The sequence below is a fragment of the Streptomyces sp. NPDC107538 genome (genome assembly GCF_055657445.1).
Genome location: NZ_JBVKAY010000022.1, coordinates 1 through 57,671, shown reverse-complemented (window position 1 = coordinate 57,671; position 57,671 = coordinate 1). Strand labels below are relative to the sequence as shown.

The following is a 57,671-nucleotide window of genomic DNA, read 5'->3' as shown; positions in this document are numbered from 1 at the left end:
GTCAATACGGATCAATCCTGATCCCGGGGCGTCGGCCCGGCGGCACCAGGCGTTGTGGAACGCCCTGGAGGACCGGGTGGAAGAGACCTCCGGTAGCGCAACGACGCTGCTATTTGCCGTTACGTACTGCCGGAGGCGCAGTGGATGTTTCCACGACCCTGTGGGTCACGACTGTTCTGGGCCTTGCCGCCCTCATCGCGGTCGACTTCTTCATCGGCCGCAAGCCCCATGACGTGTCCATCAAGGAAGCCGGAATCTGGACGGTCGTCTGGATCGCCCTGGCCGCCCTCTTCGGACTCGGGCTGCTCGTCTTCGCCGGTGGCCAGCCGGCCGGAGAGTTCTTCGCGGGCTTCATCACCGAGAAGTCGCTGAGCGTCGACAACCTCTTCGTGTTCGTCCTGATCATGGCGAAGTTCTCGGTGCCCTCGCAGTACCAGCAGCGGGTGCTGCTGGTCGGTGTGCTGATCGCCCTGGTGCTCCGCGCGATATTCATCGCCGCGGGCGCGGCGATCCTCGCCAGCTTCGCCTGGGTCTTCTACATCTTCGGCGCGTTCCTGATCTACACCGCCTGGAAGCTGATCCAGGAGGCCAGGGCCGAGGAGTCGGACGAGGAGTGGGAGGAGAACAAGCTCCTCAAGGCCGCCGAGAAGCGCTTCGGTGTCGCCGACCGCTACCACGGCACCAAGCTGTGGATCGAGCAGAACGGCAAGCGCGTCATGACGCCGATGCTGGTCGTCATGCTCGCCATCGGCACCACCGATGTCCTCTTCGCACTGGACTCCATCCCGGCGATCTTCGGCCTGACCCAGGACCCGTACATCGTGTTCACGGCCAACGCGTTCGCGCTCATGGGTCTGCGACAGCTGTACTTCCTGATCGGCGGGCTGCTGAAGAAGCTGGTCCACCTGTCCTACGGCCTGTCGGTCATCCTCGGCTTCATCGGGGTGAAGCTGGTGCTGCACGCACTGCACGAGTCCGGGGTACACGTACCCGAGATCTCCATCCCGGTGTCCCTCGGAGTGATCTGCGCGGTCCTGGTGGTCACCACGATCACCAGCCTGATCGCCACCAAGAAGCAGGCGCAGGCCGAGACCGAGGCCGAGCAGAAGAAGGCCGACGGCGCGGAGAAGGACAGCGTCGAGGCCTGACGAGGCCGACACCGCACGACCGATCACGGATGGGGCCCCGCACCACGGAGACGCAGCACCACGGCGTCCACCGGAGTGCGGGGCCCTTTCACGTCTGAAAGGATCACCGCATGCTCGCTCGGCTCCGGTCGCTCCCGACGCGATGGACTGATGCCGTCCCGGTGGCCGCGGTCGTCCTGCTCGCTCTCACCTGGGGACGTGATCTGCCCGCCGCGGTCGTCGCCCTGGTGACGCTGGTGCTCGCGGGAGCCGTACTGGCCGCCGTCCACCACGCCGAGGTCGTCGCCCACCGGGTCGGCGAACCGTTCGGCTCCCTCGTCCTCGCCGTCGCCGTCACGATCATCGAGGTCGCCCTGATCGTCACCCTGATGCTCGACGGCGGCGACAAGAGCGCCACCCTCGCCCGGGACACCGTCTTCGCCGCCGTGATGATCACCTGCAACGGCATCGTCGGCATCTGTCTGCTCGTCGCCTCGCTGCGCCACGGACTCGCCGTCTTCAATCCCGAGGGCACCGGCGCCGCCCTCGCCACCGTCGCGACACTGGCCACGCTCAGCCTGGTGCTCCCCACCTTCACCACCAGCAAGCCGGGCCCCGAGTTCTCCACGGCCCAACTCACCTTCGCCGCACTGTCCTCACTGGCTCTGTACGGCCTGTTCGTGGCGACCCAGACCGTGCGCCACCGGGACTACTTCCTGCCGATCACCCGGCTGGGCGAGGTGATCGCGGAGGACGACCACGCCGAGGCACCGTCGGCCCGCACCGCCAAGATCAGCCTCGGCATGCTCGGTCTCGCACTCGTCGGCGTGGTCGGCCTGGCCAAGGGCGTCTCGCCCACCATCGAGTCCGGAGTCGACGCCGCGGGCCTGCCGCATGCGGTCGTCGGTGTGATCATCGCCCTGCTGGTGCTGCTGCCCGAGACCATCGCCGCCCTCCGCGCGGCCCGCCGCGACCGGGTCCAGACCAGTCTCAACCTCGCCCTCGGCTCCGCCATGGCCAGCATCGGTCTGACCATCCCGGCCGTCGCCCTGGCCTCCGTCTGGCTCTCCGGGCCCCTCGTCCTCGGTCTCGGCGCCACCCATATGGTGCTGCTCGCCCTGACCGTCGTGGTGGCCTCGCTGACCGTGGTCCCGGGGCGCGCGACACCGCTGCAGGGCGGTGTCCACCTGGTGCTGTTCGCGGCGTATCTGGAGCTGGCGGTGAATCCGTAGCACGGTCGCCGAGCCGCGGGGCCGGGGCCCGGGACACCGGTGCTCACCCCGCGGCGGCCTCCGCCTCCGCCGTCGTCGCGAGGGGGACCGGGCGGGTCTCCGGCAGCAGCGCGAAGCAGCCCAGGCTCAGCAGGGCGATCCCGGTCAGATACGCGCCCACACCCCAGGGCACCCGGCCGCCCTGGGCCACGGCGGTGGCCACGATCGGCGTGAGGGCGCCGCCGAGCACCCCGCCCAGGTTGTAGCCGACCGCGGCCCCCGTGCAGCGCACTCGGGGTTCGTACAGCTCCGGCAGATACGCGGCGATGACGGCGAACATCGTGACGAAGGCGAGCATCGCCACCAGGAAACCGAAGAAGATCAGCAGGGGTTCACCGGTCGCCAGCAGCGCGACCATCGGGAACATCCACAGCACGGTGACGGTGCAGCCGATCAGGCACATCGGGCGCCGCCCGTACCGGTCGCCGAGCACCGCGGCCACCGGTGTCAGCGCGCCCTTCACCACCACGGCGCCCATGATGCAGGTCAGCATCACGGTGCGGCTGATCCCGAGCCGCTCGGTGCCGTACGCGAGGGACCAGGTCGTCACCGAGTAGAACACCGCGTACCCGATCGCGAGCGCGCCGGCCGTCAGCAGGACCAGCCGCCAGTGGCCGCGCACCACCTCGGCGAGCGGCACGCGCGCCGGCTCGGCGATCCCCAGGAACTGCGGGCTCTCGGTGAGCGACGACCGCAGCCACAGCCCCGCGAGGGCCAGGGCGCCCGCCGCCCAGAACGGCACCCGCCACCCCCAGGCGGCGAACTGCGCCTCCGTCAGGCTCGCCGACAGCGCCAGCATCACCCCGTTGGCCAGCAGGAACCCCACCGCCGGTCCCACCTGGGGAAAGCTCGACCACAGCCCGCGCCGATCGGGCGGCGCGTGCTCCGCCGTCAGCAGCACCGCCCCGCCCCACTCCCCGCCGAGCCCGAGCCCCTGAAGGAAGCGCAGGACGAGGAGGAGCAAGGGGGCGGCCACGCCGATCGAGTCGAACGTGGGGACGCAGCCGACGGCGACGGTCGCGCCGCCCGTCAGGAGCAGCGAGGCGACGAGCACCGGCCGCCGCCCGCGCCGGTCGCCGATGTGTCCGAACAGCACCGAACCGAGCGGCCGTGCCACGAACCCGACCCCGAAGGTCGCGAAGGCCGCGAGGGTTCCGGCCAGGGGCGAGAACGTCGGGAAGAACAGCGGCCCCAGGACGAGGGCCGCCGCCGTCCCGTAGACGAAGAAGTCGTAGAACTCGATGGCCGTCCCGGCGAGCGAGGCGGACGCGAGGCGCAGCATGGAGGGCGGTTTCACGGTGCGTGCAGGTTGCATGCCGGGTCAACTACCCACGGTGACGGGCGGTTACGGGGGGCGTGCGGAGGCTCGTTCGAGGCCCATGGGTCGCCGGAGGCGTCAACGGGCCTCAGTAGGTCACCGAGATGCGCCGGGCGGGCCCGTCCACCCGGATCACGCCCCCGTAGGGGATGACGAGTTGCGGATCGGTGTGCCCGAGATCCACGTCGAAGACGATCGTGGTGTCGGGGGCGTACGTCCGCATCGCGCGCAGGACGGCCTCCCGCTGCCCGGCCGTGTAACCGGCCGCCTCCTCCGGGGTGTTGGGCCGCTCGAAGGACCAGGCCTTGGGACGCCCCATCAGGAGCGCGGAGAAGCGCCGGAGCAGACCGCGCTCGCCCATGTTGCGCAGGGTGCGGAAGACCTCCTCGCCACTCGGGAGTTCCTCCGAGGTCTCCAGGAAGAGCACACCGCCGTCGAACACGGACAGGTCGCGCGGCACCTCGCGGTCGGCCATCAGCAGCCAGCCGAGGATCTCCAGACAGCCGCCCCAACTCCGGCCCTCCACCACGCGGTCGGGGTTCACCCAGGTCCATCCCGCGCCGGGCACGGTCTCAGGCTCCGCGTCGAAGGTCGCCGGGTCGGCCCAGTCACGGTTGACGTCGTTGAAGCGCTCGGCGGCCCGCAGTTCGTACGGCCCCGAGGTGAACAGCGCGGCGCGCAGGGAGTCCGCGGTCAGCGGGTCCATCGCGACGGACCTGCCCAGCGAGGTCATCACGGTCCCGCCGTGATAGCCGACGACACCGGTGCTGTACAGGAACGCCAGCAGGTTGGTGTTGTCGCTCATGCCGAAGAACGGCTTGGGGTGGGCCCGCAGCAACTCCCGGTCCAGATACGGCAGCACGGTGATCTGGTCGTCGCCGCCGATCGAGGTGAACACCGCCTTGACGTCCGGGTCGGCGAAGGCCGCGTGCAGGTCCTCGGCCCGCTGCTGCGGTGTAGCGCCCATCTTCCGCGTCGCCGGGTACTCGACCGGTTCGAGGCCGTACTCCTCGCGCAGCCGCTCCAGGCCCAGTTCGAAGGGGCGTGGGAACAGCTCGGGCAGGCCGGCGCCGGGCGAGACGACGGCCACGCGGTCGCCGGGAGAGGGCTTCGGAGGGTACGAGGGCGGGGTCATGCGGGGAGGGTACGGCCTCCTGCCCGGCGGTTTCACCGTGATAAACCGGGGTCGAGCGGCGGTCCCCACGGGCCGCCCACCCCGAACGGACCGGAGGAACCGTGCCCCGCAGCCTGGCCCAAGCCCCGATCATGATTCTCAACGGCCCCAACCTGAACCTCCTGGGGCAACGGCAGCCCGAGATCTACGGCTCCGACACGCTCGCCGACGTCGAGGCGATGTGCGCCAAGGCGGCGGCCGCGCACGGGGGCACGGTGGACTTCCGGCAGTCCAACCACGAGGGCGAACTGGTCGACTGGATCCACGAGGCACGGCTGAACCACAGCGGGATCGTCATCAACCCCGGCGCCTACTCGCACACCTCCGTGGCGATCCTCGACGCCCTCAACACCTGTGACGGGCTGCCGGTGCTGGAGGTGCACATCTCCAACATCCACCAGCGGGAGACGTTCCGGCACCACTCGTACGTCTCGCTGCGCGCCGACGGGGTCATCGCCGGGTGCGGGGTGCAGGGCTATGTGTTCGGCGTGGAGCGGGTCGCCGCGCTGGCGGGGGCGGGGAAGACCGAGGCGTAAGCCCCGGGCTCCAGGAGCACGCCCCTTACCGGTGGCCCTTACAGGCGCCCCTTACAGGCGGCCCGCCTCCACGATCCGTCGCAGGAACCGCCGGGTGCGTTCCTGCCGCGGGTCGCCGAACAACTGCTCCGCGGTGCCGCGTTCCAGCACCACGCCCCCGTCCAGGAAGCAGACCTGGTCGGCGACGTCACGGGCGAAGCCCATCTCGTGCGTGGCCAGCACCATCGTCATGCCATCGGCCTTCAGGTCACGGACGACGTTCAGCACCTCGCCGACCAGCTCCGGGTCGAGGGCCGCGGTGATCTCGTCGAGGAGCAGCAGCCGGGGGCGTACGGCCAGGGCGCGCACGATCGCCACGCGCTGCTGCTGGCCGCCGCTGAGCCGGTCGGGATACGCGCTCGCCTTCCCGCTCAGCCCGAGCCGGTCCAGGAGTTCACGGGCCCGTTCCTCCGCCTCCGCGCGGGGGACGCCGTGCACCCGGCGCGGGGCCAGGGTGATGTTGTCCAGCACCGTCATGTGCGGGAACAGGTTGTACGACTGGAAGACCACGCCGATACGGCGGCGTACCGCGTCCTGGTCGACGCGGGGGTCGGTGATCTCCTCGCCGTCCAGCCAGATCGCCCCGTCGTCGATGTCCTCCAGGAGGTTGGCGCAGCGCAGCAGGGTCGACTTGCCGGACCCGGAGGCGCCGATCAGGGCGGTCACGGTGTGCGGGGCCACCTCCAGGTCGACGTCCCGCAGCACGACCGAGCCGCCGAAGGTCTTGCGGACGGACTCCATCCGCAGCACGGGGGCACCCTCGGCGGCGGGCACCGGCTCGACGGTCTCTCGGGTCTCGCTCATGTCGTCCCTCCCTGCGCCCGCTGCCGGTCCATCCGGGCCGTGACCCAGTCGGTGAAGCGGGTCATCGGGATGGTCAGGGCGACGAAGACCAGTCCCGCGACGATGTACGGCGTGTAGTTGAGGCTGCGGCCCACGATGATGTCGGCGGCGCGTACGGCGTCGATCGCGCCGCCGATCGAGACCAGACCGGTGTCCTTCTGCAGGGACACCAGGTCGTTGAGGAGCGGCGGCACCTGACGGCGTACCGCCTGGGGGAGCACCACGTGCCGCAGCGCCTGCCGGTTGGTGAGACCCAGCGAACGGGCCGCCGCGCGCTGCGAGGGGTGCACGGACTCGATGCCGGCCCGGAACACCTCGGCGACGTACGCCGAGTACGTGAGCGTCAGCGCGGTGCCGCCGAGCAGCACCGGATCGACGGTCACGCCCTGGAGCCGGAGCGCCGGGACGCCCAGGACCACGATCATCAGATTGATGATCAGCGGCAGCCCGCGGAAGAAGTCGGTGTACGCGGCGGCCAGCGCCCGCAGCGGGAAGAACACCGGGCCGCGCAGGGTCCGCGCGACGGCGATGAGCATGCCGAGGCCGAGCACGGCGACACCGCAGATCAGCAGCAGCCGTACGTTGAGCCACAGTCCTTCGAGGACCTTGGGGAGCGCCTCGCGCGCGTACTCCGCGCTGAAGAACGTCTCCTTGGTGCGTGGCCAGCCGGGCGCGTTGACGACGACCAGATAGAGGACGACGGCCGTGACCAGGGTCGACAGGGCGGCGACGGCGGTGGCGCGACGGGCCCGGTCGCGCTTGTAGCGCTCCCGGTCGAGCCGGCGCCGTGAGGGGACGTAGCCGTCTTCCGCGGCGGGCAGGCCGCTGTCGCCGCCCGCGTCCTCGCGGCCGGGCTCGTCCTTCACGACCGTCACTTGAGCACCGGCGCGTCGACGGCGTCGGAGAGCCACTCCTGCTCGATCTTCGCCAGGGTGCCGTCCTCGCGCAGGGCGTCCACGGCGCTCGTCACGCAGGACGTGAGGGCGCTGCCCTTGTCGAGGACGAGCCCGAACTGCTCGGGCGTCCCGCCCTGGTTCTCGAACTGGCCGACGATCCTCGCGTCCGTCACCTCGGCCGCCGTGATGTAGAACGCGGTCGGCAGGTCGACCACGATGGCGTCGATCTGGCCGTTCTTCAGGGCGGACTTGGCCTGGTCGTTCTTCGCGTACGCGGCGGCGTCCTGGGTCGGCTTCACCACGTCGTCGATGTAGTCCAGGCTGGTGGTGCCGACCTGGGCGCCCAGATGCAGCTTCTTCAGGTCGGCGATGCTCGTGGCCTTCGCGGCCGGGGAGTCCTTCAGCGCGACGACGGCCTGGCGCACGTCGTAGTAGCCCGACGAGAAGTCCACGGCCTTCTTGCGCTCGTCGCTGATCGACACCTGGTTGACGTCGAAGTCGAAGGTCTTCGCGCCGGGCGCGAACGCCTTGTTGAAGGGCACGCTCTGCCAGACGACGTCCGCCTTGTCGTAGCCGAGCTGCTTCGCCACGGCGTACGCGACCGCCGACTCGAAGCCCTCGCCGTTCTTCGGGTCGTCGTCCTTGAACCAGGGCTCGTACGCGGGTTGGTCGGTGGCGATCGTCAGCTTGCCGGACGTCTTCGTGCCCAACTCGCCCTTGGCGCAGGACGCTCCGGACGCCGGGGCGGAGGCCGAGCCGGAGGTGTCCTCCTCCGGCTGCGGGGCGCAGCCCACCGCGGCGGCGGCGAGCAGGGCGGCTATGGCGGCGGAGGCGGCACGGCGCAGGGAGCGCGGGGCGCGCAGGACAGGACGCATGGCGTGAGATTGACAGCGCGACGTCCCGTTTGTCGAGGTCACATGGGCGATTGTCCGCATTCTGGGAACGCGTGTTGCAGTCCTGTGAACGCTCGTCGCCGCAACCTTGGGAGGCTCGGGCGGGGCCGCCGGCCGAGGGCGGGGATTGGCAGGCCGGCGGCCCATCCGCGCGGGAGCCGTCATCCCGTGCGGACCTGCTTCCAGTGGACTACGCCACGGCGTGCGCGGGGAGCGCGCGCGAGACACCGGCGCGTGCGTTCGATTCACACGGGGCGCGTGAGAGAGCGCCCGCGCCCCCTGCCGACCGCCTCACCAACTGCCGTACGGCACGGGGGAGTTCACCAGACCCGTGCTCACCAACCTCGTGCTCACCAGCCCCGAGCGCGCCACTCCGGCAGGTGCGGGCGCTCCGCGCCGAGCGTGGTGTCGTTGCCGTGGCCCGGGTAGACCCAGGTCTCGTCGGGCAGGGCGTCGAAGATCTTCGTCTCCACGTCGTGGATCAGACTGGCGAACGCCTCGGGGTCCTTGCGGGTGTTGCCCACCCCGCCCGGGAAGAGGCAGTCCCCGGTGAACACATGCGGATGCCCGTGCGGGTCGTCGTAGACCAGGGCGATCGAACCTGGCGTGTGGCCCACCAGGTGGCGCGCGGTCAGCTCCACGCGCCCCACGCGGATCGTGTCACCGTCCTTCACGGGGACGTCGGTCGCCACCGGGATGCCCTCGGCGTCGTCCCGGCCCGCGTACGTACGGGCGCCGGTGGCCGCCACGACCTCGGCGAGCGCCTGCCAGTGGTCGCCGTGCTGATGCGTGGTGACGACGGACGCGATCCCGTCGTCACCGATCAGCGTGAGCAGTGTGCCGGCGTCGTTCGCGGCGTCGATCAGCAGTTGCTCGTCGGTGGCCCGGCAGCGCAGCAGGTACGCGTTGTTGTTCATCGGGCCCACCGCGACCTTGGAGATCATCAGGTCCCGCAGCTCGTGCACATCCGCAGGACCGCCGACCTTCACCGCTCCGCTGTACGTCATGGGGGCAGCCTATAGCGGGGGCAGCGAGGGGAGGGCCCCTCCTTCCAGGTGCAGGGCGGCGCCGTCGCGGCGGCCGGCGAGCCAGCCCAGGAGGTCGGCGCGGGCGCCGCTGATCATGAGGTGGTGGCCGCTTTCGAGGCGTTCCGGCGTGGTGGACCTGACATCCCCGGTGGGGATCATGCGGCCGTCGTCCTGTCTGATCATCAGCGCGGGGACCCCGGGGTGGTTGCGGAACCGGTCCGAGAGGAAGTTGATCTCGCGCTGGACGAACTCGTCCGGCAGATCCTCCAGGTCGTACCCGATCCCCAGATCCACGTGATGGAGCTCCACCTCGATCCACCGCCGGAAGGGCACCCGGGAGGCGAGATCCGTGACCCCGTTGCGCAGCTCCACCGTGCGGGACCAGTCCTGGGAGTGCGAGGCGACGTCCTGGAAGCGGTTCGCGCTGTCGCGCACGTCGGCGAGCTGGGTCTTCAGGGGGCGCGGCGCGTCCCGCTCGATGTCGGCGTCCCGGGCCTCCCCGGAGACGTACATGGGGCGGCCCTCGAAAACGTTCACCAGGGCGTCCGCGTTGCGGGCGAGGTGGGCGAGGACATGACCGCGGGTCCAGCCGGGCAGCCGTGACGGCTCGGTCACACCGGCGTTGTCCAGTGCGGCGGCTGCGGTGAGTAGCCGGTCCGTCGCTTCGGATACAGAGGCCAGGTCACGCGCGTGATCCATCATGACGCCGACCCTAGCTCCGCCACACCTTCGGGTGAAGGTGGCTGACCACGACCGTAAATCGAATGCGCGTGCTATATGGTCGGTGGCGGCGTCGGGCATGCTGGTAGGCCCGGGATTGTTGTGGAACGGGGAAACGGGACCGGCGCTGTCAGTGGCTCCCCCTAGTCTGTGGAGGACGGGGGCTCCGGCCCCTGTCACCTCACTCAAGAAAGGTGCGGACCGGCGTGGCCGACCGTCTCATCGTCCGTGGCGCGCGCGAGCACAACCTGAAGAACGTCTCGCTCGACCTGCCACGCGACTCGCTCATCGTCTTCACGGGCCTGTCGGGGTCGGGCAAGTCCTCGCTGGCCTTCGACACGATCTTCGCGGAGGGGCAGCGCCGGTACGTCGAGTCGCTCTCCTCCTACGCCCGGCAGTTCCTCGGGCAGATGGACAAGCCGGACGTCGACTTCATCGAGGGTCTGTCCCCGGCGGTCTCCATCGACCAGAAGTCGACCTCGCGCAACCCGCGCTCGACGGTCGGCACGATCACCGAGGTCTACGACTATCTGCGGCTGCTCTTCGCGCGCATCGGCAAGCCGCACTGCCCGGAGTGCGGCCGGCCCATCTCGCGTCAGTCGCCCCAGGCCATCGTCGACCGGGTGCTGGAGCTGCCGGAGGGGAGCCGCTTCCAGGTCCTGTCGCCGCTGGTGCGGGAGCGCAAGGGTGAGTTCGTGGACCTTTTCGCGGACCTCCAGACCAAGGGGTACAGCCGCGCGCGGGTGGACGGCGAGACCGTCCAGCTCTCCAATCCGCCCACCCTGAAGAAGCAGGAGAAGCACACCATCGAGGTGGTCGTCGACCGCCTCACGGTGAAGGAGTCCGCCAAGCGCCGCCTCACCGACTCGGTGGAGACCGCCCTCGGCCTCTCCGGCGGCATGGTCGTGCTCGACTTCGTCGACCTCCCCGCGGACGACCCCGAGCGCGAGCGCATGTTCTCGGAGCACCTGTACTGCACGTACGACGACCTGTCCTTCGAGGAGCTGGAGCCCCGCTCCTTCTCCTTCAACTCGCCCTTCGGCGCCTGCCCCGACTGCTCCGGCATCGGTACGCGCATGGAGGTCGACCCCGAGCTGATCGTCCCGGACGAGGACAAGTCGCTCGACGAGGGCGCCATCCACCCCTGGTCGCACGGCCACACCAAGGACTACTTCGGCCGTCTCATCGGCGCCCTCGCGGACGCGCTGGGATTCCGGACCGACATCCCCTTCGCCGGTCTCCCGCAGCGCGCGAGGAAGGCCCTGCTGTACGGCCACAAGACACAGATCGAGGTGCGCTACCGCAACCGGTACGGCCGCGAGCGGGTGTACACCACGGCCTTCGAGGGCGCCGTCCCCTTCGTGAAGCGGCGGCACGGCGAGGCCGAGAGCGACGCCAGCCGGGAGCGCTTCGAGGGCTATATGCGCGAGGTGCCCTGCCCCACCTGTGAGGGCACGCGCCTGAAGCCGATCGTCCTCGCGGTCACGGTCATGGAGAAGTCGATCGCCGAGGTCTCCGCCATGTCGATCAGCGACTGCGCGGACTTCCTGGGCGAGCTGAAGCTCAACGCCCGTGACAAGAAGATCGCCGAACGGGTGCTGAAGGAGGTCAACGAACGGCTGCGGTTCCTGGTCGACGTCGGCCTCGACTACCTCTCGCTGAACCGCGCGGCCGGCACGCTCTCCGGCGGCGAGGCCCAGCGCATCCGGCTCGCCACCCAGATCGGCTCCGGCCTCGTCGGCGTCCTGTACGTCCTCGACGAGCCCTCCATCGGTCTGCATCAGCGCGACAACCACCGGCTCATCGAGACCCTCGTCCGGCTGCGCGACATGGGCAACACGCTCATCGTCGTCGAGCACGACGAGGACACCATCAAGATGGCCGACTGGATCGTCGACATCGGCCCCGGCGCCGGCGAGCACGGCGGCAAGGTCGTGCACAGCGGTTCCCTGAAGGAGCTGCTCGACAACCGCGAGTCGCAGACCGGGCAGTACCTGTCGGGCCGCAAGGCCATCCCGCTGCCCGACATCCGCCGCCCGCTCGACCCGAGCAGGCGCCTCACGGTCCACGGCGCCCGGGAGAACAACCTCCAGGACATCGACGTGTCCTTCCCGCTGGGCGTCTTCACCGCCGTCACCGGTGTCTCCGGATCCGGCAAGTCCACGCTGGTCAACGACATCCTGTACACGCACCTGGCCCGTGAACTGAACGGCGCCCGCAGCGTCCCCGGCCGGCACACGCGCGTGGACGGCGACGACCTCGTCGACAAGGTCGTGCACGTCGACCAGTCGCCCATCGGCCGCACCCCCCGGTCCAACCCGGCGACGTACACCGGTGTCTTCGACCACGTCCGCAAGCTGTTCGCCGAGACCACCGAGGCGAAGGTCCGGGGCTATCTGCCCGGCCGCTTCTCCTTCAACGTCAAGGGCGGCCGCTGCGAGAACTGCGCGGGCGACGGCACCATCAAGATCGAGATGAACTTCCTCCCGGACGTCTACGTCCCGTGCGAGGTCTGCCACGGCGCCCGGTACAACCGGGAAACCCTGGAGGTCCACTACAAGGGCAAGTCCATCGCCGATGTGCTGAACATGCCGATCGAGGAGGCCACGGACTTCTTCGAGGCCGTCCCCGCGATCGCCCGCCACCTCAGGACCCTCAAGGACGTCGGTCTCGGGTACGTCCGGCTCGGCCAGTCCGCGACCACCCTGTCCGGCGGTGAGGCACAGCGCGTCAAGCTCGCCAGCGAGCTGCAGCGCCGCTCCACCGGACGCACGGTCTACGTCCTGGACGAGCCGACCACCGGTCTGCACTTCGAGGACATCAGCAAGCTCCTCAAGGTGCTGTCCGGCCTGGTCGAGAAGGGCAACACGGTCATCGTCATCGAGCACAACCTCGATGTCATCAAGACCGCCGACTGGGTCGTGGACATGGGCCCCGAGGGCGGCGCCGGCGGTGGTCTCGTCATCGCCGAGGGCACGCCCGAGGAGGTCGCCGGGGTTCCGGCCAGCCACACGGGCAAGTTCCTGCGGGAGATCCTCGGTGCCGACCGGATCAGCGACGCGGCCTCGGTGAAGGCCCCGCGCAAGACCGCCGCGAAGAAGACGGTCGCCGCCGGGACGACGGCGAAGAAGACGGTCGCCGCCAGAGCGACCGCGAAGAAGGCGACGCCCGCCAAGAAGGCCACGCCCGCGAAGAAGACCACACGCGCACGCAAGGCCTGAGACGCCCGAGCGGCGGCTCCTGACACACCCGGCTGAACACGGTGGGCCGCGGGAACTCCCCGCGGCCCACCGCTCGTTGCCCCGGCGGGAGGCCGGGGCGTGCGTGGTGGTGCGAGGGCCGCCCTCGGTGGCGCCGCACCCTGTACGTTCGACCCGTGAGCGACAACGAGTTGGCCGCCTTCCTGCGCAGCCGCCGCGAAGCCATCACCCCGGCCGAGGCCGGGCTCCCCACCGGCCCCCGCCGCCGTGCCCCCGGCCTGCGCCGTGCCGAACTGGCCACCCTCGCCGGGATCAGCGTCGAATACCTCACCCGACTGGAACAGGGCCGCGACCGCGACCCCTCGTCCCAGGTGCTCGGCGCCCTCGCGGACGCGCTGTGCCTTCCCGTGCCGGACCGGATCCTGCTGCGCCGACTGGCGAAAGAGAGTGACGACGGGGCGCTCTGCTCGGCGCCCGTCCCCCAGGCCCGCACCGTACGGCCCACCGTGCGGGCCCTCCTGGACCGGCTGGAACCCACCCCGGCCGTCCTGCTCGACCGGCTCGGCGACATCGTGGCCCACACCGCCGCCTACGAGCGGTACGCCCGCCCGCTCGGGCTGCTCGACGGCACCCCGCCCAACGTCCTGCGGTATCTGTTCACCGACGAGCGCGCCCGCACGGTGTACCCGGGCTGGGAGCGGCTCGCGGACGAGCAGGTCGCCCATCTGCGCCACGAGGCCCCGCCGGGAGACCCGCATGTCGCCGCCCTGGCCGACGAGTTGACGGTCACCGCGGGAGCCCGGTTCACGCTGCGGCTCAAGGGCGTACCGGCCGTGCCGCTGCGCAACGGCACGGATCTCGTCGAGCACCCGGAGGCGGGCCGGCTGCGGCTGTCGTACGAGACGCTCGCCCTGCCGGACGACGGGCAGCGCCTCATGGTCCACCTCCCGGCCGACGAGGCCACGGCAACCGCCCTCGACCGCCTCGACCACCTAGACGGCCGTGGACCGGGCGCCCTGCGGGCGGTCGGCGGCTGACCGCACACGAGAACGACCGCCGGCACGGGAACGACGGCCGGCACGGGAACGCGCGCGAGGACGGGCCGCGCGCGAGGATGGGCCGCGCGCGAGGATGGGCCGCGCGGGACGGTCTAGACCTCGCCCGTCTCCGCCGCGTACGGCGGTTCCGCGCCCGCCCGGGAGCAGGTGATCGCCGCCGCGCGGGCGGCGAAGCGCAGCAGGCGGGTCCAGTCGTCGGCGCCCAGGGCCGTGAGCGCCGCGCCGGAGAGGGCGTCCCGGGCCGCCAGGCCGTGCAGGAGGGCCGCGTTGACCGTGTCACCGGCGCCGATGGTGTCGACGACGTCGACCTTCTCGCCCGGCACGGAGTGCTCCCCGCCGGTCCGGGTGTGGACGGTCAGGCCGTCGCCGCCATGGGTGATCACGACGGCGGCGGGGCCGGACTCCAGCCACAGGCGCGGGGTGCCGCCCAGCCACCGGGCGTCCTCCTCGGAGAGCTTGAGCAGGGACACCGAGGGCAGCCAGCTCTTGAAGCGGGTCCGGTAGGCGTCCTCGTCCGGGATCAGACCGGGCCGGATGTTGGGGTCGAGGGCGGTGAACACGCCCTGGGCGGCGGTGGCGTGCATCAGCTCCTCGTACGCGCTCGCGCCGGGTTCCAGGACGAGCGAGCAGGTGCCGAAGGAGACGGCCCGGGTGCCGGCGGGGAGCCGGTCGGGCGTCTCGAACAGCCGGTCGGAGCTGCCCTCGACATAGAAGGAGTACCGGGCGGAGCCGTCCTCTCCGATCGAGGCCAGGGCGAGGGTCGTCGGCTCGGGGCCGCGCTGCACGGACCCCACATCCACCCCCGCGTCGCGCAGGCCGCCCAACAGGGCCTCGCCGTAGGCGTCGTACGACACCCGGGAGCAGAAGGCGGTGGGGGAGCCGAGACGGCCGAGCGCGACGGCCGTGTTGTAGGGGCCGCCGCCGCGGGCCGGCCGCAGCTCGACGAGGGGGCCCGCGCCCTGCGGGACCAGGTCGATCAGGGCTTCACCGGCGACGACGATCACGGCAGGGGTCCTCTCTCGGGGCTCTGGGCCGGAAAGTATCGCAAAGGTGTGCGGACCGCGACGGTCGGTCACCCGGCCCGGGCCCCGCCCCCTCCAGGGCCGCTCCCTCCGCCCCGATTCACTCCCAGTCCCAGCCGATGCCCACGATTCCGGTCCGGACGCGGGGTTCCACGAGGTGGACCGAGCGGTGGAGGCCGCTCAGGGGGAGGGGCTGCCCACCGCCGCGGGGGGCCGCGGCGGAGTGCTGGCTGAAACGGTGACAGCGCAGGGGCAGGGCCCGTTCGTCGAAGCGGACCTGAAGGGCGTACTGGCCGCCCGTGGCGCGGAAACCGCGGACGTACTCGGTGCAGACACCGGCCGTGCCGTCGTCGAAGCCGTAGCGGAAGAGGTAGGTGTCACCGCCGCGCAGCCGGGTGTCGAAGAGGAGTTCGGCGACGAGGATCCCGGTGTCCTGGTCCCACCGCACCCGGCCGCTGCGGCAGTTCTCCAGGGCGCGGACGGTCATCCGGTCCGGCGCGCAGCCCGGGTCTCCGTGGTGGACGGCCACATAGCGGTCCACGCCGTCCTTGTGGGCGCGCACGATGTGCTGGGACTCGCGGCCCAGCAGCTCCCGGCACGCGCCGACCCGGACCCGCTCGTGGTGGCCGACGGTGTGCACACCGCCGTCGAGCGGCATCCCCAGGTCGCCCAGGAGCCGTTCCAGGACGCCGGAGGCCTCCACGACCGAGCGGTAGGAGCGTCCGGCGGGGCGCTCCGGGCCGGGTGCCTCGTCGGCCTGGACGAGCAGCCGGATCAGCGACTCGTCCGGGAGCTGGAGTATCTCCTCCAGGGCCCGTACGGCCCGCAGCGACTCCGGGCGCTGGGGACGCCGGGCGCCCTGCTGCCAGTAACTGAGGCTGGTGACACCGACCTTGACCCCGTAGCGCGACAGATGGTGCTGCACGCGCTGCAGCGGCAGTCCGCGGGCGGCGATCGCGGCGCGCAGCGCGACATGGAAGGGGCCGCCCCGCAGGGCCGACTCCAGCTCCGCCGTGGCGTCGTCCGTGACCGCCGCGACGTCCGCGTGCTCTGTGGCGTGCCGCATGCAGGGGCCTTTCTGTAGAGGAGAACGCGACAGGTGGTCGGACCGCGCGGGCCGGTCGGGGCGCCCGGTGACGCTCGGAGCGCAGGGCCTCCCGGACCCTGGAAGGCAGTCCGTCTTCACATCCGTACGACGGCGTTCCATGCCCCGACTTCCCCCGCATTGAAGCGTGTTGACCAAGTCCCGACAACACCTGCCGTGTGACATGGCCGGACTCCACCGGCACGATCCTCAGCACCCCGGGGACCCGTGATCGGGCCCCAGCAGATCCCGCAGTGCCTGCCCCGACAGCTTCGACTTGTGCAGAAAGCCCCGGGCCGGACTGGCGGCGACGAGTTCCTGGATGTCGTCCAGCGGGTGCGTGGAGGTGAGGATGATGACGGACGCGGCGCTGCGCGCGAGCCTCGGCGCGAGCTCCAAGCCGCTCTCGCCGTCGAGGTCGATGTCCAGAAGAACGAGATCCGGGGCCAGCTCCACGGCCCGTGCCAGCGCCTGGGTGCCCGTGGAGGCCACGGCGACGACATGGATCCCGTCGCGCTCCAGCAACGTACGGGCCGCCTCCAGGAACCGGGCACTGTCATCGACGATGAGACAGCGCATGGACATGGTCACAGCCTCCCAAGGTGGTCATGGGCATACATTCCGGCTAGCCGTAAAGTGTCGCCGCACACGAATTCCGGTCAGCCGGAATGTGCTGAAGTCCTGCGCCGGATCAACGGGGTTCACTCTCACCGAGGGAATCGGACGCGACACGAGGAGTAGCATGTCGCTGCCCTGGGGGCCGTACCGTCCGGTCGAGTGGGGGTGTGCGATGAATACGCAGCGCCGGGACCTGGGAAGACATCATGTCCGCCGTGCCTTTTTCTGTGGCGTGGCGGCTGCCGTGCTGCTGCTCGCCGGGTGCAGCGGCGGTGACGGCGACGGCCGGGCCGACGAGGGGGACAAGGCGGCGGGAGACACGACCTGCGACGGCAGGATCGACGGCACCGCGCACATCACGATGTGGTTCCACGCGGGCCAGAGCGGTGAGCAGACCACCCTGAAGAGCCAGGTCAGGGAGTTCAACCGATCCCAGAAGCAGGTGCGGGTCGAACTGGTCACCCTGCCCGAGCAGCGCCCGTACACCGAACTCGTGCTCTCCGCCGCGGCCAGCGGCGACCTGCCCGACCTGCTCGACTTCGACGGCCCGAACCTCTACAGCTACGCCTGGTCCGGCACCCTCAAGCCGATCGACTCCTGTGTGCCCGCGAGAATCCGCGAGGACCTGCTGCCCTCCGTCCGGGAACAGGGCACGTACGACGGCCGGTTGTGGGGCGTCGGCACCTTCGACTCCGGACTCGGGCTGTACGTCCGTCCTTCGGTCCTGAAGAAGGCCGGGGTCCGGCTGCCCGAGGGCGTCGACGACGCCTGGACCGCCGACGAACTGACGGGGATCCTGCGCAAGCTCCGTGCGCAGGGCTACGAGACCCCGCTCGACCTGAACTTCACCGACTCCAAGCTCGCCGACGAGTGGAACACCTACGCCTTCGCCCCGGCCGTGTGGTCGGCGGGCGGCGACCTCATCGACCCCGACGAGTTCCGCACGGCCGACGGACACCTCAACGGCCCGGCGTCCGTGGAGGCGCTCAGCACCATGCAGCGCTGGGTGGACGAGGGATACGTCGACCGGGACCGGAAGAAGGACAAGAGCGGCTTCGTGAAGGGCCGCACGGCCATCTCCTGGATGGGGCACTGGAAGTACGGCGAGTACAGCGAGGCGCACCCCGGCGACGTGGCGATCGTGCCGCTGCCCGATTTCGGCACGGGTACCGTCACCGGCATGGGTTCCTGGCAGTGGGGCATCCCCTCCGGGGGCGCGGACGGCGACGCGGTGTGGCGTTTCCTGGAGTATCTGCTGCAGCCGGAGCAGGTGGCCAGGATGAGCGAGGCCAACGGCGCGATCCCGGGGACGGAGGGGGCCGTGAAACTGTCCCCGCTGTACGACGAGGACGGCGCGGAGCGGCTGTTCATCGAGCAGCTGCGCGGCGGCGCCGCCCGGCCCAGGCCGCAGACCCCGGCCTATCCGGCGGTCACCGTCGCCTTCTCGCACGCGGTCGCCGACATCGTCTTCTCCGGGGCGCCCGTCCAGAAGACGCTGGACGAGGCGGTCGAGGAGATCGACCAGGATCTCGCCGCCCACGACGGTTACCCGAAGAGCGGACCGTGACCCGCGCCGCCGGACCCCGGCGAGGCACGCCCCGGGTGTCCGGCCGGCCCGGCGCTTCGAGGACACCCCGCCGTGCCCTGCCGGCGCTCGCGCTCTCCATGGTCCTGCTGCTCACCGGCTGCGACGCGGGCGGCGACGACGGGGAGCACACCCGGCGGAGCGCCGACGCGACCTGCGACGGCCGGATCGACGCCCCCGCGCAGATCACGATGTGGTATCACGAGCCGGCGGCGCGCGGCGAGACGGAGGCGGTGCGCGCCCAGGTCCAGGCGTTCAACACCTCCCAGGACGAGGTGACCGTCCGGCTCGTCAGCCTCCCGCGGGGCGAGTACGACGACCTGGTCCGGGCGGCGGCCGCCGACGGCGAACTGCCCGATCTGCTCGACTTCGACGCCCCGAAACTCTTCAGCCACGCCTGGGCCGGCGACCTCCGGCCGATCGACTCCTGCGTCCCCGAGTCCCTGCGCGCGGACCTGCTCCCCTCCGTCCTCGAACAGGGCACCTACCGGGGCAGACTGTGGGGCCTCGGCACGTTCGACTCCGGACTCGGCCTGTACATCAGGCCGTCGGTGCTGAAGAAGGCGGGCGTCCGCATCCCCCAGGGCATCGGCGACGCCTGGACCGCCGACGAGTTCACCGGCATCCTGGAGAAACTGCGCGCCCGGGGCTACGAGACGCCGCTGGACCTCCAGTTGCCGTGGGCCGACACCGAATGGGGAACGTACGGGTTCGCGCCGGCTGTCTGGTCGGCGGGCGGCGACCTGATCGAACGCTCCACCTTTCGCACGGCCGACGGAGTGCTCAACGGACCGCGGTCGGTCGAGGCGCTGACGACGCTGCAGGACTGGGCGAAGGCGGGATACGTGGACGCGAACAAGGACTCCGAGGCCTTCCAGAAGGGCCGGAGTCCCGTGTCCTGGACCGGCCACTGGTGGTACGGCCGTTACACGGAGGCCCACCCCGGCGATGTCGCGCTCGTGCCGTTGCCCGACTTCGGCACGGGCAGCGCCACCGGCATGGGGTCCTGGCAGTGGGGCATGCCCGCGGGCCGGGCCGACGGCGACGCCGTGTGGCGCTTCCTGGCCTTCCTGCTGCGCCCGGACGAGATCCTGCGGATGACCGGCGTCAACGGCGGCGTACCCGCCACCGGCACCGCGATCGAACGGACCGACGCGTTCGCCCTCGGCGGCCCCGGACGCCTCTACATAGACCAACTGCGCAACGGGACCGCCCGCCCCCGGCCGCAGACCCCCGCCTACCCGGCGATCACCGAGGCGTTCGCCGAGGCCTTCGCGAAGATCATGCGGGGTGAGGCCGTGAAGCCCGCCCTGGACGAGGCGGTACGCGCCGTGGACAAGGATCTGGCGGACCACGGCCACTACCCCCCGACCGGACCGTGAGGCCCGGCCGTGCTCCGCCCACCGTCCCGCAAACGAGCCCCCGTCCAGCGCCCCGCCCCGGCGCGCTTCCGCCGCCGCGCCGCGACCACGGACACCGTCCCGTTCCTGGCCCGGCTGCGCGTCGGCCCCAAACTGATGCTGCTCGTCCTGCTGCCGGTCACCGTCCTGCTGGCCTTCACCGCGTTCGCCGCCGTGACCCAGTGGGAGGAGGCACGGACCCTGCGCGACTTCGACACCGCGATCGAGGTGTCGTTCGCGGCGAGCGAGGTCTCCGGCGCCGTCGCCCGTGAGCGGATCGCCGCGGTCGAGGCCCGGCTCAGCGCCGGACCGGACACCCTGCGCGGCCGGGCGGAGGCCCAGCGGACCACGGACCACGCGCTGCGCCGCGCCTTCGGCGAAGCCGTCGACCGGCCGGTGTCCGACGTCGCCGGACTCCTCGACGCCGTACGCCGCCAACTGCACGCGCTGCGCGTCCAGACCGGCACCGGGTCCCTCACCGCGCAGGCCGTGGCCCAGCGGTACGAGGTCATCGAGAACGTGGTGCTCGACAAGGTCGCCGTCCTCGAGTCCGGCCGCCCCACCAGGGCCTCGGGCCGCGCGGCCGACGCCCACATCGCGATGCTGCGGGCCGTCGCCGCCGCCGAGAGCGAACGGGCGGAACTCGCCGTCCTCTTCCACGCGACCGGCACGGGCCACGTCACCGTCGCCGCGGACCGCTGGACCGAACTGGAGAAGGCCCAGCTCAGGGCCTTCCAGCAGACCGCCTCCGACGAGCTGAAGGCCGAACTGCACGCCGCGAGATTCGAGGCCCCCGGGCGCGACGTCCGCAAGGCCCGCGACCTGCTCGCCGACCCCGACTCCCGGCCCGCCGACCGGCCCACGTACCAGAGCTGGCTGTCCGCCTCCGAGCGCTATGTCGACGCCCTGCGGGGCATCCAGGACCGGGCCGCCCGGGAACTCGACGACACCGCTCACCGCGACCTGCGCGCCATCCGTACCCGGGCCTTCACCGAACTGTCCGTCTCCCTCGCCGTCCTGGCCCTCGTCACCCTCCTCGCGCTGGCCCTGCGCCGCTCGATCACCCGCCCCCTCGGCCAGGTCTCCGAGGGCGCCCGCGCCCTGTCGGACGGCGACCTCTCGTACGACATCCGCTACGCGGGACGCGACGAACTCGGCGATGTCGCCGACACCTTCCGCGAGCTGCGGGTGACCAGCGAGCGGCTCGCCGGGGAGATCCGGGACATGAACACGGCGATCGACGCGGGCCGGCTCGGACACCGGGCCGACGTCGACTCCTTCGCCGGCACCTGGGCCCAGCTGCTGGGCGGCATGAACGGCACCATGGCGTCCTTCGCCGCCGCCCACGGCCGGCGCAGACGGGCCGAGGAGGAACTGGAGGGCATCTTCAACCTCTCCCTGGACCTGCTCTGCATCAGCGGCGTCGACGGCTTCTTCAAACGCGTCAACCCGGCCTTCGAACGCACCCTCGGCTATCCGATCGAGACGCTGACCTCCCGGCCGCTCCTCGACTTCGTCCACGAGGAGGACCGCGACCGAACCCGCGACGCCGTGGCACGGCTGGCGGGCGGCGCCGAGGTCGCCGAATTCGAGAACCGGTACGTCCGCGCCGACGGCACCGAGTGCTGGCTGCAGTGGAGCGCCCGGTCGGTCCCCGAGGAGGGCCTCATCTACGCCGCCGCGCGCGACGTCACCGAGAGCCGCCGGGCCGCGCGCGAACAGACCGCGCTGCGCCGGGTCGCCACCGCCGTCGCGCGCGGGGTGCCGCCGGCCGACGTCTTCGCGACCGTGGCGGCGGAGGTCGCCTCGCTGCTGGGCACGGCCTCGGCCGTCCTGCGCTACGAGCCCGACGGCAGCGTCAAGGTCCTCGGGATCGCGCACGCGCGCGTGGACGCCACCGCCGAGGCCGCCCGCATGACCCGACGCGAGGCGACCCGGCGGACCATCGACGAGGTGGCCCGCACCCGGTGCGCCGCCCGCTCGGGCACCTCCGTGGGCGCCCCCATCGTCGTCGAGGACCGGCTGTGGGGGGTCGTCGTGGCGGCCTCGCTCCTCGACCCGCTGCCCGAGGGCACCGAGTCCCGGCTCGCCGACTTCACCGAGCTGATCGCCACCGCGATCGCCAACGCCGACAGCCGCGCCCAGCTGACCGCGTCCCGCGCGCGCGTGGTCGCCGCCGGGGACGCCTCCCGGCGCCGCATCGAACGCGACCTGCACGACGGCGTCCAGCAGCGCCTGGTCTCCCTCCAGCTGGAGCTGCGGATGGCGGAGACCCTGGTGGAGGACCGCTCCTCGGAACTCGCCCAGCAACTGGACCAGCTGGCCAAGGGCCTCGACGACACCTTCCAGGACCTGCTCCAGGTGGCCCGGGGCATCCACCCCTCCGTCCTCTCCCGGGGCGGCCTGGGCCCCGCGCTGCGCGCCCTCGCCCGCCGTTCCGCCATCCCCCTGGAACTCGACCTCGACCTCGCGGGCGCCCGCTTCCCGGACCAGGTCGAGGTGGCCGCGTACTACGTCACCTCCGAGAGCCTCACCAACGCCGTCAAGCACGCGCGCGCGAGCGTGGTGACCGTGGCGGCCGAGGAGCACGCGGGCGTGCTGGAACTGGTGATCCGCGACGACGGCGTCGGGGGAGCGGAACCCGAGCGGGGTTCGGGGCTCATCGGGCTCATCGACCGGGTGGAAGCGATCGGCGGCAGGTTGACGATCACCAGCCCGCCCGGGAGCGGTACGACCCTGCGGGTGCGGCTGCCGCTGACCCTGCCCGAGGAGTCCGCGACGGCGGCCGTGCCGCCCGTGCGTGACCGCCCGAAGCGTACGCGGTGAGACCCGTTCAAAGGGGGGAGTCCGGGTCTCGGTACGGGGCGTACGTTCCGGGCGGTCGAATCGGACGGCGGAGACGGCCGTCCGGCTCCAGGGCAGCCGGATGTCTCGCCGTCTCTCGTCGGGGACGCCGGTTCCATCCTCGGCCGCACTTGTTCGAGCATTCCGGGCAAACGTTCAGGTGTCTTCACGGCCCGCCCCCAACTAGGCTTCCGGCTAGCCGTAAGACCCGTGTTCAGGCAGGCTGTTGGGACGAACAGGACAGGTCGGGCAAGGGGGAGGCCAGGGCCATGGAGGCCGATCAGCATCCGGTGCGCGGGCGGGTGGTGCTCGCGGACGACGACGTGCTCCTGCGGGAGGGTCTGGCGAGCCTCTGCCAGCGCGTCGGCTACGAGGTGGTGGGGCAGGCCGGTGACGCCGGCGGGCTCATGGAGCTGGTGGAGACCCAGCTGCCCGACATCGCCATCGTCGACATCAGGATGCCGCCGACGCAGTCCACGGAGGGGCTGAAGGCCGCCGGCGTGATCCGGGAGCGGTATCCGTCGGTCGGGATCCTCGTGCTGTCGGCGTTCGTCGAGGTCGAGGACGCCCTGGAGCTGCTGGCCGGGGGGCGGAGCATCGGGTATCTGCTGAAGAGCCGGATCACCGTCGTGGACGAGTTCCTGGAGACGCTGGACCGCATCCGGCGGGGCGGCTCGGTGGTGGATCCGTCGCTGGTGCAGGAGCTGGTGGCGGCGCAGAGACGCGACGATCCGCTGTCGATGCTCAGCAACCGGGAGCGTGAGGTGCTCGGACTCATGGCCGAGGGGCGCTCCAATTCGGGGATCGGGCGGCGGCTGTGGGTGACCGAGGGGACCGTGGAGAAGCATGTGCGGAGCATCCTGGGGAAGCTGCGACTGCCCGAGGAGCCCGATGACCACCGCCGGGTGCTGGCCGTGCTGACGTTCCTGGAGACGCGCTAGGTGTATTGACCCGCAGGGTTATCCACAGGCACTCCGCGCTGTCACTGCCCGCCAGTAGGGTGTGGAGCATGGCCGATCCCTCCAGCTACCGCCCCAGTCCGGGGCAGATCCCGGACTCTCCCGGGGTGTACAAGTTCCGTGACGAGCACCGCCGGGTGATCTACGTCGGGAAGGCGAAGAGCCTGCGTCAGCGCCTGGCGAACTACTTCCAGGACCTGACCGGCCTCCACCCGCGCACCCGCACGATGGTCACCACGGCCGCCTCCGTGGAATGGACCGTGGTGTCCACGGAGGTCGAGGCGCTGCAGCTGGAGTACTCCTGGATCAAGGAGTTCGACCCCCGGTTCAACGTCAAGTACCGCGACGACAAGAGCTACCCGTACCTCGCCGTCACGATGAACGAGCAGTACCCGCGCGTGCAGGTGATGCGCGGTCACAAGAAGAAGGGCGTGCGCTACTTCGGGCCGTACGCGCACGCGTGGGCGATCCGGGACACCGTCGATCTGCTGCTGCGCGTCTTTCCCGTCCGCACCTGCTCGGCCGGCGTGTTCAAGAACGCGGCCCGCACCGGACGGCCCTGTCTGCTCGGCTACATCGGCAAGTGCTCGGCCCCCTGCGTCGAGCGGATCTCCGCCGAGGACCACCGCGAACTGGCCGACGAGTTCAGCGACTTCATGGCCGGCCGCACCGGCACGTACATCCGCCGCCTAGAACAGCGGATGACGGACGCGGCCGAGGAGATGGAGTACGAGCGGGCCGCCCGGCTGCGCGACGACATCGAGGCCCTGAAGAAGGCCATGGAGAAGAACGCGGTCGTGCTCGCCGACGCGACCGACGCCGATCTGATCGCCCTCGCCGAGGACGAGCTGGAGGCGGCCGTCCAGATCTTCCACGTCCGCGGCGGACGCGTGCGCGGCCAGCGCGGCTGGGTCACCGACAAGGTCGAGGCCGTCACCACCGGTGACCTCGTCGAACACGCGCTCCAGCAGCTGTACGGCGAGGAGACCGGCGACTCCGTGCCCAAGGAGGTCCTCGTCCCGGCCCTGCCCGACCCCCTCGGGCCCGTCCAGGAGTGGCTCACCCAGCGCCGGGGGGCCAATGTCTCCCTGCGCGTCCCGCAGCGCGGCGACAAGAAGGCGCTCATGGAGACCGTCGCGCGCAACGCCCAGCAGTCGCTCGTCCTGCACAAGACCAAGCGCGCCTCCGACCTCACCACCCGCTCCCGGGCGCTGGAGGAGATCGCCGAGGCCCTCGACCTGGACGGCGCGCCGCTGCGGATCGAGTGCTACGACATCTCCCACCTCCAGGGCGACGACGTCGTGGCCTCCATGGTCGTCTTCGAGGACGGCCTCGCCCGCAAGAGCGAGTACCGCCGCTTCCAGATCAAGGGCTTCGAAGGACAGGACGACGTCCGCTCCATGCACGAGGTCATCACCCGCCGCTTCCGGCGCTACCTCGCGGAGAAGGAGAAGACCGGCGAGTGGGTGGAGGAGGACGCCGCCGAAGCCGGTGAGGCAGGCCCGGCGGGCGGTCTCAAGGACGACGACGGCCGTCCCAGGCGGTTCGCCTACCCGCCGCAGCTCGTCGTCGTCGACGGCGGGCAGCCGCAGGTGGCCGCCGCGCGCCGGGCCCTGGACGAGCTGGGCATCGACGACATCGCCGTGTGCGGCCTCGCCAAGCGCCTGGAGGAGGTCTGGGTGCCCGGCGAGGACGATCCGGTGGTCCTGCCCCGTACCAGCGAGGGCCTCTATCTGCTCCAGCGCGTCCGCGACGAGGCCCACCGCTTCGCCATCACCTACCAGCGGGCCAAACGCGCCAAGCGTTTCCGGGCGAGCCCCTTGGACGACGTGCCCGGCCTCGGGGAGGCTCGCAAGCAGGCCCTGCTGAAGCACTTCGGTTCGCTGAAGAAGCTGCGTTCCGCGACGATCGACCAGATCTGCGAGGTTCCCGGCATAGGCCGCAAGACGGCGGAGACGATCGCCGTGGCCCTCGCCCAGGCGGCTCCGGCCGCCCCCGCCGTGAACACGGCGACCGGAGAGATCATGGAGGAAGAGGAGCCCGGTACGACGGCGGACCCCTCTGGGGAGCCCGTGGCCGCGGGCGCCCCGGACCGGCGGCGAGGGCAGGAGACATGACCGAGCACGAAGAGCGCCCAGAACTCCCGGAGCCCGCAGAACTCCCGGAGCGCACGGCGCGTCCAGAAGAACAGCACCACGAGCACACAGCGGAGCGCGGGGAAGCCCACAGCGCGGCGGGCGACGATGCCCCGCAGCACCCAGCGCCACAGGAAGACGGAGCACACGTGAGTACGGGCAACGAAACAGCCGGGGTCCCCGAGGCGGCCATCCCCGAGCTGGTCATCATCTCCGGCATGTCCGGCGCCGGACGGTCCACGGCCGCCAAGTGTCTGGAGGACCTCGGCTGGTTCGTCGTCGACAACCTGCCGCCCGCCCTCATCCCCACCATGGTGGAGCTGGGCGCCCGCTCCCAGGGGAACGTGGCCCGGATCGCGGTCGTCGTCGACGTCCGAGGCCGCCGCTTCTTCGACAACCTCCGTGACTCCCTCGCCGACCTGGCGACGAAGAACGTCACCCGGCGGATCGTCTTCCTGGAGTCCTCCGACGACGCCCTCGTGCGCCGCTTCGAGTCCGTGCGCCGCCCGCACCCCCTCCAGGGCGACGGCCGCATCACCGACGGCATCGCCGCCGAGCGGGAGCTGCTGCGCGAGCTGCGGGGCGACGCCGACCTGGTCATCGACACCTCCAGCCTCAACGTGCACGAGCTGCGCGCCAAGATGGACGCCCAGTTCGCCGGCGAGGAGGAGCCCGAGCTGCGGGCCACCGTCATGTCCTTCGGCTTCAAGTACGGCCTCCCGGTCGACGCCGACCTCGTCGTGGACATGCGCTTCCTGCCCAACCCGCACTGGGTCCCGGAGCTGCGCCCCTTCACCGGCCTCAACGAGGAGGTGTCCGCGTACGTCTTCAACCAGCCCGGCGCCAAGGAGTTCCTCGACCGCTACACCGAGCTGCTCCAGATGATCGCCGCCGGGTACCGCCGCGAGGGCAAGCGGTATGTGACCATCGCGGTCGGCTGCACCGGCGGCAAGCACCGCTCGGTCGCCACCTCCGAGAAGCTCGCCGCCCGCCTCGCCTCCCAGGGCGTCGAGACCGTGGTCGTGCACCGGGACATGGGGCGCGAGTGACCGGTCCCACCGTGCCGCGGCCGAGCAGACTGAGCCGGCTGCGCCGGGTCGTCCCCGAGGGCCGCGAGAGCAGGCCCGTCGAGGCCCGCGGCGCCCGGCCGCGCCGCCGGGGCGCCCAGCCCAAGGTCGTCGCGCTCGGCGGCGGCATGGGCCTGTCCGCCTCGCTCGCCGCGCTGCGCCGGATCACCGGCGACCTCACCGCCGTCGTCACCGTGGCCGACGACGGCGGCTCCAGCGGACGCCTCCGCGACGAGCTGGGCGTCCTGCCGCCCGGCGATCTGCGCAAGGCCCTGGCCGCGCTCTGCGGCGACGACGACTGGGGCCAGACCTGGGCCCGCGTCATCCAGCACCGCTTCCAGTCCCAGGGCGACCTGCACGAACACGCGGTCGGCAATCTGCTGATCGTCGCCCTGTGGGAGCAGCTCGGCGACCACGTCCAGGCCCTCGACCTGGTCGGCAGGCTGCTGGGCGCCCAGGGCCGGGTGCTGCCCATGTCGGCCGTACCGCTGGAGCTGCAGGCCCTGGTCAAGGGGCACGACCCGGCGCGCCCGGAGGCCGTCGACACCGTCCGGGGGCAGGCGACCGTCGCGCTCACCCCCGGCGAGGTGCAGTCCGTGCACGTCGTGCCGCACGACCCGCCCGCCGTGCCCGAGGCGGTGGCGGCCGTGCGGGACGCCGACTGGGTGGTCCTCGGCCCCGGCTCCTGGTTCTCCTCGGTGATCCCGCATCTGCTGGTGCCCGAACTGCTCGACGCCCTCACCGAGACCAAGGCCCGGCTCGTGCTCTCGCTGAACCTCGCCCCGCAGCCGGGAGAAACCGATGGCTTCTCCCCGCAGCGTCATTTGGAGGTTTTGGCACGACACGCCCCTAAACTCGCCCTGGACGTGGTGCTGGCCGACGAGGCCGCCGTGCCCGACCGCGACTCCCTGACCGACGCCGCCAAACGGTTCGGTGCCGCGGTCGAGCTGGCGCCGGTGGCCCGGACCGATGGATCTCCAAGGCATGACCCGGAGCTGTTGGCCGCCGCGTACGACCGTATTTTTCGGATGCATGGAAGGATCGGCCCATGGCGATGACGGCAGCGGTGAAGGACGAGATCTCCCGGCTACCCGTCACCCGGACCTGCTGCAGAAAGGCGGAGGTCTCGGCGATCCTGCGGTTCGCGGGCGGCCTGCACCTGGTGAGCGGCCGCATCGTGATCGAGGCGGAGCTGGACACCGCGATGGCGGCCCGCAGACTCAAGCGGGACATCCTGGAGATCTTCGGCCACAGCTCCGAACTGATCGTGATGGCGCCCGGCGGACTGCGCCGCGGCTCGCGTTACGTCGTCCGGGTGGTCGCCGGCGGTGACCAGCTGGCCCGCCAGACCGGTCTGGTGGACGGCCGGGGCCGCCCGATCCGCGGCCTGCCGCCCCAGGTGGTCTCCGGCGCCACCTGCGACGCCGAGGCGGCCTGGCGCGGCGCGTTCCTCGCCCACGGCTCGCTCACCGAACCCGGCCGCTCCTCCTCCCTGGAGGTGACCTGCCCGGGTCCGGAGGCCGCGCTCGCGCTGGTCGGCGCCGCCCGCCGGCTGTCGATCGCGGCCAAGGCCCGCGAGGTCCGGGGCGTGGACCGGGTCGTCGTCCGGGACGGGGACGCGATCGGCGCGCTGCTGACCCGGCTCGGCGCCCATGAGTCCGTGCTCGCCTGGGAGGAGCGGCGGATGCGCCGCGAGGTCCGGGCCACGGCCAACCGGCTCGCCAACTTCGACGACGCCAACCTGCGCCGCTCGGCCCGTGCCGCCGTCGCCGCCGGCGCCCGGGTGGGCCGCGCCCTGGAGATCCTCGCCGACGACGTCCCCGAGCACCTCGCCGCCGCCGGACGGCTGCGCATGGAGCACAAGCAGGCCTCCCTGGAGGAGCTGGGCGCGCTCGCCGACCCGCCGCTCACCAAGGACGCCGTCGCGGGCCGGATCCGGCGGCTGCTGGCCATGGCCGACAAGCGCGCGTCGGACCTCGGCATCCCGAGCACAGAGGCCAGCCTCACCGAGGAGATGGCCGAGAATCTCGTGGGGTGACGGACCACCCGAAAGGCTCAACTGGCCGGTGCCGACGCCCACTTGTGGGTTTCGGCACCGGCTTCCGGCTTTCTGCGTGAATTCCGTGATTGGCCTGTGAGGCCTCCTTGACTTGGCCCAGATCTGACATGAGCCTGGCGTCTGTTCGCTACTGGGGCGAACCACTGCAAGGGGGGCTCATGAGACGAAGAGCGAGATCGATCCTCGCCGCCGGCGCGCTCCTGCTGGGCGGAGGTGCGGGACTCGCACCGCTCGCCCAGGCGGCCGAGAACGACGGCTCCGACACCGACGAAGTCAAGGTCTTCCGCGCCGAGGTGACGAAGAAGCAGATACCGCTGCTGCTCGCCGCCGGGCAGGACGGCCACGAGCTCAGCGAGCAGGCGCCGGAGAAGGGCACGGCGTCCGTCGAGGTCTACCTCACCGACAAGCAGGCGGACGCCCTGGGGGAACAGGGCGTCGAGCTGACGGAACACCGGCTCACCAGCAAGGCCGAGGCACGGGTCACCGCCGCCGGCGACGGGGTCTACCGGCCTTACAGCGGCGCCGGCAACCTCAAGGAGGAGATCCTCCGCACGGGCCAGGAGAACCCCTCCCTGACCAAGGTGGTCTCCCTCGGCAAGTCCCTGAAGGGGCAGGACATCCTCGCGGTCAAGCTGACCAAGAACGCGAAGAAGACCAAGGACGGCGTCAAGCCCTCCGTGCTGTACATGTCCAACCAGCACGCGCGTGAGTGGATCACACCGGAGATGACCCGGCGGCTGCTCCACCACTACCTGGACAACTACAAGACGGACAAGCGGATCAAGAAGATCGTCGACACCACCGAGCTGTGGTTCGTGCTCTCCGCCAACCCCGACGGCTACGACTTCACCCACCAGAACCCCGACAACCGCCAGTGGCGCAAGAACCTGCGGGACGTCAACGGCGACGGCTCCATCACCGTCGGCGACGGCGTCGACCTCAACCGCAACTTCGCCTACAAGTGGGGCTACGACAACGAGGGTTCGTCCCCGGCCCCCACCAGCGAGACCTACCGCGGCGCCGGCCCCGCCTCCGAGCCCGAGACCAAGGTCCTGGACGCCTTCGAGAAGCGCATCGGCTTCGAGTACGGCATCAACTACCACTCCGCCGCCGAACTCCTGCTCTACGGGGTCGGCTGGCAGGTGGCGAGCCCGACGCCGGACGACGTCCTGTACAAGTCCCTCGCCGGCACCCCCGAGAACTCCGCGATCCCCGGCTACCGCCCCCAGCTCTCCTCGGAGCTGTACACCACCAACGGCGAGGCGAACGGCCACGCGTCCAACATCAACGGCGCGGCGTTCTACACCCCCGAGATGTCGACCTGCCAGACCGCCTCGAACATCGACCCGAACGACGCCTGGCGGCCCGAGGACTGCGCCTCGGTCTTCACGTTCCCGGACGACGAGAAGCTGATCCAGCAGGAGTTCGAGAAGAACATCCCGTTCGCGCTCTCCCTCGCGGAGTCCGCGGCCACGCCCGACCAGCCGAAGCCCTCCGTCGGCATCGACGCCCCCGACTTCACCCCGGCCGAGTTCACCACCTCGTACTCGCGCGGCGCCGACCAGGAGATCTCCGTCGTCGCCCGTAAGTCGGTGCGCGACAAGGAGCTGAACTACCGGATCAACGGACGCGGCCGTACCTACGACCAGAAGCTCAAGGCCTGGAAGGGCGGAGAGACGTTCGGCGGTGACGACAACCTGTACTTCGACGAGTACCGGGCCAAGGTGCAGGACGGCGAACCGGGCGACAAGGTCGAGATCTGGTTCACCGGAGAGACGAAGAAGGGCAGGCCCACCAAGAGCGAGCGCTTCACGTACACGATCGCCGAACGCCCCAAGGCAGACACGCTCGTCCTCGCAGAGGAGGGCGCGACCGCGACCCAGACACAGGCCTACGTCGACGCGCTGAAGGCCAACGGCAAGAAGGCGCTCGTCTGGGACGTCGCGACCCAGGGCGCGCCCGACGCGCTCGGCGTACTGGAGCACTTCAAGCAGGTCGTGCACTACACGGGCGCCGTCCGGCCCGGCGTCACCACCCAGCTCGAACTGCGCGCCTACCTCAACGAGGGCGGCAAGCTGATCGAGGCGGGCGAGAGCGCCGGCGGGGCCGTCGACCTCGGCGACGGCACCCTGTCCAACGACTTCAGCCAGTACTACCTGGGCGGCTACAGCCGTACCTCCCTGCCGAACGCCACCGCCTTCGCCGGCCTCGGCAAGCTCGACGGCTTCTCGGGCACCCTCGGCGACGCGCCCGGGAACCCGCTGAACACCGCCGGTTCGTTCGGGGTCACCTCGGACGCGCTGCCCGTCGAGACGTTCCCGCAGTTCAAGAGCGCCGGCGCGGGCCAGTACCCCGGGACCGTCAACCCGTACGGCCCGTACGAGGGCGCGTCCATGGCGGCCGCCACGCACACCGACTACGCGTGGAACCGCCTCACCCGCACCATCGACCTCACCTCGGTGACCGCCGCCGACAAGCCGACCCTGCGCACCCAGCTGCTGTGGAGCACGGAGGAGGGCTACGACCACGCCCTTCTGGAGGCGCACACCGTCGGGGCGGACGACTGGACGACGCTGCCGGACACCGGCGGTGCCACCTCCACCACCGTGCCCACCGAGTGCGAGGCCGGGTTCTTCATCCAGGGCCACCCGGCGCTGAAGCGGTATCTGACGCAGGGTGCCGGGGGCTGCACGCCCAGCGGTACCAGCGGCGCCTGGAACAGCTTCACCGGGGCCTCGGACGGCTGGCAGCAGGTCGAGTTCGACCTGTCCGCGTACGCCGGGAAGACCGTCGAGGTGTCGCTCAGCTATGTCACCGACCCCGGCAGCGGCGGTCGCGGCCTCCTCGCCGACAACGCCGCCGTCGTCATCGGCGGCACGCCCGGCGCGGTCGAGGGCTTCGAGACCTCGCTCGGCGCCTGGAGCACCCCCGGACCGCCCGCCGGCAGCCCGGCGGTCGTGAAGGACTGGGGTCTGTCGGGTGAACTGTTCAAGACCTACGGCGCCGTCACCACGGACGACACCGTGCTGCTGGGCTTCGGTCTGGAGCAGGTCCCCGCGGCGGCCGACCGCAAGGCACTGCTCGGCAAGGCACTGGCGGCGCTGAGGAACTGAGCGCCCGCTGCGCCGAACGGGCGGCGAAAGCCCTCGTGAACGGCCCTCCGGACATCTGGAATCAGATGATCGGGGGGCCGCTCAAAAGGTAATCACCTTGTAAAACCAGGGCGGTCCGTACCCCTACCGGCGAGTACGGACCGCACCGGCATGTATAGGGCATCTCGATGTCACTCGACGGGTGCCGGGGAGGTAGGGTCGTAGGCGGTCGGGGACATCCCATACAGCTCGCCGGCACTGAGCCGGCGTACCAACGAGGAGATCGGTTCGTGACGATCCGCGTAGGCATCAACGGCTTTGGCCGCATCGGTCGTAACTACTTCCGCGCGCTGCTGGAGCAGGGTGCGGACATCGAGATCGTGGCTGTCAACGACCTGGGTGACACCGCGACCACCGCTCACCTGCTGAAGTACGACACCATCCTGGGCCGTCTCAAGGCCGAGGTGTCGCACACCGCCGACACGATCACCGTGGACGGCCACACCATCAAGGTCCTCTCCGAGCGCAACCCCGCCGACATCCCGTGGGGCGAGCTGGGCGTCGACATCGTCATCGAGTCCACCGGCATCTTCACGAAGAAGGCCGACGCCGCGAAGCACCTCGCCGGCGGCGCCAAGAAGGTCCTCATCTCGGCTCCGGCCAAGGACGAGGACATCACCATCGTAATGGGCGTCAACCAGGACAAGTACGACGCGGCCAACCACCACGTCATCTCCAACGCCTCCTGCACCACCAACTGTGTGGCGCCGATGGCCAAGGTCCTCGACGAGAACTTCGGCATCGTCAAGGGCCTGATGACGACGGTCCACGCGTACACCAACGACCAGCGCATCCTGGACTTCCCGCACTCGGACCTGCGCCGCGCCCGCGCCGCCGCCGAGAACATCATCCCGACCACCACCGGTGCCGCGAAGGCCACCGCCCTGGTCCTCCCGCAGCTCAAGGGCAAGCTCGACGGCATCGCGATGCGCGTCCCGGTCCCGACCGGCTCGGCCACCGACCTGGTCGTGACGCTGCAGCGCGAGGTCACCAAGGACGAGGTCAACGCCGCGTTCAAGAAGGCCTCCGAGGACGGCGCCCTCAAGGGCTACCTGGCCTACACCGAGGACGAGATCGTCTCCTCGGACATCGTCAGCGACCCGGCCTCCTGCACCTTCGACTCCTCCCTGACCATGGTCCAGGAGGGCAACACGGTAAAGATCCTCGGCTGGTACGACAACGAGTGGGGCTACTCCAACCGCCTCGTCGACCTCACGGTCTTCGTCGGCGAGCAGCTCTGACCGACAGAGCAGGCACCTTGATGTGAGGGCAGGGCCCGTGCGGCGCAGGGACGCGCCGCCCGGGCCCTGACTCACGTGAGAAAAGGCCCTCCTACGATCACGAGCACCACAAGTCCTCCCCGGGAGCCCTCCTTCATGAAGACGATCGACGAACTCCTCGCCGAGCCTGTCACCGGCAAGCGGGTCTTCGTCCGCGCCGACCTCAACGTGCCGCTGGAAAATGGCACCGCCACTGTAAAAATCGCAGACGACGGCCGCATCCGCGCCGTGCTGCCCACCGTCAAGGCGCTGGCCGAGGCGGGCGCGCGCGTCGTCGTCGCCTCCCACCTGGGCCGCCCCAAGGGCGCCCCGGACCCGGCCTTCTCCCTCGCCCCGGCCGCCGCCCGCCTCGGTGAACTCCTCGGCACCGACGTGGCGTTCGCGACGGACACCGTCGGCGAGTCCGCCACCGCCACCGTCGCGGGCCTGGCCGACGGACAGGTCGCCGTCGTCGAGAACCTCCGTTTCAACGCCGGCGAGACCAGCAAGGACGACGCCGAGCGCGGCGCCTTCGCCGATCAGCTGGCCGCCCTCGCCGACGTCTACGTGGGCGACGGCTTCGGCGCCGTGCACCGCAAGCACGCCTCGGTCTTCGACCTCCCGGCCCGGCTGCCGCACTACGCCGGGTACCTCATCGCCACCGAGGTCGGCGTCCTGAAGCGGCTCACCGACGACGTCCAGCGCCCCTACGTGGTCGCGCTCGGCGGCGCCAAGGTCTCCGACAAGCTCGCCGTCATCGACCAGCTGCTCGGCAAGGCCGACCGCATCCTCATCGGCGGCGGCATGGCGTACACCTTCCTCAAGGCCAAGGGGTACGAGGTCGGCGGCTCCCTCCTCCAGGAGGACCAGCTCGACGCGGTCACCGAGTACCTGGAGCGCGCGGAGCGGACCGGCGTCGAGCTGGTCCTGCCCGTGGACGCCGTCGTCGCGCCCGCCTTCCCCGACCTGAAGACCAAGGCTCCGGCCGACGCCACCGCGGTCGCCGCGGACGCCATGCCGGCCGGGCAGATGGGCCTGGACATCGGTCCGGAGTCCGCCACGCTGTACGCCTCGAAGATCGCCGACGCCGCCACCGTCTTCTGGAACGGCCCCATGGGCGTCTTCGAGCACCCCGATTTCGCCGAGGGCACCAAGGCGGTCGCCCAGGCCCTCCTCGATTCCAAGGCCTTCACGGTCGTCGGCGGCGGCGACTCCGCCGCGGCCGTGCGCATCCTGGGCTTCGACGAGAACGCATTCGGCCACATCTCGACCGGTGGCGGCGCCTCCCTCGAATACCTTGAGGGCAAGACGCTCCCCGGCCTCGCCGCACTGGAGGACTGACCCTCAATGAGCACGCGTACGCCCCTGATGGCGGGCAACTGGAAGATGAACCTCAACCACCTCGAGGCCATCGCGCACGTCCAGAAGCTCGCCTTCGCCCTCGCCGACAAGGACTACGAGGCCTGTGAGGTTGCGGTCCTGCCGCCCTTCACCGACCTGCGCTCGGTCCAGACCCTGGTCGACGGCGACAAGCTCAAGATCAAGTACGGCGCCCAGGACCTCTCGGCCCACGACTCCGGCGCCTACACCGGCGAGATCTCCGGCCCGATGCTGGCCAAGCTGAAGTGCACGTTCGTGGCGATCGGCCACTCCGAGCGCCGCCAGTACCACGACGAGACCGACGAGATCGTCAACGCCAAGGTCAAGGCCGCCTACAAGCACGGCCTCACCCCCATCCTCTGCGTCGGCGAGGAGCTGGAGGTCCGCGAGGCGGGCAACCACGTCGCCCACACCCTCGCCCAGGTCGAGGGCGGCCTCAAGGACGTCCCCGCCGAGCACGCCGAGAGCGTCGTCGTCGCCTACGAGCCCGTCTGGGCCATCGGCACCGGCAAGGTCTGCGGCGCCGAGGACGCCCAGGAGGTGTGCGCGGCCATCCGCGGCAAGCTCACCGAGCTGTACGGCCAGGAGCTGGCCGACAAGGTCCGCATCCAGTACGGCGGCTCCGTCAAGGCCGGCAACGTCGCCGAGATCATGGCGCAGGCCGACATCGACGGCGCCCTCGTCGGCGGCGCCTCCCTGGACACCGACGAGTTCGTCAAGATCGTGCGCTTCCGCGACCAGTGAGTAGGCCCTAGCGGCGTAACGTCGTACTCTTGCGGGGACCGGCCGAGGGGCCGGTCCCCGCAGTCCATCAGAATCCGAGGAAGTTGGTCCAGCCGTGGTTATGGGGTTCTCGATCGCCCTGATCGTCTTCAGCCTGCTGATGATGCTGCTGGTGCTGATGCACAAGGGCAAGGGCGGCGGCCTCTCCGACATGTTCGGTGGCGGTATGCAGTCCTCCGTCGGCGGCTCCTCGGTCGCCGAGCGCAACCTCGACCGGATCACCGTGGTGGTCGGTCTGCTGTGGTTCGCGTGCATTGTCGTCCTCGGCATCCTGATGAAGGTCAACAACTGACCTTCGGACCGACACCGGCGAGACAACGCGTCACGGACGCACCAATCCGCACGTAAAGCCCCATGCCGGGTACGCGACTTCGAACGCGGCCTATCATGGGGCTTGCGTCTGTGGGCGGGATGTAACTCCAATCACTGGACGCGCGTTGGGCCTTACGTAGACTGAGGCGCTCGCAGCGAAGCGAAACGCCGACTCGCTTCGCCGCACCATCACGCAGGGAGTTACGACCGTGGCAAGTGGCAACGCGATCCGAGGAAGCCGGGTCGGGGCGGGGCCGATGGGCGAAGCCGAGCGCGGCGAGTCCGCACCCCGGCTGCGCATCTCCTTCTGGTGCTCCAACGGACACGAGACCCAGCCGAGCTTCGCCAGCGACGCACAGGTCCCCGACACCTGGGACTGCCCGCGTTGCGGCTTCCCGGCCGGACAGGACCGGGACAACCCCCCGGCCCCGCCCCGCACCGAGCCCTACAAGACCCACCTCGCCTATGTGCGGGAGCGACGCAGCGACGCGGACGGCGAGGCGATCCTCGCCGAGGCGCTCGCCAAACTCCGGGGCGAGATCTAGAAGTTGACACCGGCCGGGCACCGAGGGTGCCCGGCCGCAGATGTTCGGGGCACCACGACGCTGCCGCACGGCGCGTGCTGCCCTGTCTCTCCTGCTTTCCCTGTTTGCCCTGGTCAGGCCCATTGTCAGTGGTGCCCTCTACGGTTTGTTCATCGATTCGCGCATCGACGGATCGGGAGCGTGAGGGGGACACGTGACGGGGGCGGTTCAGGAGGCCAAGGCCGCGTATCGCGGCGCGTTCCTCCGGCTGTGGGGCGCGGCCGTGCTCTCCGGCTTCGGCGACGCACTGCGTACGGCCGCGCTGCCGCTGCTCGCGGTGACCCTGACCGACGAACCGCTGCTCGTCGCCTCCGTCACGGCCTGCGGCTATCTGCCCTGGCTCGTGTTCGGGCTGCTCGGCGGAGCCGTCGCAGACCGGGTGGACCGACGGCGGGCCATGTGGATCGTGGACGTGGTGCGCGGGGGACTGATGGCGGGTTTCGCGGTGGCCGTCAGCCTCGACCAGGCCTCGATCGCCCTGCTGATCGCCCTGGCCTTCGCCCTGACCACCCTCCAGACCCTGTTCGACAACGCGGCCACGGCACTGCTGCCCGCGGTCGTGGGCCGGGAGGCGCTGGGCAGCGCCAACGCTCGGTTGCTGACCGGGCAGCGGATCGCCGGCGGGCTGGTGGCCGCGCCGCTCGTGCCGTTGCTGCTGGCCGCCGGAGCAGCCGTCCCCTTCGCCGCCGACGCCCTGACCTACCTGGTCGCCGCCGCCCTCGTCGCCTCGCTGCGCACCGCCCCGCCCGAGCGGGCACCCCGGCCCGCGAGCGGCACCCTGCGCGCCGAGATCGCCACCGGGCTGCGCACCCTGCGGCGGGACAGAGCCCTGCGCGGGCTGTGCGCCGCCACCACGCTGTGCAACATCGGCATGGGCGCCCTCATCGCCACCCTGGTACTGCTGGTCACCGAGTGGCTGGGCGCGGGCAGTGCCGGGTTCGCGGCGGTCACCCTCGCGTACACCGTGGGCGGTCTCGCCGGGGGAGCGGTGAACGGACGGCTGGTGGCCCGGATCGGACGGGTACGGGCCGTGCTGCTGGCCGCGGGCGTGCAGACCGCGACGCTGATCGCGATGGGCGCGCTGCGCAGCCTGGCGGCGCTCGCGGTGAGCCTCGCCGTCTTCGGGGCCATGGGCATGGTGTGGAACGTCAACACCACGACCCTGATGCAGCAGCGCACCCCCGCCGAGCTGCTCGGCCGTGTCTCCTCCGCCTTCCGGACCCTCGGGGTGGCCGGGGCGCCGCTGGGCGCGCTGCTCGGCGGTGCCGCCGCCACGAGCTGGGGACTCAACACCCCGGCCCTGCTCGCCGCCGCTTTCTTCGTCCTCTCCGCCGCCGCGCTGATACCCGGGCTCACGTCGGACGTATGTGTTGTTGAGCCGGACGACCGGGGGACGACAGCTCGTGTTCCCTCGTGATCAATTAGGTTGGAACGGCAGCGGGGCAAGGTACGCACGCAGGACCAGGTAGGAAAGAAGGCTGAAGTCCGAGATGAACGCAGAAAGCCGTACCCGGCTCAACCAGACGCCCGAGTGGACCGCGCTGGCCGAGCACCGGGAGCAGCAGGGTGAGGTGCAGCTGCGCGAGCTGTTCGCGGCCGACCCGGAGCGCGGCACCGGCTACACGCTGGAGGTCGGCGATCTGCACGTCGACTACTCCAAGCATCTGGTCACCGACGAGACGCTGCGGCTGCTGCGCGAGCTGGCCGCCGCGACCGACGTGTTCGGGCTGCGGGACGCCATGTTCCGCGGCGAGAAGATCAACACCACCGAGGACCGTGCCGTCCTGCACACCGCGCTGCGCGCCCCGCGCGACGCGGTGATCGAGGTCGACGGCGAGAACGTGGTGCCGGCGGTGCACGCCGTCCTGGACAAGATGGCCGGGTTCGCCGAGCGCATCCGCTCCGGCGCGTGGACCGGGCACACCGGCCGCCGCATCAAGAACGTCGTCAACATCGGTATCGGCGGCTCCGATCTGGGTCCGGCGATGGCGTACGAGGTGCTGCGCTCCTTCACCGACCGCGATCTGACCGTCCGCTTCGTGTCGAACGTGGACGGCGCCGACCTGCACGAGGCGGTCCGGGATCTGGACGCGGCGGAGACGCTCTTCATCATCGCCTCCAAGACGTTCACCACGATCGAGACGATCACCAACGCGACCTCCGCGCGCGACTGGCTGCTCACCGAGCTGAAGGCCGGCCCCGAGGCCGTCGCCAAGCACTTCGTGGCGCTGTCGACGAACGCCCAGAAGGTGTCGGACTTCGGCATCGACACGGCCAACATGTTCGAGTTCTGGGACTGGGTCGGCGGACGGTACTCGTACGACTCGGCGATCGGCCTGTCGCTGATGATCGCGATCGGCCCGGACCGCTTCCGGGAGATGCTCGACGGGTTCCACCTGGTCGACGAGCACTTCCGCACCGCGCCCGCCGAGTCCAATGTGCCGCTGCTGCTGGGCCTGTTGGGCATCTGGTACGGCAACTTCCATGACGCGCAGTCGCACGCGGTGCTGCCGTACAGCCACTACCTGTCCAAGTTCACGGCCTATCTGCAGCAGTTGGACATGGAGTCCAACGGCAAGTACGTGGGCCGCGACGGGGTGCCGGTGGAGTGGCAGACCGGGCCGGTGGTGTGGGGCACGCCGGGGACGAACGGGCAGCACGCGTACTACCAGTTGATCCACCAGGGCACCAAGCTGATCCCGGCGGACTTCATCGGCTTCGCCGAACCGGTCGGCGAGCTGAGCGACCCGCTCAAGGCCCAGCACGACCTGCTGATGGCCAACTTCTTCGCCCAGACCCAGGCGCTGGCCTTCGGCAAGACGCCGGACGAGGTACGGGCCGAGGGCGTCGCGGAGGAGCTGGTGCCGCACAAGACGTTCCAGGGGAACCACCCGACGACCACGATCCTGGCGAAGGAGCTGACCCCGTCGGTCCTCGGTCAGCTGATCGCGCTGTACGAGCACAAGGTGTTCGTCCAGGGTGCCGTCTGGAACATCGACTCCTTCGACCAGTGGGGCGTCGAGCTGGGCAAGGTCCTCGCCAAGCGCGTCGAGCCCGCGCTGACCGAGGGGGCCGAGGTGCCGGGCCTCGACGCGTCCACGAAGGCGCTGGTCGCCAAGTACCGGGCGCTGCGCGGGCGGTCGTAGGCAAGAGGTGGTGGGGAAGTGGGCGGCCGCGCGACGTCCACTTCCCCACCGGTCCGGGTGGTGACCAGGCGGTCCACGCCTCGCCTCCCGGGCTCAGTGGCCCAGTCCGGCGCCCCCGTCGACCGGGATCACGGCGCCGCGTACATAACCGGCGCCGGCCAGGAACGCCACCGCGTCGGCGACCTCCTCGGGGGTGCCCGTGCGCCCGGCGGGGGTGGTGCGCAGCAGCGCCTGGCGCTGTTCCGGGGTGAGGGCGCGGCTCATGTCGGACTCGGTGAGGCCGGGGGCGACGACGTTGCAGGTGATGTCGCGGGGGCCGAGTTCCTGGGTGAGGGCGCGGGCGAAGCCGATGAGGCCGGCCTTGGCCGCGGCGTAGTTGGTCTGGCCGGGGGCGCCGCGCAGGGCGGCCGTGGAGGAGAGCAGGACGATACGGCCGTGGCCGGTGCGGAGCATGCCTCGTACGGCGCGCCGGGCGACGCGGAAGGTGCCGGTGAGGTTGGTGTCGATGACGGAGGTCCAGTCCTCCTCCGTCATCCGTATCAGCAGTCGGTCCTGGGTGGCGCCGGCGTTGGCGACCAGGACGGTGACGGGGCCGTGGGCCGTTTCGGCCTCCTTGAAGGCCTGGTCGATCTGTTCGGTGTCGGTCACGTCGCAGCGGACGGCGAGGAAGCGGTCGGTGGTGGGGGGTGGGGTGCCGCGGTAGGTGACGGTGACTCTGTCTCCGGCCGCGGTGAAATGGCGGGCCATGGCGAGTCCCAGGCCTCTGTTGCCGCCGGTGATCAGGATTGAGCGGGGGGTGGGGTGTGTCATGGGGGCCCTCGGTTTTGTGCGTGGGGAGGGGAATGGGGAGAAGAAGGGGGAGGGGGAGTGAGGTGCGTTGTCGGGTGCGGGTTCGGTGGGGGTTCTCGCGCAGTTCCCCGCGCCCCTGAAAGACCAGGCCCTGCGGGCCTGGAAGACGCCGGTCTGCGCGGTCGGGGTTTTAGGGGGCCTCTCGGGCGGGCTTGGTGCTGGTGCGCAAGCCCATGGCTGCTGCTGCGGTGCCGAGGAGGGCGAGGGTGGCGATGGTGAGGGTGGTGGTGTGCATGGCGTCGAGGAAGGCTTGGTCGGCTGCGGTGGTGAGGTCGGGGAGGTTGAGGGAGTCGGCCAGGGAGCGGGCGGCTTCGGCGGAGGTGCGGGCCTGTTGCTCGGCGGCCGGTGACAACCCCTGGGCGGGGGCGGGGAGTTCGGCGTCGGCCATGCGGTCGCGGTAGACGGCGGAGAGGATCGAGCCGGCCATCGCCACGCCGAGGGTGCCGCCGACCTGCCGGGTGACGCTGTTGACGGCCGACCCGGCGCCCGCGAGCTGGGGCGGCACCCCGCGCATCATCACGGCGGTGACCGGCGTGCCGACCAGGCCCATGCCGAAGCCCTGGACCCACAGCAGTGCGGCCACGATCCACAGCGGGGTCCGGCCGTCGAGCCAGGCGTAGGCGACGTAGGTGACGGCGGTGGCCAGGACGCCGGACGTGACCGTCCAGCGGGCCGACAGCCGACGGCTCAGCGCCGGGGAGGCCTGGCTGCCCAGGACGATGCCGACGGCGGCGGCGATCATCACGGTGCCGGCGTCGGCGGGGGAGAGACCGCGCGGGCCCTGGAGATAGAACGCCGCGTAGAACAGGTGACCGGCCAGCGCCATGAAGGCGATCAGCAGGACCACGCTGCCCGCCGTGAAACCGGGCTGCCGGAAGAGCCGCAGATCCAGGCTGGGCGTCGCCGACCTGCGCTGACCGGCGACGAACACCGCCAGGACGATGCAGCCCAGGACCAGGGGCAGGAGCACGCGGGGGCCGTACCAGGCGCTGCCGCCGCCGAGTTCGATGATGCCGTAGACCACGCCGCCCAGGCCGAGCACCGACAGGGCGAGGCCCGGCAGGTCGAGCACGCGGCGGCGGGAACCGCCGAGGTCCGGGACGACGGCCAGGACCGCCAGCAGACACAGGGCGACGATCGGCACGTTGACGAGGAACACCGAGCCCCACCAGAAGTGGCTGAGCAGCGCGCCGCCCGCGACGGGGCCGATGGCCACGCCGAGACCGCTCGACGAGCTCCAGATCGCGATCGCCCGGGTGCGTTTCTCCTCCGGGGTGCTCTGCACGATCACCGTCAGCGTCGCCGGCATCAGCAGGCCGCTGCCCGCGCCCATGAAGGCCCGCGCCACGATCAGCCACGCCGGGCTGTCCACGAACGCGCCCGCGCCGGAGGCCACACCGATCAGCGCGAGCCCGGCGAGCAGCGTGTTCCGGGGGCCGAAACGGTCGGCGAGCGCGCCGCCCGCGAAGAGGGTGCCGGCGACGACCAGGGTGTAGGCGCTGGCCACCCACTCCAGTTCGCCGGGGGTCGCGCCCAGGCCCGCCACCGGGTCGGCGAGCGTGGTGACGGCGACATTGAGGATCGAGGTGTCCAGCCAGATCAGCATCTGCGCGCAGACCACGACCAGCAGGATCGGCCAGGAGCGGGTGGGTGGGGCGACCTCCGGGGTCCCGGTCGTCCGGCTCACGGTGCTCACAGGGTTCCTCCGCTGGGCGTCTCGTGGTCACGTACGTCGTCGTGGTCGCGCACGTCGTCGTATCGGTGCAGGGCGCGGTCGATCAGGGCGTCGGCCGCGCCCGTGTAGCGGGCCGGGTCGAGCAGTTCCGACAGTCGGGCGGGGGTGAACCGGGCGGACAGCTCGGGGTCGGCGACCACCACCTCGCGCAGCGGCCGGCCGGTGCCGGCGGCCTCGGCCGACGCGGTGGCCAGCAGCTTCTTCGCGCGGGCCTTGCCGAGCACCAGGGCCAGCGCCACCGCCAGCCGTTCGGCGACGATGGCACCCCCGGTCAGGTCGAGATTGGCCCGCATGCGCTCCGGGTGGACGATCAGGCCCTCCGCCAGCTCGACGGCGGTGTGCGCGGCCCCGCCCGCCAGCCGCAGCGCCTCCCGCAGCGGCTGCCACTCGGCGTGCCACGCCCCGGCGGGCCGTTCGTCCTCGGCGAGCAGACACTGCGCCAGGACGAGCGCGTGCGCGGGGACCTGCCGGGCGGCCGACACGATCAGTGTGGCCAGCGCGGGGTTCCGCTTCTGCGGCATGGCCGAGGAGGCGCCACGCCCGGCCCCCGCCGGTTCGGACAGCTCACCGATCTCGGTCCGGGAGAGGGTCTGCACATCCAGCGCGAACTTTCCGAGCGCTCCCGTGACGAGCTGCAGCACGGCTCCCAGCTCGGCGACGGGCGTACGGATGGTGTGCCAGGGGAGGGTGGGCTCGGCGAGGCCCAGGGCCGAGGAGAAGGGCCCCAGCAGCTCCAGACCGCCTGTGTCGGCGGCGCGGGGAACGGAGAGAGAAGCCCCACCGGACCCGTGGATGTCCACCTCCTGCCGTGCCCCACGATCCACCACCGCGTACTCCCGGTACGCGGCCAACGTCCCGCCCGCTCCCCCCAGTTGCGCCGGAAGCCCGGACGCCACGGCCCGCACCCGCACGATCGCGTCGACGGCCAGCTCCAGCCACCCCGCCGCCTTCAGCCCGAAGGTCGTGGGCACGGCGTGCTGGGCCAGGGTGCGGCCGGCGAGGACGGTGTGCCGATGCGTGTCGGCCAGCGCGGCGAAGGCCGCGGCGACCCGTGACAGATCTCCGCCGATCAGAGCGAGCACCCGACGGGCGATCACCATCGCCGCCGAGTCCAGGATGTCCTGACTCGTGGACCCCCGGTGCACATACTCCGCGGCGCCCGGGTCCTCCGCCGCGACGACCTCGGTGAACGCCGTCACCAGCGCGACCACCGGATTCGCGGCGGCACGGGCGGCGTGGGCCAGGGCGGGCAGGTCGAGCCGTTCGACCCGGGCCGCCGAGGCGATCGTCCGCACCGCGGCGGCCGGTGTCAGTCCGACCGCGTGCTGGGCGCGGGCCAGCGCCACCTCGGTGTCCAGCATGGCCTGCAGCCACGCCTCGTCGGTCACCTCCGCCGCGACGGGCGTACCGGCCCAGGTGGGGGCGAGCAGGCCCGCGTCGGTGCCCACGGACATCGTGTTCACGTGGCTTCACTCCCTGCGCCCGATGGACGACCTGCCGCCGGGGCGAGCCCCAGCGCGGCCCGTGCGATCGCGTCCGAGTCCTCCAGCGTCACCGAGCCCACGCCGGGCCTGATGCCGACCGCCGTCACCCAGCGCACGCCCTCCACCGGCACACCGAAGGCGTACCGGCGCGGATGCGGCCGGCCCGTGGCGTCCACCAGCCGGGGCGGGCCGTCGGTCACCGCCAGGCCGCCGGGTTCGTATCCCGCGTCGCCGCCGAGCCGGTACGGCGCGCACGCACCTGTCCGGAACAGCGACCGCAGCAGGGGGTCGGCCGCCCGCCGCAGATCGACGGCGGGCAGCCGCGCCTCGATCAGCGCGTCGACGCGGACCGGGGGTTCGTCCACCCGTTCGGCATCCACGAGAAAACCGCCCGTACCGCCGTGCGCCCAGGCCCGGACCCGCATTCCCGGGCCCAGCACGTGCAGGACGTCCGCCTCGATCAGTGCGATCAGCTGCTCGATCCGGAAGGCAGGCGGGCCGATCGACGTGAAGGCGTTCAACGGGGTGTACCAGTCGTCGAGTTCGGCGCGGTAGGAGTCGCCGGAGACTCCGCCGTGGTCGACGACGAGCCGGATCTCGTTGCGGAGGTCCCGCAGGGCGTCCAGCGCGGCCTTCAGCGGACCGTCGACATTGCCGAGGCGGGCCTCGGTGACATCCCGGCGCAGATGGTCCAGCAGCCAGTGCCGGAAGTCGGCGCGGTCGCCGAACGTCCGCTCGCCGTAGGGGCGTTCGATTCGTGCCCAGTCCCATCGCGCGGTGGGTGGGACGGAGTGCCGGTCGAGCAGGGCCGCCTCCGCGCCCTCGTCACCCGGGGCCGCGAGGTACGACCGTACGAACTCCTCGGCCGCGTCCGGGCCTCGGGCGGCTCGGATCCAGGCCTCGTGGTGGACGGTCCGTATCTCGCGGTCGACGAGGGGCCAGAGGTCGTCGCGGAAGCGGAGGGGGTGGCCGTCGGTCACGCGGTGCCGTAGGGCGGCGATGACGTCGGGGGTGAGGAAGCGCGGCTCGTGGCGGCCGAGGGCGCCCTTCTCGTTCTCGCCCCGGGCGTGGTACGGGACGCCGCGCCGCGAACCGGCGTACAGGACGGGCTCGTTGCCGCTCGGCAGGTAGACGAGACCGGACTCGCCCTCCTTGAACGTGCCGCCGCGGGCCTCGGTGAGCAGGGCCAGGCAGTCGAAGAAGTTCAGGCCCAGGCCGCGCAGGGCGACCGGGGTGCCCGGGGGGATGCCGCTCAGGTCGGTGTCGGCCGGGTTGGCGGGGGCCACGTAGGTGAGGCCGTGGCGGTCGGCGAAGGAACGCAGCGCGCGTTCCTCCGGCGACGGGGTGAGGGTGCCGTGGCCGAGGGCCAGCACCACGGTGTCCAGGCCGGTCAGCCGTTCGCCGTCCGCCAGGGTCACCGTCTGCGGGCCGTCCGGGGTGTCTTCGCGCAGGGCGATCGCGGTGGTCGGGTGCGTGTGGACGGTGACATGGGCGGGGGCCGTGCGTAACAGGTGGCGGAAGACCCACTCCAGGTAGTGGCCGTGGAACGCGCGGGTCGGATAGGTGTCGGGGCCGAGTCGGCGGGCCTCGTCCAGGGCGCGGGCCGGGAGGCCGTGGTCGACGGCCCCGTCCCGGACCGCGCACGCCCACTCGTGCAGGCTGGGGCCCGGCACCGTCGGCCCCGCGCAGTCCACGCTCGCGTCGGTGAACAGGGTCACCTGGGAGGCGACCGTGTTCATCAGCAGCTCGCCCGGCTGGTCCGTCCGCCAGACCGCGCCCGCGCCCGGCGGATACGGGTCCACAAGGTGCACCTCGACCGGCCGCACGATCCCCCCGGCGTTCGCACAGATCCGCTCCAGCACGGAGAGGCCCCGGGGACCGGCACCGACCACACAGACGGTGAGGGGGCCGACGGGGCCGGGGCCGGGGGCGCCGGGCGGGGCGGCGCCGGCCGGGGGGTTCGTGCCCAACGTGGTGGCGTCGTCGGGTGGATGCATGCCGAGCGGGGTGATCTCGCCGGGCATGGGCTCGGGCTCGGGCACGGTGGCAGCCGCGGCGAAGTCATCGGGGCTGAGCACGATGATTGTGGCGGTCGCGGCGGGGGTGTCGGGGCCGGTGGTGTCGTCGGGGGCGGTCATTCCTGGCCCAGTGCGTCGCGCCAGCTCGGTCTGGTCGGCTTCCAGCCGAGGGCCGTGCGGGCCCGGTCGTTGGCGGCGCCGTGTGCGGAGGTGAGCTGGTGGGCCATGAACCAGCCGAGGAGGCGGGGCGCGAGGGCTGCGGGGACCGTGCGCGGGGAGGGCGCGGCCAGCATCCGGGCGAGGTGCGGCAGCCACTGCGCGGCCGGGGCCGGATCGTCGTCCGTCACATGGAACACCCCGGCGGCCTCGGACTCGACGCCCGCCACCGCCGCCCCCACGGCGTCCTCGACGTGCAGGAACGACATGATCCCGGCCCCGCCGCCGGCCAGCGGGAGCCGTCCGGCCAGCACGGACCGCGCGGTGGCGCCGGTCCGGGCGTACGCGGTGCGGGGGCCGTACAGCGTGCCGTAGCGCAGCACCACGCCCTCCAGGCCGCTGTCCCGGTCCGTGACCTGCCGTTCCAGCTCGGCGACGGCCCGTACGGTCGCGGCCCAGCCGGGGTCGGGGGCGTCCACGTACAGGGGCGCGTCCTCGTCGAGGACCGGGTCGCCGGCCGGGGCGGCGGCGAAGGCGATGGACTGGGCGACCAGTCGGCGTGCGCCGGCGGCGCGGGCCGCCTCGACCAGATGGGCGGTGCCCTCGGTGCGCAGCCGGGCGGTGAGCGCGAAGGCCCCCGGCGGGTCGTCCCGCAGCAGCCGCAGCGCCGACAGCTGGTGGACGACCACCTCGGGCCGGGCGGCCGCCACCGCCGACCGTACGGCGTCACGGTCGAGGGCGTCGGCGACCACCACCTCGTCCGCCTCGGGGGCCCGGCCCCGCGAGCCCGGCCGTACCAGTGCGCTCACCTGGTGACCCCGCGCCCGCAACGCCCCCACCAGCGGATACCCGACCACTCCGGTGGCCCCGGCGACAAGTACGCGCATGCCTCAGCCCTCCGAACCGGGTACGACGGGTGCGACGGGGGCGGCAGGCCCGGCGGGTGTGGCGATCCGCATCAGCAGGCGGCACGCCGCGTCACCGTTCCGCAGACAGCTCTCGGCGCGGTTCTCCGTGAGGGTCACCCCGAGGCCCTCGGACCAGCCGGCGTGGACGGCGGTGCACGGGCAGCGGTAACCCTCCAGCGACCCGGCCATCCGGACCATGGTGATCGCGAAGTTCCGCTTCAGCGTCAGCACGATCAGGTCGTCGTCCTCGACCTCGGTGGCGGCGTTGCGCAGCTCCGGCGGGAACATCCGGTCGCCGCAGTCGTCGTAACGGCGGCGCAGTTCCTCCAGATCCTTGCGGATGTCGCCGGTGTCGGGGAGCGGCCCGTACAGCCGGGCGACCCGCTGTCCGACGTGCCGGGCGACCTTCCCCATCGCCTCCGCGTTGATCTCGTTCGCGGCCTCCTGCCCGAACCGCGCGGCCACCCCCTGGTACCAGTTGGCGTCGTGCTGCCACCACAGCCGGTACGCCTCACTCGCGCGGGCGCGGTGGTTGACGCCGTCGGTGCCGCCGTCGGTGCCGGTGCCTGTGTTCGTGGTCATGCCTGTCGCTCCTTGGCGGCGAACCGGTCGCGCATCACTCGTTTGAGAACCTTGCCGGTGGCTCCCTTGGCCACGTCGTCGGGCTCCATCCGCAGGGCCCGGGACACGGGCGGGAAACCGGCTTCCGTCAGCACGGAGTTGACGCGCTCGGTCCACTCCTCGTCACCGACGGCGTCGGCCGCGGCGTCCTCGCCGCTCAGCTGGAGCAGCGCGTACGCCTCCGCCTCCCCGTCGCCGTCCCAGTCCGCGCGGACGCCGTCGGGGGCGACTCCGACCACCGTGCAGTCGGCGAGGCCCGGCAGCGCGGCCAGGAGGAGTTCCTCGGTGCGGGTGCTGAAGACGATCCCCGCGCGGGTGCGCACGGCGTCCGGGGCCCGGTCGAGGTGGTAGAAATTGCCCTCCTCGTCCTGGTGGGCGAGGTCGCCGGTGAGCCAGTAGCCGCCGAGCCGCATCCGGTTCCAGGTGAGCGAGTCGTTCCAGTAACCGGGCGTGAGCGTGGGCGACTTGAGGCCCAGGCGGCCGATCTGTCCGGGTGGCAGCGGGGTGCCGTCCTCGGCCAGGACCGCGGCCTCGGCGAAGCTGATCGGTTTGCCGACGCGGCGGGAGTAGGCGGAGGTGTCCTTGGTGTGCCGGTTGTGGAAGACCGAGTAGCCGGCCTCGGAGGAACCGAGCCCGTCCACGAAGACCGAGCCCTCCACCCGGACGCGGCTCAGGTCCCGCCGGATCTCGATCCGGCTCCCGTGCCGGACGAGCGCCCGGATGTGCGCCTCGTGCGCCGCGTCCCCGGTGTTGAACCACACCTGCACGCTGGACAGGTCACGTGCCGTCAGATCCTCCGCCGCCATCTCGCCGAAGGTCCCGGCGAAGGCCAGCACGGTCGTCGGCCGGAACTCCTCGATCGCGTCCAGGACGTCCGTACCGCGCTGGCTGGAGAGCAGCCTGATGTCCGTGCGCAGCAGCAGGCAGTACAGCAGCGTCGCCACCATCGCGTTGTGCGCGCCCGGCAGTCCCACCAGCGTGCGCTCCATGTCGGCCCCGGTGGAGAACCGCAGCCGGTGCACCTGGGCGTACATCAGCGTCCGGTGGGTGTGCGGCACGCCCTTGGGCAGACCGGTCGTACCGGAGGAGTGGGAGATCAGCACGGGGTCGGTCGGGTCGTGCCGGTACGGGTACGACGGGGGGAGCGACGCGCGGTGCTCCGGGCGGATCGTCCCGGCGGTCGCACGGAAGCCGAGGCCCAGCCCGTCCCCGGCCAGTACCTCCCGATGCGCCTCGTCCGTGAAGGCGCCCACCGCGCCCTGGCGGCGCACGTACTCCCGGGCGGTCTCCGGGGACAGATGGCCGTTGACGAACGACGGGATCGCGCCGAGCGAGGTCAGCGCCAGGAAGTTCACGGCGAACTCGGCGGCCGAGAAGGAGTGGACGGCCACCGGGTCACGGGGGCGCACGCCCTGGGCCGCGTACCAGCCCGCGTACGTCTCGACGGCCTCGCACAGCTGCCCGAGCGTCAGCACCTCGGGCCGGCTGCCGTCCGGTGCGCGCCAGGTGCCGTCCGTGTGCAGGACCGGCTCGTCGAGCGGGCGTGCGTACGCGCGCAGCCGGTGCAGGACGTTGCCGGCGCCGAGTTCGGTGTCGGAGCAGATCCGCGCCCGCTCCTGCCTACTGATGAGCATGGGTCTCCGTCTCGCTTCCTTCGGGCTCGGTTCCCCCGGTCTCGTCGCCTTCGGGTCCGTCCGGGAGCCGCTCGGCGTCGAGGAGGAACGCGGGCGCCCGTGGATCGGTGACCAGGAGATGGGTGCCGCCACCGTCCCGCAGCAGCCGTCGATGGGCGGCGGCCAGGTCGAACAGGCCCTGGACGCCGCCGGGGTGCGGGGAGACCGACGGCCGACCGCCGTCGTGCGTCACGGCCGCCTCCCTCGCCTCGGCCGCTTCCCTCGCCTCGGCCGCTTCCCTCGTCTCGGCCGACCGGATGGTCCCGGTCGCCTCCCGCGTCTCCGCCGACCGGATGGTCACGGCCGCCCCGGCACCGGTACGGCCGAGCAGCACGGCCACCGCCAGGGCGGCGGACTCGGGGAGGTCCGGGCGTACGTCAGCCGGGTCCATCCGCCCGGCGGCCAGTTCCCGGTGGACGGCGGCCACGCGTTCGCCGCCGCCCAGTTCCACGCCCAGCACCAGGACCCGGTCCAGCTCCGGGTCCTCCAGGAGGAGGTCGGCCATCGCGAGCAGCTCGGTCACCGGGTCGTCGAGGGTGGAAAGGCTGAACATCTGACCGGTGATCCCGAACTCCCGGCTGATGTGCCCCAGTACGGAGTTGGCGGTGGCCTGCATGAACAGCAGCGGGTTGTGGACCCGGCCCGCCACCACCCGCCGGCTCGCCAGATCGGCCGTGGTGGTGTCACCCATCAGGCTCGCCAGCGCGACGGCCGTCCGGGAGCCGAGCCCGGGCCACTCGGTCAGACACCGCGCGGCGACCTCGTACACCAGCGGGCTGAACGCCGACTCCACGAACCCGGGCAGCCGGGGCAGCGGGATGTCGCCGTCCCGGCCGGTGCCGTGGGTGGCGGTGGCGGTGGTGAGCACGCCGAGGGGCGTGCGGAGGGGAGCCTTCTCGGCCGAACCGCTCGCGGCGGCGGCCGTTCCGCTTCCGTTTCCGCTGTTCGTCGTCGTCACGGCCGCTCCAGGACGAGTGCGGTGTTGGCGCCCCCGAAGGCGGCGTTGATGGTGAGGGCCCGGCGGAGGTCGGCCTGCCGGGGCCGGTTCGGCACGTAGTCGAGGTCGCACTCCGGGTCCGCCTGCGTGAGGCCGGCGGTCGGCGGCAGGACGCCGTCCATCAGGGCCAGCACGGTGATCACGAACTCCACGACACCGGCCGCCTCCAGAAGATGGCCGGTGGTGCTCTTGGTGGAGCTGACCGGGATCGACCCGGCCCGCTCCGGGAGCGCCGCGCGCAGGCCCCGGGTCTCGGCGCCGTCGTTGTACTTGGTGCCGGTGCCATGGGCGTTGACATAGCCGAGGCCCGCGCCGTCCGGGTCCCCGGCCAGCCGTAGCGCCTGCCGGGCCGCGCGGGCCAGGCCGACGCCCTCGGGGTGGGGCTGGGCGATGTGGTGGGCGTCGGTCGCCGCGCCCCAGCCGGTCACGCCCGCAAGCGGGCGGGCTCCGCGCCGGCGCGCGTGCTCGGCGGACTCCAGTACGACCGCCGCGACCCCGTCACCGAGCAGCAGCCCGGTGCGGTCGGCGCTGAACGGCCGGACCATGCCGTCCCGCGACAGCGCCCGCCCCGAGTCGAACTTCCCGAAGGTCTCCTCCTCCACGAGATAGCCGCCGGCACACACCGCCACGTCGATCCGCCCGGACGAGATCAGCCGGCAGGCGTGGATGATCGCGGCGGCGGAGGCCACACAGGCGTTGGTGAACGTGAGCCGGGGACCGGTCAGCCCGAGGCTCCCGGCGAGCGACTCGGCGAGATACGCGGGCACGGCGTCGGCGAGACGCGACGCGGTCGGGTCGGCGAGCGGCTCCCCGGCTCCGCCGAGCCACGATGCCCCGTCGGTCCGGTCACCGCGCGGGGCGTGCGCCTGGCCGTCTCGGACGAGCGGTTCCCCGTTCTCGCCGAGCCGCAGCGCCCCGGCCGTCCCGACACCGGACAGGGCGTGGCCCGCGCCGCCTCGGACGAGCGGTTCCCAGGGCGCGCCGTACTGTGACGCTCCGGGCGCGCCGGGCCGCGCTGCGCCGGGAGCGCCGGGCCACGGTGCTCCGGCGGACCGCTCACCGGGCGGCGCGTGGCCCGCGCCGCCTTCGGCGCCCCCACGGGACCGGCCCGCGTCTCCGCCCGGTCCAGAACCGCCCGGTCCGGAGCGGCCCGGTCCAGCACCGCCCGGTCCGGAGCCCCCCTCCTCCTCGGCCCCAGCCGTCCCCGTCGCCGCCCGCCAATACCGCGTGACGCTCGTGCAGTCGCCCGCGATGCCCAGCAGGACCGCCGCCTCGGTGCCCCGGGGCAGGCCCGCCATGTCGAGGGCTTCCGCGCCGCACTGCGCGAGCGCGGGGCGCAGGGCCCAGTGCGCGACCCCGTCCGGGCCGTCGGGAGCGGCGCCCGCCATCGGCGTACGGTACGGGCCGGTGTCGAAGCGGGTGGTGGGGGCGAACGAGGGGACGCCCGCGAACACACCGCGCCGCAGGGCGTCCGCGCCCGTGCCGAAGGCCGTACGGACACCGAACCCGGTCACCGTCACCTCACCGGTCACCCCGACCACCCCCATCCACCGCACCCGCCCCGGCCGCACCCGCCCCGGCCGTGTCCGCCCCAGCCGTGTCCGCCCCGGCCGCGCCCAAGAACGCGGTCAGCCGTCGCAGCGAGGTCAGGCCCGCGATGTCCTCGTCGCCGGGCTCCACCACCAGCCCGTACCGCTCCTCCACCACATGCAGCAGCCACACCAGCCCCAGGGAGTCCAGCACCAGTTCGGCGTCCTCACCGAGGTCGTCCGGGACACCGGGGAAGATCTTGCGGTCGGACAGCAGCTCCCGGACCAGGCCGGTCGTGATGACGGCCGGCGCGGAGGCCTCCGCGCTCATGCCTTCGCCCCGCGCCCGACGACCTCGGCGACCAGCCCGCCGAGGGTCAGCGAGGCCAGCGGCTCGATGTCGGTGTCCGGGATCTCCACGCCGAACCGCGACTCCAGCCGCAGCGTCAGCTCGATCAGGCTCAGGGAGTCCAGCTCCAGCCCGCCGACGGTCACCGGACTCTCGTCCGTGATGCCGTCGCGGCTGAGCAGGATGTTCATCTCGTCGATGACCGTGGTCAGGACGAACTCACGGATCTCGTTGTCCAGGGTGGACGTGCTCATGATCGCCATCTCCATGGGGGAAAGGTCGTACGAAAGGCATGCGACAGGCATGCGACAGGCATGCGGAAGGGATGCGGAAGGCATGCGAAAGGCGTGCGACAGGTCGTCCATGCGCTGCCCCGCGGGCGTTACGTGCCGCTCGCCGCCGCCTGGAGCGTCTCCGCCCGGCGGACCAGCTTCCCGTTGGACGTGCGGGGCAGGGCGTCCAGCAGCCGGATCACCCGGGGCAGCTTGTAGTCGGCGAGCCGCTCCCGGCACCAGCGCAGCAGCTCCTCCGCCGACGGGCTCCGGGCCCCGGCGGCGAGTGCCACGTACGCCTCGGTGACGCCCTCGTGGACCAGGACCGCCTGCTCGACGGCCGGGTGCGCGCGCAGTACCCGCTCGACCTCGGTGAGGTCGACCTTGAGGCCGCCGACGACGACGAGGGAGTCGGCCCGGCCGCCCACGGTGACCGTGCCGTCCGCGCCGATCGTGGCCCGGTCGCGGGTACGGAGCCAGCCGTCCTCGTACTGGGTGCCGCCGGAGTCGAAGAGATACGGCGACTCGGCGAGCGCGACGTCCAGTTCGCCTCGGTGCTCCCGGACCAGCACACCCGGCGCGGGCCGGCCGACCGAGGGCCGGAGCGTGCCGCCGACGTCGAGGGCGACGATGCCGGTCTCGGTGGTGCCGTAGGCCTCGCCGACCCGGACGCCGTACCGTTCGGCGAACCGCGCGGCGACCTCGGGCGGCATCAGCTCGCCGCCGGAGACGGCGGTCCGCAGCTCGGGCAGGGCGGGCGGATCGAGGGCGGCGCCCAGCAGCTCGAAGTGCGTCGGCACCCCGAACAGATGGGTGATCCGGTGGTCGACGGAGGTCCGCAGGATGTCGCGGGCGGAGACCCGGGGCGCGAAGACGACGGACACCCCGGCGGCCAGCGCGTGCAGCAGCCCGCCGAGCAGCCCGAAGCTGTGCGCGGTGGAGCTGAGCAGCAGCAGCCGGTCGCCCTCGGCCGGCATCCCGGGCACGGCCCCGAACGACTCGACCTCGGCGGCGATCGACCCGGCGGTCCTGCCGATCACCTTCGGCCGCCCGGTCGACCCCGAGCTGAACTGCACCAGCCGGTGCCCGCCGCCGGCCGGCCGCCCGGCCCTGCGGCACTCGGTGGCGACCTCGTACTCGGGCCGGAAACCGAACGCCGCCCGGACGTTGGACCCGGCCCGGACCATGAACTGCGGCCGGCAGCCGGCGCAGAGCGCGTCCACCTCGGCGGGCTTCAGCCGGAAGTCGAACAGCATCACCTGCGCGCCCAGCCGCCACAGCGCGAGCAGCACCTCGACCTGGGTGAAGCTGGGCGGTGTCTGCAGGCCGACCGTGCTGCCGGGCCCGATGTCGTACCCGGCGAACACGGCGGCCTGCTTGGCCACCCGCTCCCGTAACTCCCCGCGGGTGACGGTCTCCTGCCGATGCGTCAGATACGGCAGGCCGTCGTCCCGTGCGTCGAACAGCCGCTGGACCAGGGCGCGCATCCCGTCCTCGCCCGCCGCGGCCGCCACGAGTGAGCCCATGAGGTCTCAGACCTCCTTGCAGAACTCGCCGATGGGCAGGCCCACATGACGCTTGTCCTGCGCCAGATAGCCGAGCAGCTCGTCACCGGTCCGCAGCTCGGTGACGTTGAGGACCTTGCCGCCGGGACCGAGGACGCGCACATGCCAGTCGTCCTGCACGGTCAGGCTCACCAGGCGCCCGTCCTCCGCGTGCGTACGGATCTCCAGCAGCGGCCGGGACTCCAGCTTGGCCCGCCCGACCACCACCCGCCGGGTCCGGCCGTCCGCGCCGACCGCCAGCAGGGCACTGCCGGAGCCGACCTCGCTGAGGTAGTTGGTGCGGTTGTCGGGGCCCAGCGTGTACGAGTGCAGGGCACCGGCGTTGACCCGGAACGGCCGGGTCGGCATGTACGGCAGCGGGTGCGTCTCGCTGCAGCAGAGCACGAAACCGGAGGAGTACGAGCCGACGAGGATGCCCTCGTCCTCCTCGAAGTGCGAGCAGGTGTCCACACAGACCCGGTCGCCGAGCCCGACGTGCCGGATGCTCTCCACGGTCAGCGTGGACAGCTCCAGCTGCGGGGTGGTCGCCTCCAGCAGCCGGGCCAGCGCGAACACGTCGTCCGCGCTCCGGGGCGTGAACAGGATGCCGTCGGAGCCGCGTTCGAGGACGTCGAAGACGATGGCCGCCTCCTCCAGGTCCCCGACCACCGTCACCAGCTTCCCCTCGGCCGACTCGGCCGCCGCGAGCACGATCTCCAGCGGGATCTTCGTCGGATCGGCGAAGTGGATCACCGTGTACGGCAGCGCCATCGCGCCCGCGCACGACAGCTGGAGCGTGCGGTCGTCCCGTACGTCGACGAAGCCGGCGACGGGCGTACGGGTCACCGGCGAGCCGGTCGAGGCCCGGTTCTCGGCGGCGAGGGCGTCCAGCTCGTCCTGGGCGGTGAACTTCCGCAGCAGGAGGTCGTATCCGGTGCCGGCGGACGCCGTGCCGTCGGCTGCCGCGGCCTTGTTTTCGGCCTTGGCCGCCTCCTTGCCCCCCTTGCCGTCGGTCCTCTCGCCCGGCTTCTTCGCGGCAGCCGCGGCCGGGGTGGTCGTGGCCAACACCCGAGTCACCGTCGGCGGCAGTGTCCCCAGCAGTTCGGCGTCGGCGGAGACCACCCCGGCCATCCGGGCATGGACGGCCGCGTCCACCACCGCCTGGAGCTGCGGACGGGGGACTTCACGGAGATCGATCCACGCGAACCTCATGCGACACCTGCCACGATCGTCGAGTAATGGGGGTGGGGAGGGTGGGGAGGGTGGGGAGCCGGCTGGGTGGACATGCTCATGTCATCAGGCAGGCCGTCGCCGTCCCGTCCGTGCACCACCGCGGCGAGCCGGGACACCAGGGAGGCGGGGGAGGGGGAGGAGAAGATCCGGCGGCCGACGGCGAGGCCCCGGCAGCCGGCGGCCATCACCGCGGTGCCGTAGGCGACCAGGTCGGAGCCGTCCGGTGGGCCGCCCGCCGCGAGGACGGGGATGGGGCTGTGGGCCACCACCTCGGCCATCCGGTCGAGCGGCAGGGCCACGGTGGTCTTCACCATGTCGGCGCCCAGATCGGCCGCGACGTTCACGAGGTGCGCCAGGAGCGCGGGGTCGTGCGGATTGTCGATCCGGGGGCCGCGCGGATAGACCATCGCGATCAGCGGCATGCCCCAGGTGTCGCAGGAACGGGCCACCGCGCCCAGGTCGGCGAGCTGTCGTCCCTCGGTGTCCGAGCCGATGTTCACATGGACGCTGACCGCGTCCGCGCCGAGCGCCACCGCCTCCTCGACATCGCCGACCAGCACCTTGGCGTCGACATCGGCGGAACAGGCCGTACTGGCGCTCAGATGCACCACCAGCGCGCAGTTCCCGAGGATGTCCGGGGCGAGGGTGCGGGCCCGCCCTTTGTGGACGATGATCCCGTCGGCGCCGCCGGCCACCAGTTCTCTCAACAGGTCTTCCCACTGCCCCGGCGGGGCGACCGGACCGTCCGAAACGCTGTGGTCGAGCGGTATGAGCAAATGCCGGTCGTCGCCGGCCAGAGAAAGCCTTCTCCAACGTAATGGCTTGCCAGTTTTCAGCATGGGAAAAGCGCCTTCCGCTCCATGTCCGAAAAACGATGGTCGTAGAACTTTCAAGTTCGGCCCGGACGTCAGCATTCCGTGCGTGATCGGGAGTTGGCAAGGCGTGACCGACGGCAAATTTTTATGCGGAGAAACACATTAATATTGACAGGGGGTTGACAGGATCCCTGGGTTGACTGCGCTCGTAAGTGGTGTTCGTCGCATATTATGTCGTTGTCGCGTGTAATCGACTTCCGGTGTTCGTCGAAACAATTCGACGAACACCGGACGGTATTTTCCGAGGCTTCCTTGTGGCCGTCGAATTTCCCGGCCTAAGGTGACAGCCGCACTCCGGTTCGTGTTTCATGCGTGGCCGTCCCCCTCTGGGCCCGGACCATTTATGGCCGGGCATACCGGAAGTGAGCCCCCATGCCCGAATCCCCTTCCCCCACCGTCGCCGAGGCCGTGGACCCCGAACGGGCCCCGTTATCGTCCTCGTCACCGGCCGGACCGAGCGCGCCCAAGGTCGCCGTCGCGAGCGTCGTCGGCACGACGATCGAGTACTACGACTTCGCCGTCTACGGCACCGCCTCCGCGCTCGTCCTCGGACCCGCGTTCTTCCCCTCCGGCAACGCGACCGTCTCCTCCCTCGCCGCGTTCCTCACCTTCGCCGCGGCCTTCGTCTCCCGCCCCCTCGGCGTCGTGCTCTTCGGCACGATCGGCGACCGGCTGGGCCGTCGCCGCGCGCTGGTGGCGTCCCTCCTGCTCATGGGCCTCGCAACGGTCGGCGTCGGACTGCTCCCGACGTACGAGACCGCCGGACTCCTCGCGCCCGTCCTGCTGGTGACGCTCCGTCTGCTGCAGGGCGTCAGCATGGGCGGCGAGTGGGGCGGTGCGGTCCTGCTGGCCGCCGAGCACGCCCCGCCCGGCCGGCGCGCGCTGTACGCCGCCGTCCCGAACGTCGGCCCCTCGCTCGGCTTCCTGCTCTCCAGCGCGGTCATCCTCCCCACGCTCAACCTCGTGGGCCGCGACGGGTTCACCGAGTGGGCGTGGCGGGTGCCGTTCCTGCTCAGCGCGGTGCTCGTGGTGATCGGGCTGTGGGTGCGGGCGACGGTGTCGGAGTCCCCGGTGTTCAAGGGATCGCCCTCGAACGGAACGCTCTCGACGGGATCGCCTTCGAAGGGGTCTCCTTCGACGGGATCGCCTGCGAAGGGATCGTCCTCGGCGGTGACGCCACCCGCCTCGCGCTTTCCGCTCGGGACGCTCCTCGCGCGGTATCCCGGGCGGCTGCTGCTCGGCACGGGGGCGGCGATCGGCGGCTCGGCCGTCTACTACCTGACGATCGTCTACAGCCTGTCCTACGGGCCGAAGTCGCTCGGAATCCCGCAGAACACGATGCTCACGGCGGCGAGTGTCGGGGCGGCGGCCGGGATCGCGATCACCCTGCCCGTCGCACGGCGGGCCGACCGGGTCGGGCGGCGTCCGCTGATGCTGGCGGGGGCAGCCGGGTGTGTCGTGTGGGCGGTTCCCATGTACGGGTCGCTGAGCACGGGCAACGGGTTCGTCATCACCGGTGCGTACACCGTGGGGCTGATGCTGCTCGCCCTGATGTTCTCGCCGATGGCCGCGTTCCTGGCGGAGCTGTTCCCGGCCAGGCTGCGCTACACCGGGGCTTCGGCGGCGTTCATCCTGGCCAACACGTTGGGGGGCGGGTTCGCCCCGCTCGTCGCGACGTGGCTGCACAGCCAGTGGTCGTCGCCGTTGGTGCTGGGGTTCTACACGGGTGGGTTGTGCCTGGTGAGCCTGCTGTGCCTGGTGGCGCTGCCGGAGACGCGGGAGGACGACTTCGCGGTCTGAGGCAGGGTTCACAGCGCGGGTCCGGTGGGGGCTGGTCGCGCAGTTCCCCGCGCCCCTTAAGGGCCTACGGCCCTTTCGGGCCGAAAAGCGAAGCGGGGCGCAGCCCCTGCTTCGCTTTTCAGGGGCGCGGGGAACT

General features: G+C 71.6%; 46 protein-coding genes. 22 read left to right on the top strand and 24 right to left on the bottom strand.

Annotated features, from left to right (window positions below; genetic code table 11):
• Nucleotides 1-140: 140 nt before the first annotated feature.
• Together ACZ7MG_RS41060 and ACZ7MG_RS41055 are read left to right on the top strand one after the other, a co-directional pair.
• Nucleotides 141-1,148 carry a TerC family protein gene (locus ACZ7MG_RS41060; RefSeq protein WP_471391960.1) on the top strand — a complete coding sequence of 336 codons (1,008 nt, stop codon included), beginning with the start codon at nucleotides 141-143 and terminating at the stop codon, nucleotides 1,146-1,148.
• A gap of 110 nt (nucleotides 1,149-1,258) precedes the next feature.
• Nucleotides 1,259-2,359 carry a calcium:cation antiporter gene (locus tag ACZ7MG_RS41055; protein ID WP_471391956.1) on the top strand — a complete coding sequence of 367 codons (1,101 nt, stop codon included), beginning with the start codon at nucleotides 1,259-1,261 and terminating at the stop codon, nucleotides 2,357-2,359.
• Nucleotides 2,360-2,402: 43 nt separating this feature from the next.
• Here the strand turns inward: ACZ7MG_RS41055 and ACZ7MG_RS41050 are convergent, their stop codons facing one another.
• Together ACZ7MG_RS41050 and ACZ7MG_RS41045 are read right to left on the bottom strand one after the other, a co-directional pair.
• A complete protein-coding gene (locus ACZ7MG_RS41050) occupies nucleotides 2,403-3,680 on the bottom strand; it encodes an MFS transporter (protein ID WP_471392116.1) in 1,278 nt (425 codons plus the stop codon).
• 124 nt (nucleotides 3,681-3,804) lie between these two features.
• A complete protein-coding gene (locus tag ACZ7MG_RS41045) occupies nucleotides 3,805-4,851 on the bottom strand; it encodes a S66 family peptidase (RefSeq protein ID WP_471391953.1) in 1,047 nt (348 codons plus the stop codon).
• A 101-nt stretch (nucleotides 4,852-4,952) separates the two neighbouring features.
• Here ACZ7MG_RS41045 and aroQ point away from each other — a divergent pair, with 101 nt between their 5' ends.
• Complete coding sequence (gene aroQ, locus ACZ7MG_RS41040; protein ID WP_471391950.1) at nucleotides 4,953-5,426, top strand: type II 3-dehydroquinate dehydratase; 474 nt, start codon at nucleotides 4,953-4,955, stop codon at nucleotides 5,424-5,426.
• A 51-nt stretch (nucleotides 5,427-5,477) separates the two neighbouring features.
• On the opposite strand, the gene ACZ7MG_RS41035 is transcribed toward aroQ, so the two are convergent.
• The 5 genes from ACZ7MG_RS41035 to ACZ7MG_RS41015 form a co-directional block, all read right to left on the bottom strand.
• Nucleotides 5,478-6,269 carry an amino acid ABC transporter ATP-binding protein gene (locus ACZ7MG_RS41035; protein WP_471391949.1) on the bottom strand — a complete coding sequence of 264 codons (792 nt, stop codon included), beginning with the start codon at nucleotides 6,267-6,269 and terminating at the stop codon, nucleotides 5,478-5,480.
• Nucleotides 6,266-7,183, bottom strand: a complete 918-nt coding sequence (locus ACZ7MG_RS41030) for an amino acid ABC transporter permease (protein WP_471391946.1) — start codon at nucleotides 7,181-7,183, stop codon at nucleotides 6,266-6,268. Before ACZ7MG_RS41030 ends, ACZ7MG_RS41035 begins: the two co-directional genes overlap by 4 nt.
• A complete protein-coding gene (locus ACZ7MG_RS41025) occupies nucleotides 7,180-8,079 on the bottom strand; it encodes an ABC transporter substrate-binding protein (protein ID WP_471391943.1) in 900 nt (299 codons plus the stop codon). Before ACZ7MG_RS41025 ends, ACZ7MG_RS41030 begins: the two co-directional genes overlap by 4 nt.
• Nucleotides 8,080-8,447: 368 nt before the next feature.
• Complete coding sequence (locus tag ACZ7MG_RS41020; RefSeq protein ID WP_471391940.1) at nucleotides 8,448-9,104, bottom strand: MBL fold metallo-hydrolase; 657 nt, start codon at nucleotides 9,102-9,104, stop codon at nucleotides 8,448-8,450.
• 9 nt (nucleotides 9,105-9,113) lie between these two features.
• A complete protein-coding gene (locus ACZ7MG_RS41015; RefSeq protein ID WP_471391937.1) occupies nucleotides 9,114-9,827 on the bottom strand; it encodes a maleylpyruvate isomerase family mycothiol-dependent enzyme in 714 nt (237 codons plus the stop codon).
• A 224-nt stretch (nucleotides 9,828-10,051) separates the two neighbouring features.
• Between ACZ7MG_RS41015 and uvrA the strand changes: the two genes are divergently transcribed.
• Both uvrA and ACZ7MG_RS41005 read left to right on the top strand, forming a co-directional pair.
• Nucleotides 10,052-13,066, top strand: a complete 3,015-nt coding sequence (uvrA, locus tag ACZ7MG_RS41010) for an excinuclease ABC subunit UvrA (protein WP_471391934.1) — start codon at nucleotides 10,052-10,054, stop codon at nucleotides 13,064-13,066.
• A 155-nt stretch (nucleotides 13,067-13,221) separates the two neighbouring features.
• The gene (locus ACZ7MG_RS41005) at nucleotides 13,222-14,082 is read left to right on the top strand and encodes a helix-turn-helix domain-containing protein (protein ID WP_471391932.1); all 861 of its coding nucleotides are present in this window, start codon (nucleotides 13,222-13,224) and stop codon (nucleotides 14,080-14,082) included.
• A 113-nt stretch (nucleotides 14,083-14,195) separates the two neighbouring features.
• On the opposite strand, the gene ACZ7MG_RS41000 is transcribed toward ACZ7MG_RS41005, so the two are convergent.
• The 3 genes from ACZ7MG_RS41000 to ACZ7MG_RS40990 all read right to left on the bottom strand — a co-directional run bounded on the left by ACZ7MG_RS41000 (nucleotide 14,196) and on the right by ACZ7MG_RS40990 (nucleotide 16,794).
• On the bottom strand, nucleotides 14,196-15,107 hold the full coding sequence (locus tag ACZ7MG_RS41000) for a carbohydrate kinase family protein (protein ID WP_471391930.1): 912 nt from the start codon (nucleotides 15,105-15,107) through the stop codon (nucleotides 14,196-14,198).
• A 118-nt stretch (nucleotides 15,108-15,225) separates the two neighbouring features.
• Nucleotides 15,226-16,191, bottom strand: a complete 966-nt coding sequence (locus ACZ7MG_RS40995) for a hypothetical protein (RefSeq protein ID WP_471391927.1) — start codon at nucleotides 16,189-16,191, stop codon at nucleotides 15,226-15,228.
• Nucleotides 16,192-16,419: 228 nt separating this feature from the next.
• Nucleotides 16,420-16,794, bottom strand: coding sequence for a response regulator (locus tag ACZ7MG_RS40990; protein ID WP_471391925.1), 375 nt, complete (start codon nucleotides 16,792-16,794; stop codon nucleotides 16,420-16,422).
• Nucleotides 16,795-16,999: 205 nt separating this feature from the next.
• On the opposite strand from ACZ7MG_RS40990, the gene ACZ7MG_RS40985 reads away from it, so the two are divergent.
• From ACZ7MG_RS40985 to pgi, 16 genes are all read left to right on the top strand, one after another.
• A complete protein-coding gene (locus tag ACZ7MG_RS40985; protein ID WP_471391922.1) occupies nucleotides 17,000-18,394 on the top strand; it encodes an ABC transporter substrate-binding protein in 1,395 nt (464 codons plus the stop codon).
• Nucleotides 18,391-19,794: an ABC transporter substrate-binding protein gene (locus ACZ7MG_RS40980; protein ID WP_471391919.1), complete on the top strand. Its 1,404-nt coding sequence runs from the start codon at nucleotides 18,391-18,393 to the stop codon at nucleotides 19,792-19,794. Before ACZ7MG_RS40985 ends, ACZ7MG_RS40980 begins: the two co-directional genes overlap by 4 nt.
• A 135-nt stretch (nucleotides 19,795-19,929) precedes the next feature.
• Nucleotides 19,930-22,638, top strand: a complete 2,709-nt coding sequence (locus ACZ7MG_RS40975) for a PAS domain S-box protein (protein WP_471392114.1) — start codon at nucleotides 19,930-19,932, stop codon at nucleotides 22,636-22,638.
• 287 nt (nucleotides 22,639-22,925) lie between these two features.
• Entirely contained in the window at nucleotides 22,926-23,597 is a 672-nt protein-coding gene (locus ACZ7MG_RS40970) for a response regulator (RefSeq protein WP_471391916.1), read from the top strand.
• A 68-nt stretch (nucleotides 23,598-23,665) separates the two neighbouring features.
• Nucleotides 23,666-25,732 carry an excinuclease ABC subunit UvrC gene (gene uvrC / locus ACZ7MG_RS40965; protein ID WP_471391913.1) on the top strand — a complete coding sequence of 689 codons (2,067 nt, stop codon included), beginning with the start codon at nucleotides 23,666-23,668 and terminating at the stop codon, nucleotides 25,730-25,732.
• Nucleotides 25,729-26,799, top strand: a complete 1,071-nt coding sequence (gene rapZ / locus ACZ7MG_RS40960) for an RNase adapter RapZ (protein WP_471391910.1) — start codon at nucleotides 25,729-25,731, stop codon at nucleotides 26,797-26,799. The genes uvrC and rapZ overlap by 4 nt, the downstream gene beginning before the upstream one ends.
• Entirely contained in the window at nucleotides 26,796-27,875 is a 1,080-nt protein-coding gene (locus ACZ7MG_RS40955; RefSeq protein WP_471391907.1) for a gluconeogenesis factor YvcK family protein, read from the top strand. Before rapZ ends, ACZ7MG_RS40955 begins: the two co-directional genes overlap by 4 nt.
• Nucleotides 27,866-28,855, top strand: coding sequence for a DNA-binding protein WhiA (gene whiA, locus ACZ7MG_RS40950; protein WP_471391904.1), 990 nt, complete (start codon nucleotides 27,866-27,868; stop codon nucleotides 28,853-28,855). Before ACZ7MG_RS40955 ends, whiA begins: the two co-directional genes overlap by 10 nt.
• Nucleotides 28,856-29,034: 179 nt before the next feature.
• Nucleotides 29,035-31,989 (top strand): M14 family metallopeptidase, encoded by a 2,955-nt coding sequence (locus ACZ7MG_RS40945; protein ID WP_471391901.1) that lies wholly within the window; start codon nucleotides 29,035-29,037, stop codon nucleotides 31,987-31,989.
• 269 nt (nucleotides 31,990-32,258) lie between these two features.
• Complete coding sequence (gene gap, locus ACZ7MG_RS40940; protein WP_059079307.1) at nucleotides 32,259-33,269, top strand: type I glyceraldehyde-3-phosphate dehydrogenase; 1,011 nt, start codon at nucleotides 32,259-32,261, stop codon at nucleotides 33,267-33,269.
• 135 nt (nucleotides 33,270-33,404) lie between these two features.
• Nucleotides 33,405-34,628, top strand: coding sequence for a phosphoglycerate kinase (locus tag ACZ7MG_RS40935; RefSeq protein WP_471391897.1), 1,224 nt, complete (start codon nucleotides 33,405-33,407; stop codon nucleotides 34,626-34,628).
• A gap of 6 nt (nucleotides 34,629-34,634) precedes the next feature.
• Entirely contained in the window at nucleotides 34,635-35,411 is a 777-nt protein-coding gene (gene tpiA, locus ACZ7MG_RS40930; protein ID WP_471391895.1) for a triose-phosphate isomerase, read from the top strand.
• A 100-nt stretch (nucleotides 35,412-35,511) separates the two neighbouring features.
• Entirely contained in the window at nucleotides 35,512-35,742 is a 231-nt protein-coding gene (gene secG, locus ACZ7MG_RS40925) for a preprotein translocase subunit SecG (RefSeq protein WP_029181151.1), read from the top strand.
• Between the two features lie 229 nt (nucleotides 35,743-35,971).
• Nucleotides 35,972-36,307, top strand: coding sequence for an RNA polymerase-binding protein RbpA (locus ACZ7MG_RS40920; protein WP_010352468.1), 336 nt, complete (start codon nucleotides 35,972-35,974; stop codon nucleotides 36,305-36,307).
• A 193-nt stretch (nucleotides 36,308-36,500) separates the two neighbouring features.
• Nucleotides 36,501-37,763, top strand: a complete 1,263-nt coding sequence (locus ACZ7MG_RS40915) for an MFS transporter (protein ID WP_471391891.1) — start codon at nucleotides 36,501-36,503, stop codon at nucleotides 37,761-37,763.
• 73 nt (nucleotides 37,764-37,836) lie between these two features.
• Nucleotides 37,837-39,492 (top strand): glucose-6-phosphate isomerase, encoded by a 1,656-nt coding sequence (pgi, locus tag ACZ7MG_RS40910; protein ID WP_471391888.1) that lies wholly within the window; start codon nucleotides 37,837-37,839, stop codon nucleotides 39,490-39,492.
• 93 nt (nucleotides 39,493-39,585) lie between these two features.
• Here pgi and fabG read toward each other — a convergent pair whose 3' ends face one another.
• The 14 genes from fabG to ACZ7MG_RS40840 form a co-directional block, all read right to left on the bottom strand.
• Nucleotides 39,586-40,302: a 3-oxoacyl-ACP reductase FabG gene (fabG, locus tag ACZ7MG_RS40905; RefSeq protein ID WP_471391885.1), complete on the bottom strand. Its 717-nt coding sequence runs from the start codon at nucleotides 40,300-40,302 to the stop codon at nucleotides 39,586-39,588.
• A gap of 169 nt (nucleotides 40,303-40,471) precedes the next feature.
• Nucleotides 40,472-42,037, bottom strand: a complete 1,566-nt coding sequence (locus ACZ7MG_RS40900; RefSeq protein WP_471391882.1) for an MFS transporter — start codon at nucleotides 42,035-42,037, stop codon at nucleotides 40,472-40,474.
• Nucleotides 42,034-43,530 carry a class-II fumarase/aspartase family protein gene (locus ACZ7MG_RS40895; RefSeq protein ID WP_471392111.1) on the bottom strand — a complete coding sequence of 499 codons (1,497 nt, stop codon included), beginning with the start codon at nucleotides 43,528-43,530 and terminating at the stop codon, nucleotides 42,034-42,036. Before ACZ7MG_RS40895 ends, ACZ7MG_RS40900 begins: the two co-directional genes overlap by 4 nt.
• Nucleotides 43,531-43,535: 5 nt before the next feature.
• Complete coding sequence (locus tag ACZ7MG_RS40890; protein WP_471391880.1) at nucleotides 43,536-45,698, bottom strand: FAD/NAD(P)-binding protein; 2,163 nt, start codon at nucleotides 45,696-45,698, stop codon at nucleotides 43,536-43,538.
• The gene (locus tag ACZ7MG_RS40885) at nucleotides 45,695-46,621 is read right to left on the bottom strand and encodes an NAD-dependent epimerase/dehydratase family protein (RefSeq protein WP_471391877.1); all 927 of its coding nucleotides are present in this window, start codon (nucleotides 46,619-46,621) and stop codon (nucleotides 45,695-45,697) included. Before ACZ7MG_RS40885 ends, ACZ7MG_RS40890 begins: the two co-directional genes overlap by 4 nt.
• Nucleotides 46,622-46,624: 3 nt before the next feature.
• Entirely contained in the window at nucleotides 46,625-47,224 is a 600-nt protein-coding gene (locus ACZ7MG_RS40880) for a hypothetical protein (protein ID WP_471391874.1), read from the bottom strand.
• Nucleotides 47,221-48,897 (bottom strand): class I adenylate-forming enzyme family protein, encoded by a 1,677-nt coding sequence (locus ACZ7MG_RS40875; protein ID WP_471391871.1) that lies wholly within the window; start codon nucleotides 48,895-48,897, stop codon nucleotides 47,221-47,223. Before ACZ7MG_RS40875 ends, ACZ7MG_RS40880 begins: the two co-directional genes overlap by 4 nt.
• Nucleotides 48,884-49,894, bottom strand: coding sequence for a hypothetical protein (locus ACZ7MG_RS40870; RefSeq protein ID WP_471391868.1), 1,011 nt, complete (start codon nucleotides 49,892-49,894; stop codon nucleotides 48,884-48,886). The genes ACZ7MG_RS40875 and ACZ7MG_RS40870 overlap by 14 nt, the downstream gene beginning before the upstream one ends.
• Nucleotides 49,891-51,480, bottom strand: a complete 1,590-nt coding sequence (locus tag ACZ7MG_RS40865) for a beta-ketoacyl-[acyl-carrier-protein] synthase family protein (protein WP_471391865.1) — start codon at nucleotides 51,478-51,480, stop codon at nucleotides 49,891-49,893. The genes ACZ7MG_RS40870 and ACZ7MG_RS40865 overlap by 4 nt, the downstream gene beginning before the upstream one ends.
• On the bottom strand, nucleotides 51,455-51,793 hold the full coding sequence (locus tag ACZ7MG_RS40860) for an acyl carrier protein (RefSeq protein ID WP_471391862.1): 339 nt from the start codon (nucleotides 51,791-51,793) through the stop codon (nucleotides 51,455-51,457). Before ACZ7MG_RS40860 ends, ACZ7MG_RS40865 begins: the two co-directional genes overlap by 26 nt.
• A complete protein-coding gene (locus ACZ7MG_RS40855) occupies nucleotides 51,790-52,074 on the bottom strand; it encodes an acyl carrier protein (protein WP_177261679.1) in 285 nt (94 codons plus the stop codon). The genes ACZ7MG_RS40860 and ACZ7MG_RS40855 overlap by 4 nt, the downstream gene beginning before the upstream one ends.
• Before the next feature lie 119 nt (nucleotides 52,075-52,193).
• Nucleotides 52,194-53,609, bottom strand: a complete 1,416-nt coding sequence (locus ACZ7MG_RS40850) for a class I adenylate-forming enzyme family protein (RefSeq protein ID WP_471391859.1) — start codon at nucleotides 53,607-53,609, stop codon at nucleotides 52,194-52,196.
• A gap of 6 nt (nucleotides 53,610-53,615) precedes the next feature.
• Nucleotides 53,616-54,839, bottom strand: a complete 1,224-nt coding sequence (locus ACZ7MG_RS40845) for a 3-dehydroquinate synthase II family protein (protein WP_471391857.1) — start codon at nucleotides 54,837-54,839, stop codon at nucleotides 53,616-53,618.
• Nucleotides 54,836-55,699 (bottom strand): class I fructose-bisphosphate aldolase family protein, encoded by an 864-nt coding sequence (locus ACZ7MG_RS40840; protein ID WP_471391855.1) that lies wholly within the window; start codon nucleotides 55,697-55,699, stop codon nucleotides 54,836-54,838. Before ACZ7MG_RS40840 ends, ACZ7MG_RS40845 begins: the two co-directional genes overlap by 4 nt.
• Before the next feature lie 408 nt (nucleotides 55,700-56,107).
• Between ACZ7MG_RS40840 and ACZ7MG_RS40835 the strand changes: the two genes are divergently transcribed.
• Nucleotides 56,108-57,535, top strand: coding sequence for an MFS transporter (locus tag ACZ7MG_RS40835; RefSeq protein ID WP_471391852.1), 1,428 nt, complete (start codon nucleotides 56,108-56,110; stop codon nucleotides 57,533-57,535).
• The last annotated feature ends 136 nt before the right edge of the window (nucleotides 57,536-57,671 follow it).

Bases quoted from the DNA above. Each gene is read 5' to 3' on its own strand.
- ACZ7MG_RS41055 (WP_471391956.1), top strand. From the start codon at position 1,259: ATGCTCGCTCGGCTCCGGTCGCTCCCGACGCGATGGACTGATGCCGTC.
- ACZ7MG_RS41050 (WP_471392116.1), bottom strand. From the start codon at position 3,680: ATGCTGCGCCTCGCGTCCGCCTCGCTCGCCGGGACGGCCATCGAGTTC.
- ACZ7MG_RS41045 (WP_471391953.1), bottom strand. From the start codon at position 4,851: ATGACCCCGCCCTCGTACCCTCCGAAGCCCTCTCCCGGCGACCGCGTG.
- ACZ7MG_RS41035 (WP_471391949.1), bottom strand. From the start codon at position 6,269: ATGAGCGAGACCCGAGAGACCGTCGAGCCGGTGCCCGCCGCCGAGGGT.
- ACZ7MG_RS41025 (WP_471391943.1), bottom strand. From the start codon at position 8,079: ATGCGTCCTGTCCTGCGCGCCCCGCGCTCCCTGCGCCGTGCCGCCTCC.
- ACZ7MG_RS41020 (WP_471391940.1), bottom strand. From the start codon at position 9,104: ATGACGTACAGCGGAGCGGTGAAGGTCGGCGGTCCTGCGGATGTGCAC.
- ACZ7MG_RS41015 (WP_471391937.1), bottom strand. From the start codon at position 9,827: ATGATGGATCACGCGCGTGACCTGGCCTCTGTATCCGAAGCGACGGAC.
- ACZ7MG_RS40995 (WP_471391927.1), bottom strand. From the start codon at position 16,191: ATGCGGCACGCCACAGAGCACGCGGACGTCGCGGCGGTCACGGACGAC.
- ACZ7MG_RS40990 (WP_471391925.1), bottom strand. From the start codon at position 16,794: ATGTCCATGCGCTGTCTCATCGTCGATGACAGTGCCCGGTTCCTGGAG.
- ACZ7MG_RS40985 (WP_471391922.1), top strand. From the start codon at position 17,000: ATGAATACGCAGCGCCGGGACCTGGGAAGACATCATGTCCGCCGTGCC.
- ACZ7MG_RS40975 (WP_471392114.1), top strand. From the start codon at position 19,930: ATGCTGCTCGTCCTGCTGCCGGTCACCGTCCTGCTGGCCTTCACCGCG.
- ACZ7MG_RS40970 (WP_471391916.1), top strand. From the start codon at position 22,926: ATGGAGGCCGATCAGCATCCGGTGCGCGGGCGGGTGGTGCTCGCGGAC.
- uvrC (WP_471391913.1), top strand. From the start codon at position 23,666: ATGGCCGATCCCTCCAGCTACCGCCCCAGTCCGGGGCAGATCCCGGAC.
- rapZ (WP_471391910.1), top strand. From the start codon at position 25,729: ATGACCGAGCACGAAGAGCGCCCAGAACTCCCGGAGCCCGCAGAACTC.
- whiA (WP_471391904.1), top strand. From the start codon at position 27,866: ATGGCGATGACGGCAGCGGTGAAGGACGAGATCTCCCGGCTACCCGTC.
- ACZ7MG_RS40945 (WP_471391901.1), top strand. From the start codon at position 29,035: ATGAGACGAAGAGCGAGATCGATCCTCGCCGCCGGCGCGCTCCTGCTG.
- ACZ7MG_RS40935 (WP_471391897.1), top strand. From the start codon at position 33,405: ATGAAGACGATCGACGAACTCCTCGCCGAGCCTGTCACCGGCAAGCGG.
- tpiA (WP_471391895.1), top strand. From the start codon at position 34,635: ATGAGCACGCGTACGCCCCTGATGGCGGGCAACTGGAAGATGAACCTC.
- secG (WP_029181151.1), top strand. From the start codon at position 35,512: ATGGGGTTCTCGATCGCCCTGATCGTCTTCAGCCTGCTGATGATGCTG.
- pgi (WP_471391888.1), top strand. From the start codon at position 37,837: ATGAACGCAGAAAGCCGTACCCGGCTCAACCAGACGCCCGAGTGGACC.
- fabG (WP_471391885.1), bottom strand. From the start codon at position 40,302: ATGACACACCCCACCCCCCGCTCAATCCTGATCACCGGCGGCAACAGA.
- ACZ7MG_RS40895 (WP_471392111.1), bottom strand. From the start codon at position 43,530: ATGTCCGTGGGCACCGACGCGGGCCTGCTCGCCCCCACCTGGGCCGGT.
- ACZ7MG_RS40890 (WP_471391880.1), bottom strand. From the start codon at position 45,698: ATGACCGCCCCCGACGACACCACCGGCCCCGACACCCCCGCCGCGACC.
- ACZ7MG_RS40885 (WP_471391877.1), bottom strand. From the start codon at position 46,621: ATGCGCGTACTTGTCGCCGGGGCCACCGGAGTGGTCGGGTATCCGCTG.
- ACZ7MG_RS40880 (WP_471391874.1), bottom strand. From the start codon at position 47,224: ATGACCACGAACACAGGCACCGGCACCGACGGCGGCACCGACGGCGTC.
- ACZ7MG_RS40875 (WP_471391871.1), bottom strand. From the start codon at position 48,897: ATGCTCATCAGTAGGCAGGAGCGGGCGCGGATCTGCTCCGACACCGAA.
- ACZ7MG_RS40865 (WP_471391865.1), bottom strand. From the start codon at position 51,480: ATGGGGGTGGTCGGGGTGACCGGTGAGGTGACGGTGACCGGGTTCGGT.
- ACZ7MG_RS40860 (WP_471391862.1), bottom strand. From the start codon at position 51,793: ATGAGCGCGGAGGCCTCCGCGCCGGCCGTCATCACGACCGGCCTGGTC.
- ACZ7MG_RS40855 (WP_177261679.1), bottom strand. From the start codon at position 52,074: ATGGCGATCATGAGCACGTCCACCCTGGACAACGAGATCCGTGAGTTC.
- ACZ7MG_RS40850 (WP_471391859.1), bottom strand. From the start codon at position 53,609: ATGGGCTCACTCGTGGCGGCCGCGGCGGGCGAGGACGGGATGCGCGCC.
- ACZ7MG_RS40845 (WP_471391857.1), bottom strand. From the start codon at position 54,839: ATGAGGTTCGCGTGGATCGATCTCCGTGAAGTCCCCCGTCCGCAGCTC.
- ACZ7MG_RS40840 (WP_471391855.1), bottom strand. From the start codon at position 55,699: ATGCTGAAAACTGGCAAGCCATTACGTTGGAGAAGGCTTTCTCTGGCC.
- ACZ7MG_RS40835 (WP_471391852.1), top strand. From the start codon at position 56,108: ATGCCCGAATCCCCTTCCCCCACCGTCGCCGAGGCCGTGGACCCCGAA.